This window comes from Actinocrinis puniceicyclus (assembly GCF_018283645.1).
GTDB lineage: Bacteria > Actinomycetota > Actinomycetes > Streptomycetales > Catenulisporaceae > Actinocrinis > Actinocrinis puniceicyclus.
Map to the genome: position 1 here is coordinate 1 of NZ_JAGSXH010000021.1, position 57,215 is coordinate 57,215.

The window sequence follows — 57,215 nt, forward strand, 5'->3', positions numbered from 1 at the left end:
CCAGTAGTCAGCACCCGCCCACCCCCAACCGCATCCGCCGCACCAGGGCCTTGTGCGCCGTCGCCGCGGCCGCGATGATCAGCGGCTTCCTGTCGGCCGGGCCCGCGCTCGCCGCGGGCGAAGCCACCGCCGCGCCCCACAGCGCGGTGAAGACCGCGACAAGGCCCGCGAACCGGCCCGCGACCTGCACCACAACCGCCGCAGGGCGCTCAAGCTGCGCGCACAGGACCCTGACCGCGAAGCCGCCCGCGGCGAGCACCGACACCTCACTGGTGGCCGGCGCCACGACCGATCCCGCGCGACTGGTGGACACCCGGACCTGGACCACCAACGGCGGCAACACCTTCCCCGGCGCCATCGTGCCGTTCGGCGAGGTGCAGTGGAGCCCGGACACCATGCCGGACCGCAACGCCGGCGGCGGCTACGCCTACGGCGACTCCGCGCTGACCGGCTACAGCCTCACCCACGTCAGCGGCCCCGGCTGCGGCGCGGCCGGCGACGTGCCGATCCTGCCGCTGACCGGGGCGCTGACCGGCGGCGACCCCAACGGCGCGACCACCTCGTTCACCAACACCGGCGAGGTGGCCCAGGCCGGCTACTACTCCGCCGAGAGCAACCTGCCCAGGACCATCACCTCCGAGTTCACCGCCACCGCGCACAGCTCGATGGGCCGCTTCACCTTCCCGGCCACCACCCGGGCCGGCTTCCTGGTGAAGCTGATGGACGCCCAGAACACCGTCACCTCGACCACCGCTCAGGTCGTCGGCACCGACGAGGTCGCCGGCTCGCAGACCAGCGGCGGGTTCTGCGGCGACCCGGCCGCGTACACGGTCTACTTCGACCTGGTCTTCGACCACTCCTTCACCGCCTCGCAGGTGCTCACCGACTCGGGGCAGAAGTCCCCGGCCGCGGTGTTCCTCACCTTCGACACCACCGCCTCCCAGGTCGTGCAGGCCAAGGTGGGCATCTCCTACGTCAGCACCGCGAACGCCGCGCTGAACCGGCAGAAGGAGAACAGCGGCTGGAACTTCGGCGCGGTCAGGAGCGCGGCGCAGAAGTCCTGGAACGGACTGCTGGGCAGGATCGCCGTCTCCGGCGGCGCGGCGGACAAGACCCAGCAGTTCTACAGCAACCTCTACAAGGTCTTCGTCCAGCCGAACATCACCAGCGACGTCAACGGCCAGTACCTCGGCTCCGACGGCAAGGTGCACACGGTCGCCGGCCCGCAGAAGAACCAGTACGGCATGTTCTCCGGCTGGGACACCTATCACGGCACCTCGCAGCTGCAGGCGATGCTGGACCCGAGCGCCGCGAGCGACCAGGCGCAGTCGCTGATCAACTACTACAACCAGAACGGCGTCCTGCAGCAGTGGGGATACCTGAACCTGGACAACTACGTGATGAACGGCGACCCCGCGGACGCGATCATCGCGGACTACTACGCGTTCGGCGCGCACGGCTTCGCCACCGGCGCCGCGCTGACCGACATGGTCAAGCAGGCCACGACCGTCAACGACGTGCGGCCCGAGCAGGCGGCCGAGCAGCAGTACGGGTACCTACCCGAGGACGGTACGTACGGGTGCTGCAACCCGCACGGCTTCGTCTCCTCGCTGCTGGAATACGACAACGCGGACTTCGCCCTCGCCCAGTACGCGGCCGCGCTCGGCGACAGCGCCGACGCGACGACGCTGCAGAACCGGGCGAACAACTGGGTGAACGTCTTCGACACCTCCACCGGCCTGCTCACCCCGCGGCTGAAGAACGGCGCGTTCCTCAGCGGCATCACCCCGACCACGAGCGCGCACTATGTCGAGGGCGACGCCTACGAGTACCTGTGGGACGTGCCCAACGACTACGCCGGCCTGATCTCGCTGCTCGGCGGCAACACGAAGGTCGCCCCCGAACTGGAGGACTACCTGTCCCAGCCCAACGCCGGCGGCATGTACGGCTTCCTCGCCAACGAGTTCGACCTCGGCGAGCAGTACGCGCCGGATTACGCGGGCGACCCGGCCGGCACGCAGCAGGCGGTCAACAACATCCGCAACAGCGTGTACACCCCGGGTCCGGCGGGACTGGACAACAACGACGACCTGGGGGCCATGAGCGCCCAGTACGTCTGGGAGATGCTGGGCATGTACCCGGAGAACCCGGGCTCCGGCAACCTGGTGTTCGCCAGCCCCGGTTTCCCGAGCGCCACGGTCAACCTGCCGAACGGCAAGAAGGTCAGCATCACCGCGCCGGGCGCGTCGCCGACCGATTTCTATGTCAAAGCACTGAAGCTCAACGGCAGGGCGTACAACAAGCTGTACACGTCCTTCTCGACGCTGAGCAGGGGTGCGACGCTCGCGTGGACGCTGTCGAAGACCCCGACAGGCTGGGGCACGGCCGCGGCGGACGCCCCGCCCTCGTACGGGCCGGTGTTCGGCGCGACCGGTTCGGTCGATCCGTCCTCGGTGGTGCTCGAGCCCGGGCAGTCCTCGACCGCGACGCTGGCGGTTCAGTCGACCGACGGTACGGCCCAGACGGTGACCTGGACGGCGGATCCCGCCCCCGGCGTCACGGTCACCCCGTCGAGCGGGTCGCTCGCGGTCGCGGCCGGCGGCTCGGCCGGCGTGAGCGTCACCGTCGTCGGCGGCGCGACGGACGGGGTCTTCCCGGTCACGTTCAAGCTGACCAGCACCGCGGGCAACGTGATCCCGGCGCAGCTGTCGGTCGTCGTGGCCAGACCCGGCGACCTGGTGCCGTTCTTCACGGTTAACGCGATCAGCGACGACGGCGATCCCGCGGCGGCGAATTACGACGGCGACGGGTGGAGCTATTCGCAGCAGGCGCTCACGGCCGCGGGCCTGGCCCCCGGCGCGAGCGTGACCTCCGGCGGCCTGACCTACACCTGGCCGAACGTGGCCGCCGGGACGCCGGACGCGATTCTCGCGGCCGGCCAGACGATCGCGCTCGACGCGCCGGCGGGAGCCACCCGGGTCGGCTTCCTCGGCAGCGCCACGAACGCCGGCGGCTCTGGATCGCAGGGTACTGTCACAGTCGCCTACACGGACGGCACGACGTCGACGGCGACGCTCGGGTACAGCGACTGGACGCTCGGCGGGGGCGGCGGTACGCCCCAGTTCGGCAACGTGATCGTCGCCACCACGCCGTATCGCAACGGCGGGAACGGCAAGCAGAACATCAGCACCTTCATCTTCGCGCAGACCATCCCGGTGGACGGCTCGAAGACGGTGGCGAGTATCACCTTGCCCGGTCAGCTCAACCAGGGCGCGATCGGCGTCTTCGCGATCGCGGCCGGCTGAGCGGACGCATCGACCTACCTGGTCGCCGGTGGACGCGACACCGTGCCACGGGTGACCAGGTGGCCGCGCGCGTGAGCGCCGAGAGTCGCGGTGACCCCGGTCTCGGCCGGTGTAAGCGCTCTTGGTATCAGCTCACTGAGCCGGAATATCACCACGGCGGGGCCGTCGCGCGATCCGCGGCGGTCCCGCCGCGTGTCGGCCGCGACCGGCCGCGACGCCGCTCAATCCGGCGGCGGCAGCTCGCCCGACCCGCGCGGGACCAGCACCGTGGGCAGCACGATGTGCCGCGGGGGAGAGCCGTCGCCGGCCAGCCGGGCGAACAGCAGCTGTGCGCTGGTGCGGCCCAGGCCCGCCGGGTCCTGGGCGACCACCGTGATCGCGGGGGTCAGCAGGTCCGCGAGTTCGAAGTCGTCGAAGCCCACCAGCGCCAGGCCCGGGGTGCCGCCGGGCGTCGGCACGCCGGTGACGCGCTGGGCGCGCTGCCGCTCCGCCAACTCGCGCAACACCGCGACAGTCAACCTGTTGTTTCCCGTGAACAGCGCCGTGATCGGGTACTCGCGGCGCGGGTCGAGCAGGTGGTCCAGCGCGTCGCCCACCCTGGCCTGGTCCGAGGGGCCGAGGGCGATCCACGATTCGTCGATCGGCGCGCCCGCCTCGGCCATCGCCTGCCGATAACCGCTCAGCCGTTGCGTCGAGGTGTAGATGCGCGACGAGTCGCCGATGTAGCCGATCCGCCGGTGTCCGTGCGCGATCAGGTGCGCGACACCGTCGCGCGCGCCCTGCGCGTTGTCCACGAGCACCGTGTCCGCGGTCAGGCCCACCGGCGGGCGGTCCGCGAAGACCAGCGCGAGACCCGCGGCGATCTCCGGCAGCAGGTAGGTGTGGTCTTCCGCCGCCGGGACCATGATCAGACCGTCCACCCGGCGCGAACACAGCGCGAGCGCCAGTTCCGACTCGCGCCGCGGGTCGTCCTCGGAGGAGGCGGTGAACAGCAGCGAGCCGTGCGACCGTGCCACCTCCTCGACCGCGCCGTTGAGCAGCGAGTAGAACGGGTCGGCCACGTCCTCCATGACGAGCCCGATCCCGGCGGTGCGGCCGGTGCGCAACTGCCGTGCGCTGTCGTTGCGCCGGAAACCCAGCTCGTCGATCGCACGCTGCACGAGCGCCGCCGTGCCGGGCAGCACCCCCGGTTCGCCGTTGACCACCCGCGAGACGGTCTTGAGCCCGACCCCGGCGCGCGCGGCCACGTCTTTCATGGTCGGCCGCGCCCCGTGCACCGGGGGACCGTCGCTCGCGCGCGGCCCGCGTTCGGGACCGCCGGCTGGCGACGGCGCATTCGCGCCGTGATGCATCGCGGCCCCTTCCGTGAGCGTGGTCCTTCGGAAAGTGTAGGGAGTTGCCGATGTACGGCCTGGCGTCTTTGGTTTTCTCATCCCCGCGCTGGCGCTTTCCCGGCTCGGGCCGCGGAAACTTTCACCGGGCGCTCGCACGCCCGGCGCCTGCGCTCCGGCGCTGCTCGCGGCGATTGCCTGCGGCGCCGGCACGGCCGCTCAGCAGGTCGCGCCCGCTGCGGCCCCGGCTGGGGAGGCGCAGCCACATACCGTGCATCTTGCACGCAGGCGGCCTGATTCGGCCCGCGAAACCGGCCTTCGGCGAGCCAGCACGGCGGCGAATTCGACAGAACCCGGAAATTCCGCGGAAACCGGTGAATACGCGGAATCGGCGCGCCGGGCGGAAAGTTCGCGCACTGATGGCCTGTCAGGAAACGGGCGCGTCCCGGCTCAGCCGCAGGTGTCAGCGCTGGTGCGCCAGCGTGTTGCGGCGCGATGCGATGCGGTGCGGCGCCCGGAGCCGCGCGCTCACGAGGAGGTGAGCGCGGCTCGGCGCCGGCGCCACCAGAGCATCCGGCCGGGCGCCGTCTCGCCGGGCCGGAGCACCCGCAGACTACTGTGATGCAGGACGCCGGTGACCACGATCGGCGTGCCGGTCCACGCGGTGGCCGAGCCGGCCAGCCGGTCCCGGGTCGTGCTGTGCCGCCGCTCCACGTTGTCCAGGTCCACCACCGCGCCGTGCGCGACGAGCATCTTGATCGAGCTGTGCCGGGCGTCGAGCGCGATGCGTACCCCGGCGGTTGGCAGTTCCGGAGTACGCAGGTCCAGGGTGCAGGTCGAGTGCCGCAGATCGAGGGTGACCTCCTCGGGCACCCGCCAGGAGCCGAGCCGGTCGACCCGGCCGTGGCGCACCGCGAGCCGGACCGGCGCCGCGGGCGTGAGGGGGAAGGCGCCCGCGGACACGGGCAGGTCCGCGACCAGAACCGCGAGATCATCGGCGGTGCGCGCCTCGAGCGCGGCCTCGACCCGCGTCTCAAGTTCCTCAAGGGTGATCTGGCCGTCGCCGGCGGCCATGCGCAGCCGTTCCACCGCGGCGTCGCGCTCCCGATGCCCGACGCGCTGCGCCGGGGTGTTCGCAGAGTTGTTCCCCGTCGTCATGGGCGCGATCATAGGCGATCGGCGGCAGGGCCGCGAGAGTGGCCGGCGCACTGCGCACTGCGCACTGCGCACCAGAGACCTGATCCGCTGACCGCCGGGTTCCGGCCGCGCTGGTCGGGCCGCCCACGGTCGGAGCGTGTCAGTTAATTGACGCAAGCAGGCTGAGTATGCTGCTCCATCCGGCCAGTTGCGCGGCTTCGTTGGCCGGACGGGTGCCGCCCGAGAAGATCAGCTCGTGCGTGAGCGGGTCCAGTTGGGACGTCCCGGCGGGCAGATAGGGGAAGGTGCCCAGGCCGTGCCCGGCGCCGGGGAACAGTAGCGCGCGATGCGGGTAAGGGTTCCCGAGCCGGGTGAGTTCGGCGTTGATCCGGACGGATGAGCCGTACGAGTCCCACAACCCGTCGTCTCCGCCGCCGATCGCCAGGACCGGGCCGGAGACCTGGTCGACGGGGATCTGGTCGAACGCGACCGGCGCGCCGCCCAGGGTCCAGGCCGCGTCGCCGTTCGGGTAGCCGAGGTGGACCACCGCGGAGGGAGCGTAGAGGACCGCTCCGTGCACAAGACCGGGGAACAGGTCGGCCAGCAGCAGCGCCGCCTCCGTGCCTCGCGAGTAGCCCATCGCCAGCACGTGTCCGGGGGAGACGCCGGGCTGGGCGGCCAGCACGCGGGCCGCCGCGGCGAAGTACTCCATCGGAATGCCACTGAGCGCGGCGGGCAGCCCGGGAAGAGCGAAGTAGCCGAGGGACAGCGCCGGGTAGCCGTGGCCGGCCAGCAGCGCGGCGGTGAAGTTCATGCTCTCGCCGCCCTCCGAGCCGCCGAAGGTGAGCACCGCTGGATGCGGCGCTGTGCCGGGCGGGGGCAGGAACAGGTCGCCGACCACGCCGTCGCGCGCGAGCGTAAGCCGCCGGTGGGTGGCGCCGGGCGTCATCCACTCGCGGGTCAGGTGCGCCGAGGCCACGCGCCGGCCGTCCATGTAGACAGCCAGGCCGATCACGAATGAGGGCGCGTACTGCGGGAACCGGGGGATGAGCGCGGCGGTGTCCGGATCGCCGGCGACCGGGTTCATCGACCACAGCAATCCCGCCGGGTGCACGCCCCGGTACGTCCCGCTCGTCGGCGCCTGCGTGCCCGGGTCCACGACTCCCGAGGCATCCGCGTCGAAGGTGGCCTCGGCCTGCCACGGCGCCTTGCGATAGTCCACAGCGCTGGAGACGAGGGTCACCCGCCGACCGGGCGGCACGCCGGTCACCTCGATGTGCACCGGCTGGTCGGCGAGGGTGCTGGCCGCGGCGATCACGAGCCGCGGATGCCAGGTGTGCCGGTGCGTGGCCCCCAGCAGGCCGGCCGCGACGACGACCGCTCCCGCCACCAGAACCCGGACGATCGGACCACCGCCAGCCATGCCCGCCCCCACGTGCACCGTTGAATCAGGTGGTCTGCCGGATAAGACGATCTGCGCCGCAAGTCTAAACCTCGGGGACCGGGTCCTTGATGCCGGTTCCGACTCCCGGCGGCTTTCCACTGCCGACGCGTTCGCACCGATGCACGCCGCTACACGCCGCTGTACGCCGCTGCGCACCGGCGCCGAATCAGCATGCGAGCGTGGTCGGCTACGATCGGCTCGGAACACTCGTACGGCATCAGCGCGGAGGCAGGCATGTCCGACGACGAGGTGCAATCCACCCCGTGGCGCGCGACGGAACTGCTCACCCCCGGATGGACGGTGGGCGAGATCGACACCAGCGTCGCGCACACCGCCCGCATGTACGACTATTTCCTCGGTGGTAAGGACAATTACGAGGTCGATCGCGACGTCGCCGAACAGGTGCTCGCGATCTATCCGCAGGTGCGCGAGCTGGCGCGGGAGAACCGGGCGTTCCTCGGGCGCGCCGTGCGCTACCTGGCCCGCCAGGGCATCCGCCAGTTCCTGGACATCGGCACCGGCATCCCCTCACCCGGCAACACCACCGACGTGGCACACGAGGTCGCCCCGGATGCGCGGGTGGTGTACGTGGACAACGACCCGATCGTGATCTCGCACGCAGGTGCGCTGCTGGCCGATCACGACCCTGCGCACACCAGCATCGTCTACGGCGACCTGCGTGACCCGGTCGCGATCCTGCACCACCCCCGGGTGCGCGCCGTGCTCGACTTCAACGAGCCGGTCGCGATCCTGCTGGTCTCGGTGCTGCACTTCATCGACGACGGCGATCGCCCCGCCGAGATCGTCCGGGCCCTGATGCAGGCGGCACCGCCCGGCAGCTTCCTGGCCCTCTCCCACGCCAGCGCCCAGGGCGAGCGGGAACAAGAGCTCGCCACCGAAGCGGCGGCCACCTGGGACCGGGCCACCGCGCGCCTGAACCTGCGCGACCGGACCGCGATCACATCCTTCCTCGACGGGCTGGAACTGGTCGAACCCGGCCTGGTCCCCATCCCGTGGTGGCAACCGGACCGCGAGGTGACCGCCGACCCCGAGCGGAACTGGGGTTTCGCCGCCGTGGCCTACAAGGCCACGCGATAGCCGCGGCCCCGCGTCAGTCCTCGCGGTTGATGATGTCGGTGTAGAGCAGTCGGCCGCCGAGTACCCGCAGTGCGGCCTGCCGCGAGTCGGCGCGACCGAGGTCCTCGGTGCGTGAGCCGTGCTCGTAGAAGAACACCTCCCACCAGCCGTCCTTGCCCTCGATGAAGCACCAGGACTGCTCCTTGGCCCGTCCCTGCGACACCAGGCCCTCGGGTGCGCCGACATGTGAGCGCCAATACAGATTCGTGGCGATGTCCTCGGAGAACAGGTCGCCGATCGCCGGGTTGGCGACGGCCACGCCGGTCCGGTCGACCTCTTCCACGAAACCCGAGCCGGCCAGGTCGGCGACGGGCATGAGGGCGAAGTGTTGGATGCCGCCGCCGGGCTGGCCGAACCAGGGCGCTACCGGGCCGGACCAGACCGCGGTGTCCTTCAGGACCCGCCAGCGCCGGTAGCCCGAGGCGGCGTAGTCGACAGGCAGCGAGCGCGCGGCGAAGGGCGTGGCCACGTCGTAGAGCACGCGCGTGAAAGTCGGGCCGAAGGTGTCGACGACGGTTCCCGCGGCCAGGCGGGTCGGTTCGCGTCCGGTGGCGGAGGCGAAACCGTCCGGATGTTCGTCCTGCGCAGGCCAGATCAGCCGTCGTGCTCCGACCGGCGCGCCCTGGTCCTCGGGCGCGACGAAACGCTCGACCCACCCGGCCTCGCCCAGGCCGCCGTACACGTCGGCCCCGGTGGCGTCGAACAGCGCCTGAACCGCGGGATGATCGAGCGGCGCCCCGCCGACCGAATACTGCGTGCCCTGACCCTGGCGCACGAGTTGAAGTCCCTGGAGACCGCCGCCGATCTTGCCGAGAAAGCCGTAGCAGCCCGCTGCGAGGTTGTCGTAGGTGCAGTCGTCGTGGTGACCGCCGCGCTCGTACCAGAACACCTCGTAGGTGCCGTCGTCGTGAGGCAGCAGGCAGAAACGGTCGTCACGCAGCCGGCCGACCGAGGCGACGTCGTCGGGCACCTGCAACAGCTGCAGAATCAGCTTGAGTTCGTCCAGATTCACAGTTTGATCTCCCTCAAGTAACCGGCCTCGACGAACGTCTGCACCGAGAATGGCAGGTAGTGCTGCACGCCCCCGCCGGGCTCGCCCATCTGCGGGGCGATCCCACCTTGCCACACCGGTAGCGGCTTGATCACCTCGTACTGGTGATAGGAGGCTCCGTCCAGATTGGTCGGCGGCAGCGCGCGCTCGGGATAGGGGACCCCGGGCGGGGAGGTGAAGCTGCCGGCCGGTCCGCCGAACCGGTCGATCCGCTGGCCGACCGGCAACGACACCGGTTCGCGGTCGGTGGGGCTGGAGAATCCGTCAGGGTACTTGTTGCCGTCCGCCCAGGCGAGGCTGCCGTCCTCGTTCGTGATGCTCCGCATCCACGCGTCGTGTCCCTGCCCGTGGTAAGGGTCGTAGCCCGGCGGGAGCAGGCCCTGCACGGCTGGATGGTTGCGATCGACCCCGGGCGGCGGGGCTGGCCAGTCGCTGTGCTGCGCCCGATAAGCCTGGTTGTGCGCGTTGATCTTGTCCTGGATCGCCTGCAGCCGCTGCAACTCCGTGTCGTCCAGGTCCGGATGCCGCAGCTTGTTCGTCGGGATCGGCTTGCCGTTCTCGTCCAGGTAGCGCACCGGCTTGCCAGCGTTCGCCGGATCGAGGATGTCGCCGAACTTCCTGCGCAGCGACGACGCCTTACCGGCATCCCGTACCGCGTCGCCCTTTCCGGCCTTCTGCGCCAGGTCGATCAGCTTGTGCGCGCTTTCCGCGTCCGCCTTGGTGATCCGCTCGACAACGGCTTCAGTGCCCTTGCCCGCGTCGCGGTACATGCCCTCCACGGCCTTGCCCGCGTCCTTGCTCAGTGTCCGGCCCACCCGTTCCGCGGCCTCTTCCAAAGCCTTGACGATGGCCTTCGGCACCGGCCCGCCCCCGTCTCGACAACTCCCCAGGTCCGGCAAGACCGTCGGGAGTCTCGCAGAGGTCGAATGTAGCTGTCAAAGAGGGCTGTCAACGAGAGCTGTCAGCGAAACCGGACAGGCCGCGCCGCCCCGCGGCGTCGCCCCGGGCTCAGTCGCTCTGCGGCCGCGCCCACAGGCCCCGCACGTGGCCCAGATGCCGCGTCATCACGGCCGTGACCAGTTCCTCGTCATGGGCCAGCAGCGCGTCGAGCAGTTCCAGGTGCTCCTGCGCCGACGCCACGAGCAGGCCGCGTTCCGCCAGGACGTTCAGACCGTACAGGCGGGCGCGCTTGCGCAGATCACCGACCACCTCGACCAGGTGCCGGTTCCCGGCCAGTTCCAGCAGCCCGAGATGGAACGCGCGGTCCGCCTCGATGTACCCGATCAGATCCCTGTCCTTCGCCGCGGCGACGATCCGCTGCGCCTGCAAGCGCAGCGCGGCCAGCTCACCGGCGCCGGCCGTGCGCGCCAGCCCCGTCACCGTCGGTATCTCGATCAGGGACCGGATATGGGTGTACTCGTCCAACTGGCGTTCGGTGACCGCGGTGACCCGGAATCCCTTGTTGGAGACCGTCTCCACCAGCCCCTCGCGCACCAGGTCGAGCATCGCCTCGCGCACCGGCGTCGCCGACACTCCGAAGCAGGCGGCGAGCGCCGGCGCCGAGTACAACTCACCCGGGCGCAACTGCCCGGTGACGAGCGCGGCGCGCAAGGCGTGCGCGACCTGGTCGCGGTAGTTGCGCCGCTCGCCCAGCGAGGAAAGCGGCCGCAGGGCCGGGGCGCACTGGTCGGCTGAATCGACGGCATTCATGGAAAGCGGCGCCTAGAGGAGGAACCCAGCAGGGTAGGGATCGGTCGGGTCGAGTAGATATTGTGCCGTGCCGGTGATCCAGGCGCGCCCGGTGATCGACGGCAGGACGGCGGACACGGCTGCGTGCTGCGCTGAGCCGACCTCGGTGGTGCCGGTCAGCCGGCCCGTGAAACGGCTGCCGATGAAGGACTCGTTGACGAAATCCCGGTGCAGCGGCAGCTCACCGCGCGCGTGCAGTTGCGCCATCCGCGCCGCGGTGCCGGTGCCGCACGGGGAACGGTCGAACCAGCCCGGGTGGATCGCCATCGCGTGCCGCGAGTGCCGGGAGGTGGCGCCCGGCGCGATCAGATACACGTGATGGCAGCCGCTGATCGTCGGATCGAGCGGATGAACCGGACGCTGCTGCTCGTTGATCGCGTCCATGAGCGCCAGAGCGGCGGCGAGGATCTCGTTCTTCGCCGCCCGGTCGAACGGCAGGCCGAACCGCTCCAGCGGCACGATCGCGTAGAAGTTGCCGCCGTAGGCCAGGTCGTAGGCGACGGTGCGGCCATCCGGAAGCAGAGCCTTGCGATCCAGCCCGACGGCGAAGGACGGCACCATGCCCAGCGTCACCGCCTCGGCGGCACCGTCCCGCACGGCCACCCGCGCGGTGACCAGCCCGGCCGGGGTGTCCAGCCGGATCGTGGTGACCGGCTCGGTCACCGGCACCATCCCGGTCTCCACCAGCACCGTCGCGACGCCGATGGTGCCGTGCCCGCACATCGGCAGGCAGCCGGAGACCTCGATGAACAGCACGCCCACGTCGGCGTCTGGCCGGGTCGGCGGCTGCAGGATCGCGCCGCTCATCGCCCCGTGCCCGCGCGGCTCATACATCAACAGGGTACGTAGATGGTCCAGGTTCGCCATGAAATGCGCCCGGCGCTCCGACATGGTCGCTCCCGGGATGACGCCGACCCCGCCGGTGATCACCCGCGTCGGCATGCCTTCCGTGTGCGAGTCCACCGCGTGAAGAACGAGCTTGCTACGCATGATCCGTCTCCCGTCACCCGTCTCCTGCCGTCGCCCGCGTCATCGTTCTCGATCTCGCCCGCATAGCTATCGCAGTCCTCTGCGCAACCCTGTTAGCATCCGCGCCGTCACCGCAATCCCGCCGCCAGAGCCTTCTCGGTCGCCGCGCGCACCGCCGCTTCCTGGTCGGGGCGCAGCGCGAGACGCGGCGGACGGCACGGTCCGCCGTACCGGCCGGCCACATCCATCGACAGCTTGATCGCCTGCACGAACTCGGTACGGGAATCCCAGCGCAGCAGCGGATGCAACTGCCGGTACAGCGGTAACGCGGCGGCCAGGTCCCCGGACGTCGCGGCGCGGTACAGATCCACCGTCGCTCGCGGCAGGGCATTGGGATACCCGGCCACCCAGCCCTTCGCCCCGGCGACCGCCAGCTCCAGCAGCACGTCGTCCGCGCCGACCAGCAGGTCCAGCTCAGGTGCCAGTTCCCTGATCTGATACGCCCGGCGCACGTCCCCGCTGAACTCCTTGACCGCGCTGATATGGCCCGCGGCGTGCAGCTGCGCGAGCAGTTGCGGGACCAGGTCCACCTTGGTGTCGTGCGGGTTGTTGTACGCGATGATCGGCAACCCGGCCTCGGCGACCGCCGCGTAATGCGCGAGCACGGCCCGCTCGTCCGCGCGGTAGGCGTTCGGCGGCAGCAGCATCACCGCGTGCGCCCCGGAGCTGACGGCGTGCTCGGCCCAGCGGCGGGCCTCGGCGCTGCCGTACGCGGCGACACCCGGGATGACCCGCTCGCCGCCGACCGCGGCGACCGCCGTCTCGACGACGCGTGCCCGTTCCTCGGCGGTCAGCGTCTGGTACTCGCCGAGCGAGCCGTTGGGCACGACCGCATCACAGCCCTCTGCGATCAGCCGGGCGCAGTGCTCGGCGTAGGCGTCGAAGTCCACGCTCAGGTCCGCGCGCAGCGGCAGCGCGGTGGCCACCAGCACGCCGTGCCACGGACGGCGCCCGTCCGCGAAGGGCTCGTCAGGGTTGCTCATCGGTGCCTTCCTCTTCGTCCGGCGGCAAGGTGGCCAGCACGCCCAACGGAACCGGCCGGGCGAACGGGCGCGATGAGACCAGCGCCGACGGACCGGGCGCGCCGCCGCCCTCGGCGCCGCCGCGCTCGCGCGCCGCACTCCGTTCGGCCAGCAGGCCGGCGACCGCCGGTGCGCACATCCGGCCCTGACACCACCCCATCCCAGCGCGTGTCAGAAGTTTGACGGTACGTGGATCGCTTGCCGCGTCATCGCGCAGTACGCGGCGGATCGCGCCGGCCCGCACCTCCTCGCAGCGGCAGATCGTCGTGTCGTCGTCCACCCGCTCGGCCCACGTCACGTCCCGCGCGTACACGGCGTCAAGCGCGGCGAAGAACTCCCGGCGCCGCCCGCGCCTGCGTTCAGCGCTCGTCCACGCGGGGGAGCGCGCGTGATCCTCGTCCTGCCAGGCGCGGCGCGGGCCCCGCGACCAGGCCGCGACCGAACGACCCGCGATCTCCCCCTCGACCTGCGCCAGCGCGGCGCCGCCGACCCCGCTCGCCTCACCGGCGGCCCACAGCGCGGGCACACAGGTGCGCTGCTCCCCGTCGACGACGACGGCCGGCGCCGGCTCGTCCTCGACGCGCGCACCGAGCGTGAGAGCCAGGCCCAGATGGGGCAGCAGACCGTGCCCGATCGCGAGGCTGTCGCAGGAGATCCGCTGCTGCGAGCCCGGAAGCACGTGACCGAGGGCGTCGAGGGCGGCGACGGTCACCGCCTCGACCCGCTCACCGCCGTGCGCGGCCACGACCACGTGCCGCGAGCGGACCGGAATGCGGTACTGGGCCAGGCGGGCCGCGTAACCCGCGGCCTCGGCGAGCTTGCCCGGGTTGGCGGCCGCGGCCAACGCGGGCGCGGGGCGAAGCAGAGCCCGCATGTCCGCGGATTCGATCAGGGCCTTGACCACGGCTCCGGCCTCGGCGAGCCCCGCCGCCACCGGCAGCAGCAGCGGCCCGGTGCCGGCGACCACGACCTCGCGGCCCGGCAACACCAGCGAGCCCTTGAGCATCGCCTGCGCGCCCCCCGCCGTCACCACACCCGGCAGCGTCCAGCCCGGGAAGGGCAGCACCCGCTCGTAGGCGCCGGTCGCGAGAAGAAGGGCGTCCGCGTCCACGCGGATCGACGACTGTTGCGCCGGGCCGACCAGCGCGTGCACACGGAAACCGCCGCCCGCCCGCTCGGCGAACCACACGTGGTGGTCCGCGAGGTGGCGCACCCTGCCGGCCGCGACATGCCGGTCGAAACGCGATTTCAACGCCGCCCACCCGCGCCCGGCGCGGTGCGGTGCCAGCGCGGGCGACGGCAACCACGACGGCGACCACGACGGCAACCGCGCCTGCGACGCAGGCGGGAGGGCGTGCAGAAGCGGCGAGGGTTGGCGGTGAAACTGGCCGCCGGCCGCCGGTCCCGCGTCGATCACGGTCACCGCGACCGCGCCGTCCGCGGCCCGCACCGCGCCCTCCATGCCGGCCGGGCCCGCACCGATCACCGCGAGCCGCAATACGCCATCAGGAGACTGAGGCCTCGTCACGCCGTTCACGTCTCATCGCCGCCCAGGCCGGTACCGGCCCGCGTGTCCACCGCGTCGCCCGGCCGGGCCGGCACGAGGCAAGCACGCTGATTCGGCCGCCCGTTGACCGTGACCAGGCAGTCGAAGCAGACCCCGATGCCGCAGAACACCCCGCGCGGCCTCGCCTCGCCCCGGGTGCGCCGCCACGAGACGATTCCGGCCCGCCACAGCGCCGCCGCGATCGTGTGCCCCGGCAGCGCTTCGATCCGTTCGCCGTCCACGCTCAGCGCGAACGCCGTGCCCGGCCGTGCCGCCGCCGGCCGTCGCGGCGTTCCGCCGAACCGCAGTCGAATCAGCACTTTGACGCCTCCGTCTCCTCGGCGGGCTGCGCATCCTCACCGCGCCGCGTGTGCGCGCCGGGCGGCGCGAAACGCTCCGGCCGGAACGCCGCCAGATCCAGCGGCGCGGGCTCACCGAGCAGCACCCGCGCCACCAGCAGCCCGGTCGCCGCGGCCAGGCCGACCCCGGCGCCCTCGTGCCCGCAGGCGTGCACCAGCCCCGGTGCTCGCGGATCGGGCCCGATCGCGGGCAGATGATCCGGCAGGTACGGACGGAAGCCCAAATACGCGCGGATCGCGTCGACCGTCGCGAGCGCCGGGAACAACCCGATCGCCGCCGCGGCCAGCCGCCGCAACACCGGCAGCGACACGCCGCGCTCGAAGCCCACCCGCTCCCGGCTGGCCCCGATCAACACCGGCCCCGACGCGGTGCCCTCGACCACCGCGGAGGTCTGCAGCGCCGCCGAATCGCTGGCCACGTCCGCCACGTAATCGGCGGCGTAGACCTTGTGCCGCACCAGCGGCGGCAACGGCTGCGTCACGAGGATGAAACCGCGCCGCGGCCGCACCGGCAGCGTCGCACCGGCCAAGGCCGCCACCTCGCCGCCCCACACCCCGGCGGCGTTCACGACGGCCGGGGCGTGCAACTCGCCGCGGCCGGTGCGCACTCCGCGCAGCGCGCCGCCCGGGGTGCGCAACAGAGCCGTCACGGTCTCGCCGGTCCGCACCCGCGCACCCGCCGCCCTCGCCTCCCTGATCAGATACGCCGCCGCGAGCGCCGGCTGCACCTGCGCGTCCTGCCGATAGAACACGCCGCCGGCCAGGCCCGGCGCGAGCCCCGGCTCCACATCCCGCAGCCGGTCCGCGGCGACCGGCTCCGCCTCCACGCCGCACCGCCGCTGCTCGTCGGCGAGCGCGTTGAGCGCAGCAAGCCCCCGCTCTTCGGACGCGACGACCAAGCCGCCCTTGGGCTCGTATTCGACGGCGCGGGCGAACGGCGGCTCGGCCGCCAGTTGCCGCCACAGCCGGGTCGAGAGCAGCGCCAGATCGAGTTCCGGGCCCGGCGGCTTGTCGGAGACCAGCAGGTTGCCCTCGCCCGCGCCCGTCGTTCCGCCCGCCACCGGTCCGCGATCGACCACGACGACGTCCAGGCCGGCCCGCGCCGCGTAATAGGCGCAGGCCGCGCCGACCACGCCCGCGCCGACGACCACCACGTCACAGACCGAGTCGCGCGCCACGCCAGTACAATGTCACATGACACCGTGCCCGCCAAGGCTCCCGACCGGCCTCGCATACGCAGCGCAGTCGCGCCGAGTCGTGGCATCGTGTAACGGTGCATCGGGGATCACGGGGGAGCGGTGGACCGGGCGCGGTGCGGCCCGGACCGTGGAGCGGATACCTGGCCGCCGCCTGGGCGTTCGCGTTCGCGGTACCCAGCTTCCTCTGGGGCTGCGGGATGCACGTGGGCGTGCAGTCCGTCGGGCGTGACCTGCGCTACTACACCTGGTCCAATCATGCGGCGGCGCTGGTGTTCGTTCTGTTCACCGGTTGCCTGAAGGTCGTCGGCGGCCTGTTCGCGCTCGCTCTCGTGCGACCGCGCGCGCCGCTGCCGGCCCGGCGCCTGACGCTCGTCGGCGGCTATCTCCTCGCCGGATTCCTCCTCCTCTACGGCCTGCAAGACATCGTGCTGCCGGCTCTGATGGAGACCCACGTCATCCACGTGCCCCGGGATCCGGACTGGTTCGCGATCCGCTGGCACCTGATCCTCTGGGGACCGTACTTCGCGGCCTGGGGCGCCCTGCTCGCACTGGCGGTCCACCATTATCAGGGTGCGCCGAATGCGCGGACGCCGCACGCGGCGCCGAATGCGCCCGCATAACCTGACCATCCCGGCCCCTGCCCGGCGCGCGGCCCGCTTGGTGCGCCTTCGCTCCGGGCCGCCATCGGCCGTTGTCGGTGCCCGGCGCGAAGATGAAGGCGTGCGGATCGCGGTGACCATCGACGCCGCCGAGCCCGGAGGCACCGGCCTGTCCGGTTGGCTCCAGGTCTTGGCGGACGACGGCGCGCCCACCGGGCCGCCGCGCCGCGCCGCCGATCTCGCCGCCGCAGTCGCCGAACACGAGTGCGCCGACCCCCGGCCGCGCTGGGTGTGGGCGGCCACGGATTCCGATTACCCGCGCCTGCTGTGCGCGGGTGTACGCGTCGAACGCTGCCACGACACAGCCCTGACCGAGGCGTTGCTGCTCGGCCGCGCGGGCCGCTTCGGCGAGCCGCGCTCCCTGGAAGCGGCGTGGGCGCGCCTGCACGGTCTGCCGGTGCCCGAGGACCCGAAGCCCGCGGCGCGGCAGGAGCAGGGCGCCCTGTTCGGCGCCGCTGCGGCCGAGATCGCCGGCGTCGACGCCGCGACGAGCGCGCAGCGGCGGCTGGAACTGCTGACCGAAGTGCACGCGCGACAACTGCGCCGGATCGCGGGCACGGCCCCGGCCGGCTTCGCCACCCTGGTCGCCGCCGAATCCGCCGGCGCGCTGGCCGCCGCGGAGATCGCGGCCGGCGGCCTGCCGTGGCGGGTCGACGCGCACGACGCGGTGCTCACGCAACTGCTCGGGCCGCGGCCCTTCGGGGACGCGCCGCCCGCCAAACTCGCCGAACTGGCCACCCGGATCGGCAGCGCGCTGGGCCATCCGCACGGCCGGGGCTTCAACCCGGACTCTCCGGCCCAGGTGCTGCGCGCACTGCGGCACGCCGGGTTCCCCGTGCAGTCCACCAGGGCCTGGGAGTTGCGCCGCGTCGAGCACCCGGCCGCCGCGCTGCTGCTGGAGTACAAGGAGCTCTCCCGCCTTCACGCCGCGCACGGCTGGGCCTGGCAGGACGCCTGGGTCAAGGGTGGCAGGTTCCGGCCCGAATACGTCGTCGGGGGAGTGGTCTCGGGCAGGTGGGCCACCCGCAACAGCGGCGCGTTGCAGATCCCGCGCATCATGCGCCGCGCCGTCATAGCGGACGAAGGCTGGTCGCTGATCGTCGCGGACGCCGGGCAGCTCGAACCGCGCGTGCTCGCCGCCGTGTCCCGGGACCTCGGCCTGGCCCGGGCCGCGGCAGAAGGGGACCTGTACGCCGCGCTCGCCGCGGAAGCCTTCGACGGCGACCGCGCCGCGGCGAAACGCGCGCTGCTTGGCGCGATGTACGGGCAGACCAGCGGCGGTATCGGTTCGCTGCTCACGGTGCTGCGCAAGCGTTTCCCGGTCGCGATGGCGTACGTCGAGGACGCGGCGAGGACGGGCGAACGCGGCGGCGTGGTCCATTCGAGGCTCGGCCGGGCCTGCCCGCCGCCCTCGTCCGGCTGGCGCAGCGTGGTCAGCGGTCTGCCCGCCGACGAGGACGGCGCGGCCGCCGGGCAGGCTGCGCAGGCGGGCGGCGCGGAGCCGGACTTGGACGCGGACGCGGGATCCGAGCCGGGCGAGCACGACCCGGCGCGACGCTCCGGGCAGGCGGCCCGCAGCCGCGGCCGGTTCACCCGCAACTTCGTGATCCAGGCCAGCGCCGCAGACTGGGCGCTGGTGTGGCTCGCGGTGCTGCGCCGCAGGCTTTCCGGGATCGCGGGCGGCGCGGACCGCGCGCAGTCCGGCGCCGCCGGGCTCTTCGCCGCGGCGCCGCACCTGGTCTTCTTCGTGCACGACGAAGTGGTCGTGCACACCCCGGCCGCGCTCGCGCAGGAGAGCGCCGCGGCGGTGGCGCAGGCCGCGGAGGAAGCGCGCCGCATCGTGTTCGGCCCCACCCCCGTGCGCTTCCCGCTGGCGACCGCCATCGTGGACTGCTACGCGGACGCCAAGTGAGGCCCCCGGCCGCGAACCCTGACCGGACAGCCATATCAGGGATCGTCATCAGTTGGCGGATTACGCCGCTCGGGTCACGGTCCGGCGTGGATTATTGACATGCATCGATCCGCTGCGCAATGGTGGTCCCGTCCGCCCGGTGTGCCAGTGTTCTCATGAACACCGGCACGGCGCTCCTGGCGGTTGCGCATCACGGGGATTTGCGAACGCACCACGGCCGCAGGCCGGCGACACGACGGGTCCTGCCACAGCGAGGGCGGGCCGCGTGCGGGTCCACCGGCGCAACCGAAGGGACCGACCCGCCCGTGATCACTCTGGTACCGCTGTCCGGCTTCCTGGGCTCCGGCAAGACCACGACGCTGATCTCGGCGGCCATCGCCCTGCAGCGCACCGGGCGGCGGGTCGCCGTGGTCACCAACGACCCGGGTGAGGCGCTGGTGGACACCGGGCTGGCCCGCGGCGGACTGGGCGAGGTCACCGAACTGGCCGGCGGCTGCCTGTGCCGGCGCGTGCCGGAACTGTCCGCGCTGCTGGCCGAGGCGGCCGAGTCCGGCAGGACGGACCTCGTGCTCGTCGAGGCCTCGGGCGCCTGCGCCGACCTGTACGAGAACGTGGTGCGCCCGCTGCGCGCACGCCGCGACCTGGTCACGGTCGCGCCGCTGACCGCTGTCGTCGACCCGCTGCGGCTCGATGCCGTCAACCGCATCGCGCAAGACGGCGAACCCGAGGCGGACTTCGCCCACCTGTTCGGCAGGCAGCTGGCCGACGCGGAACTGCTCGCGATCAACAAGACCGACCTGCTCGGCGGCGAGCGCACCGCGAAGTTCGAGGCGCGCCTCGCGGCGGACCATCCGGACGCCGCGGTGCTCTCCTACAGCGCGGCGACCGGCGCCGGGCTCGACGCGCTCGTGCGCGCCTGGACCCGCCCGCCCGCTCATGCGCCCGTCGCCCGGCGCGGCCCGGCGTTCGACCCCGCCCGGCACGCGGCGGCCGAGGCGCAGCTCTCCTGGCTCAACGAGGCGTTCCGGGTCACCGCGGCCGCGGCCGACTTCGAGGCGCTCTCCTGGGGCGCCGCGGTGCTGGGCCACCTGTCGCAGTGGGCTGCGTCCACCGGCTGCTTCACCGGGCACGTCAAGCTCGCCGTGCGCACGCCCGCGGGCCTGGCCAAGCTCAGCGTGACAGACAGCGGCGCACCGCCACGCGCGGACCGGGCGCCGGCCCGGCCGGTGGAACACGGCTACGCCACCGTCAACGCCAGGATCGCCTGCCGGCCGGCGGCCCTCGACGGCGCCCTGCGCGCCGCGCTGGCCGCCGCCGACGCGGCGCACGGGGCCACTTCGCACGCGCCGCGGCCGGCATCCTTCCGCACTGCTCACCAGCACCCCTCGCAACGGCCGCTGGCCGCCACCGGATAGGCGCCACCCGCCACTCAGCGCTCTGCATCGAATGCCGGATATCGGCGCGCCCCCGACGGCAATCCACTACAGTCTGCATACGGCCGAGTGCGGTCGGCCAGCCTGCCCGCCCTTCGTGGCCTGCTTCGTCTCCCCACCCTCTGTCTCGTATGACGCCGAAAGTCAGTGCCCGATGCCGCCACCTCCCGTGATTCGCAGTGTCCTGATCGATCGCAGCACCGCCGCGACCTACGCGGCGTGGTTCAAGGCGCTGGCCGACCCGACCCGGGTGCAGATCCTCAATCTGCTGGCCGCGGCGCACCGGCCGCTGAGCGTCGGCGAGATCGTCGAACACGCCGAAGTGGGTCAGCCGACCGTCTCGCACCACCTGAAGATCCTCGCCCAGATGCGGTTGGTGCGCCGCCGCCGGGACGGTACCAGCGTGCTTTACACCGTCGACCGGGCCGCGCTCGAATCCTGCCCCAGCGCGGCCGACGCGGTCTCCGGCCGCCCGCTGCTGCGCTGATCCGCCGCGCGACCCCGGCTCCGGCCGGCGGCGCTCCCGGACAAGGCGCTACGTGCCGCGCACCCTAGGCGGTGTTGGGGAATGTATCAAGGCAACGATTCGACCGCCGCTTTGTCGGATTCGCCCCTTGAGGCATTCCCCAACACTGCCTAACCGTCCTGCGCGACCAACAACGGCGCGGGTGCCTTGAAACGCACCAGGTTCAACTCCTGCGCGCTGCGCGCCACCAGCCGGTTCAGCAGCACCGACTCCGGACCGACCCCCAGCGCCTCGGCCAGCGCCGCCTGCGCCGCGGCGACGTGCGGCCGCGCGCCGCAGGCCGCCCGCAGGTCGATCGAGCGGCGCAGCAGTGCCAGCCCCGCCTCCCGGTCCTGCTCCAGCAGGTGGAAACCCTGGTGGCGCACGACATACGACTCCAGCAGCAGGTCGCCCTCCTCCAGCGCGGCCGCCAGCGCCCGCCGGTACGCCGCCTGCGCGGCCTGTCGTTCGCCGCGCAGGTTCTCCAGCGTCACCCCGTGCCAGAACACCGCCCAGCCCGGACCCACCTGGCCGTCCAGACGCTTGAACTCGGCGACCGGATCCGGGCCGAGCGCGTCCGGCCCGGACCTGAACAGCTGCCGCCAGTATTCGAGCACCGCGGTCAGGAACGCCGCCGCAGCGGGTTCCTCAAGCGCTGTCGCCTCGATCGCCGCCAGCGCCTCGTCCACCGGATCGAGGGACCAGGTGTGCCGGTCCACCAGGATCTCCGCGCGCAGCACCGCGCCCGGCGTGCCCTCCGGAGTCAGGCGCAGCGCTCCGCTCCAGTCCCCGGCGCGCTGCAACCGGCGCGCCGCGCCCAGCCGCGGATCGGCGTAGTACATACTGTCGCTCTTCATGAAGCCCGATCCTGTCCGAAGGCCGCCGACGCGGCGGTGAGTTTGCCCGCATGTGACATACGACCCGGTCGTCCGCCGCGACCGGAGACCATGATGTCAGGAGATTACAGTCACCCGCTGACCGGACGTCAGCTCCAGCCGTCGCGCGCGTGACGTGCCGTCAGTCTCCTGCCACCGCACCTCGACCGTGGTACCGGCCTGTGCCTCCACGACGAGCGCGGTTGGCGCCCCCTGCGCCCAAGCCAGCTCGACGATGCTCACCGCGCCGCGCGCCCGCAGCCCGGTGACGCGGCCCTCGGGCCACTGCGCGGGCAGCGCCGGCAGCACCTCGATCACCGGCGCCCCGCCCTCGACCGCGTGACTCTGCACGAGCATCTCCGCGACCGCCGCCGTCACGCCGGAATTCCCGTCGATCTGGAACGGCGGATGCGCGCACAGCAGCGAACGGTAGACCCCGCCGGCCTGGTCGGCGGCGCCGGGCGGCGCGACCGGAACCGGCCGCAGGTACCGCCCCAGCAGCCGATGCGCCGCGGCGCCGTCGCCCAGCCGCGCCCACAGCGCCGCCTTCCACGCCAGCGACCAACCGGTGCCCCCGTCCCCGCGTTCCTCCAGCGCGCGCCGCGCCGCGTCGCGCAGCACCGGATCCACTGCCACCACGCTGCCGGGGTAGAGCCCCACGAGATGCGAGAGGTGCCGGTGGTGCGGGTCGACCGGCTCGCGCTCGGCCGACCACTCCAGCAGCTGCCCCCGCGAGCCGACCCGCAGCGGCGCGAGCCGGCCCAGCGCCGCGCGCACCTCCCGAACCGTCGCGGTGTCCTGTTGCGTGAGCGGCACCCCGGCCGCGACGAGCTGCTCGGTGCCTTCGAGTACGAACCCGAACAGTTCGCGCGCCAGCGTCAGGTCCATCGCGCAGCCCCGGTCCACGGCGGCCGGGCCGTCCGCCGTCGCGAACTGGTTCTCCGGGCTCGTGGACGGGCTGGTGACCAGGTGGCCGTCCTCGTCCTCGACCAGCAGGTCGAGCACGAACCGCGCGGCCTCCAGCGCGACCGGCACCGCGACGGCCGCGAGGAAGGCCGGATCGCGGCCGAAGCGCCAGCGTTCGGCCAGGTGCGTGCTCAGCCACGCGCCCCCCAGCGGCCACTGCGACCACATCGGATCGCCTTGGCCCGCGCCGACCGGCACCGCCAGCCGCCACAGGTCGGTGTTGTGGTGGCAGGTCCAGCCGCGCGCCCCGTAGATCCCGCGGGCGGCCGGCCTTCCGGCCTCGGACAGGTCGGCGACCAGGCGCAGCAGCGGCTCGTGGCACTCCGGCAGCGCGGTGCACTCGGCCGGCCAGTAGTTCATCTCGGTGTTGATGTTGACCGTGTACTGGCAGTTCCACGGCGGCGTCAGCTCGGCGTTCCAGATCCCCTGCAAGGTCGCGGCCTGCGTGCCCGGGCGGGAGGAGGCCAGCAGCAGGTAACGGCCGAACGCGAAGGCCAGCGCGCACAGCTGCTCGTCGGCGCGCCCGTCCGCGCGCAGGGCCAGCCGCTCGTCGGTGGGCAGCCGCGGGTCCGCCGCGCCGGCGGGCAGCTCGAACATGACGCGGTCCATCACCGCGCGGTGCTCGTCGACGTGCGCGGCGAGCACCTTCTCCCAGCCCTGATCCAGAGCCGAGCGCACGTCCCGGTACGCCGCGGCGAGGCACTGCTCGCCGTCCCGGGCCGGCGCGACATCCCAGCCTTCGAATCCGGTGCGGATCGCGACATACGCCGTCAGCGCCCGCGCACCGCGCACGGTGACGCAGGGGTCTGATCCAGTGCTCACCGCAGCGGTGGCGGCCTCGTCCGCCTCCACGCACAACACGGCGGACGCGCGAATGGAACGCCGCTCGTCGTCCTCGTCGACGACGCCCTGCGTGGACGGCCAGGGCAGGACATGGCGCGGCGCGGCCAGCAGCAACTCCAGCGCGGGCACGCCGGGTGCATCCTCATCGGCGCCACCCGCCGCGGCGCGCACCCCGGCCCGGTGCTGCGGCGTCTCAAGACGCAGATTCAGCTGTAGTCCGGCCGGATCCTCGGTCTCCAGCCGCACCGCGACCACATCGTGCCGCGCGCTCGCGAGCACCCGATGACGCACCCGCCGGCCCGGCCCGCCCCACTCGACCGCGGCCACGCCGTCGCGCAGGTCCAGCGAGCGCCGGTAGTCCGCGGCGGCCTTCCCCTCGGCCGCGCCGACGAACTCGATCACCAGGTCCCCGACCGGCTGCAGCGCCTCGGCGTCAGCGCCCTGCGTCGCCCGCAGCGTCTGCCCGGCCTCGACGTGACGGCCCTCCCGCAGTTGCTCGCGCGCCTGCGCCAGGACCTGCGGCGCGACCTCGGGCACGGCGGTGTCCGCGGGCCCGGACCAGAACGTGTCCTCGTTCAGGTTTATCCGCTCCACCGGCAGCGTCCCGTGCACCATCGCCCCCAGCCTGCCGCTGCCCACCGGCAGCGCCTCGGCCCAGGCCGCCGCGGGCTCGCGATACCACAGCTCCAGGGCTTGCTGCTCGCAGGACAGGGATCGTTGCGTCATGCGTTTCACCGTCACAGGTCTTGGTCGGGGAGTAATGGTCCGCGCCCGGGTATCCCGCCGCGCTCGGCTCAATCCGGCAGCTCGGTCCGCCGGCTCGATCCGGGCTCAGTCCAACCGGGCCGCCCACGCCAGCGCGCCGGCCAGGTGCGCGCGGAAACCGGCGTCCGCGTAAGCGGCCTCGTCGTGCCCGAGCGCGGTGAAGAAGGAGCGGCCGCCGCAGTTCTCGTGGCACCACGCCAACGGGTGGTCCGGCCCCATCGTCCCGCCCTGATAGCAGCGTTCGTCGATGGACGCGAGCACCCGCACCGCCCCGCGCGGGTTGGTCTCGAACTCGTACCACTCGTCGCTGAACGGCCACTGTGCCGGCAGATGCGCGGTGGCCGGGTGCCGCTGGTCCTCCACCGTCACCACGGCCGCCTGGTAGTCCGGATGGCGGGCGAACCGCGCGCCGACCAGGTCGCCGAAGAACCGCCAGCCGGTTTCGGTGCCCGCCGCCAGATGCACCCCGACGAACCCGCCGCCGGAACCCACCCACGCGCCGAACGCCGCCCGGCCCTGCGCGGTGAGCACATCACCGCTGGTAGACAGGAACACCACCACCCGGTAGCCCGCCAGCGTCGCGGCGGTGAAGGCCCCGGGATCCTGCGTCGCCTCGACGGCGAGACCCACCTCGCGGCCGAGATCGCGCAGCGCGGCCACGCCGGCCGGGATCGAGTCGTGCCGGAACCCCGTCGTACGTGTGTACACCAGCGCGCGATGCATCGGCCCACCCTAACGCGGCGACCCGGGTGCCGCGCCATGTGCGAGGATTCCCCTCGTGGGCGATCACGACAGCGCACCCGTTTGGATCGTCGCGGGCGCACCCGGAGCCGGCAAGACGACGGTCGGCGAACTGCTGGCCACCCGGCTCGACCCGCACCCGGCCGTCCTCGACAAGGACACCGTCTACGGGTCCTTCGTCGCCGCGATCCTCGCCGCGGCCGGCCGGGAGCCGGGGGAGCGGGAGGGCGAGTGGTATGACGCGCACGTCAAGCCGCACGAATATCAGGGCTTGACCGCGACGGCCCGCGAGATCCGCCGGCACGGCTGCCCGGTGCTGCTGATCGCGCCGTTCACGGGCCAGATCCGCGACCCGCGGCGGTGGACCGAGTGGACCGGGCTGCTCGGCGGGGGACAGGTCCGTCTCGTGTGGGTCTCCTGCGAACCGGCGGTCCTGCGCGAGCGACTGCTGGCGCGCGCCAGCGAACGCGACGGCGCGAAGCTGGCGGCCTACACACAGTTCGTGGAGCGTATGCGTCCTGACGAACCGCCGCCGGTCGCCCACTTCCCGGTCCACAATACGAGTGACCGCAACGGCGTATGGCCGCCCCCTGCCCTCACCGAGCAGATCGGGCGGTTACTTGAGGAAGTGAACGGAGCGAACGGGTGATCACGGTCGCGCACGTCAGCGATGTCCACATCGGCACCTCGGAGCGCAACGAGCACCGGGCGCGCCGCGTCTTCGCGCACCTGGCCCGGCTGCCGCGCCCGGTCGACGCCGTCGTGGTCACCGGCGACATCGCCGACCACGGCGCGCCCGAGGAATACGACAGGGCCCGGGCGCTGATCGCGGCGCTGCCCTATCCGGTGTTCACCTGCCCAGGCAACCACGACGAGCTCGGCGCGTACGTCAAGGGTCTGCTGGGCGAGGAACCCCCGCAGGGGCCGGTCAACCGGGTGCGCACCGCCGCGGGCGCGGTCTTCGCCATGTGCGATTCCACGGTGCCGGGCCGGCCCGGCGGCTATCTCGCGGACCCGACGCTGCAATGGCTCGACGCGGTGCTCGCCGACGCCGGCGACGCGCCCGTCTTCGTGTGCTTCCACCACCCTCCGGTGGTCATCCACGCGCCGTACCTGGACGAGATGCGCCAGAGCGGCGGCGAGCGCCTGGCCGCGGTGCTCGACCGCCACCGCAACGTGGCCGCCGTACTGACCGGCCACGCGCACACCCCGGCCGCCACGACCTTCGCCGGGCGGCCGCTGCTGATCGCGCCGTCGGTGATCTCCACGGTAACGCTGCCGTGGGAGGGCGACGGCCTGATCGACAACGAGCCGCCCGCCGCGCTCGCCTTCCACGTCCTCGACGACGAGCGCCGGCTGATCACGCACTTCCGCGTCGTGGCATAGCGCTTCAGTCAGGATCGCGCCTGTCCCGTCGGCCTGAGCGAGCGCGGGCTACTGAATCGTGGCCGCGTCTTTCCACATGCCATTTGACGCGACATAGATGCGGTCGTCACTCGGTGGGTAATCGAGCTCGAACGGCTGACCGTCAGGGGCGCTGATGTCCACGGTGCCGCTTTGCGAACCCTGGCTCCAGTCCACTTCGTAGACATATGTCTCGTCATAGTGTTGGGCCATGATCGTTCCTTCGTATGCTTCAAGGCAGAAGACCTCGGGATCGGATTTTGACACCGTGTACTGTGCATCCGGCGGTGCGGTCGAGCCGTCCGCGTTGTCGAGCACCAGTTGTGGCGACGGTGCACTCAGGTCCACCGAGTAGTGACGAACATCGAGATTTGAGCCGCAGCCCATCCCGCTTGATATTCCGGTGCCGCGTACCGGTTCTTTCCGGGAGAGAACCTTGACCCTGAGATTGCGAATGACGACATCTTCGTCGGTCTTTCCCTGAAGGGTGATGTCAAAGGCCGCGTTTTCGTCGTCGATTCCGCCGTGGTCGAGCGCCCACGTCTCGTCCTGCGCAAGGCTGTGAGTACCGGTTCCCACGTCGTAGAAGGGAATTTTCGTGATCGGCTCCGGGAAGGTCCAGCTGTGACAGCCATTGAGCACTGCGTTGTTGTCCAGCGCAACGGTCCACGAGAAGGGCGCCCCGGGAGAGGTCAGTCCGGTTCCGGTGCTGATCTTGGCAGCGCCGCTGGAAACGGCGTTCGAGATCATCGGCACGACAGCGGCCGTGATCCCTGCTCCTAGCACGGTGAGCATCCAGTTCCTCGGCCTGGCCCACCAGCGATCGCTCGTAGCCGAGCGCCCGGACGGCTGCGCCGGCCGCCTGCGATCTCCCCGCAACGTGCGACTCTTGTATCCCGTCACTGACCGCCCACCCCATCACCGTCGCCGGCCGCATCGGATCCGCGGGCATCCCATCTCGCGGCGACACCACGATCACCGCTCGGTGACGCGCCAGAGGTCAGACCATTGAAATGCCGCGACCACCTGCTGTGGCGCTAACGAAGCCTGCTGACAACACGGTAATCGGGCTCTGCTTCGCTGCGCAACGTGAGCACCGCGGCTGAGGGCGGACCGGAGACCTTGAGGGAGTAACGCAGCCCCGGCCAGCCGAGCACGGTCACGTCGGCCGGCACCGCCAGAGCCCGGTCCGCGTGCATGGCCTGCCGCACGACGGCCACGCCGCGCCCGGCCGGCAGCACCGTCGCGGCCGAGACCACCGAGCCGGCCGCCCGGACCAGGCGGCCCGCCGCCGCCAGCGCGTGCGGCAGGATCGTCGTACTGGTCCCCGGCTGTCCGAGCACCACACCGAACAGCCGCCGCGTGACGCCCCCCGGACCCGCCGGCGTGTCCGCCGCGAACATCAGGCAACCGCCGGCCGCCATCGTCGAACCCGTCTTGATCCCGACCACGCCGTCGCGGCCCAGCAGCGAGTTGAAGTTGCGGATCGGGCCGGCCACCGGGATGACCGCCTGCTTCTGCGCCACCAGCTGCGCGAAGGCGGGGATGCGCATCGCCGCCTTCGCCAGCAGCAACTGGTCCGGCGCGGTCGACACCGTCGCGGCATCCAGACCGGACGGATCCGTGTACGTCGAATGCGTTATGCCGAGCTCAGCCGCGCTGCGGTTGAGCCGGACGAGGAAAGCCGGCACGCTGCCCGCGTCCCAGCGCGCCAGGATCTGCGCGACGTTGTCCGCCGAAGCCAGCAGCAGCGCGTCGAGCGCGTCGCGCTCGGTGATCCGCTCGCCCGCGCGCACCGGCACCACCGATTCGCCCTTGGCCACCTGCCCCCAGTACGAAGCTGCCTGCTCCCGCGAGACCGTCAGGGCCGGGCCCGTCTCGCCCGGCGCGAGCGGGTGGTCGGCCAGCACCTGATAGGCGGTCAGCACCTTCGCCACGCTCGCGATCGGCACCGCCTTCGTCACCGGCCCCGACGCCCCGAGCTGCCCGAGGCCGTCGAAGGCGAGCACCGCCTGGCCCGAGGCCGGCCAGGGCAGGACCGGCGGCGTGCCGGGAAACAGGTAGGAATCCGGCACCTCTGGCACCACCCGGGCGGGTGCGAGCACCGGCGCGGCGAAAACCGCCCCCACCCCGCCGCCGGCTGCGGCGACCAGGCCGAGCACCAGCCAGAACCGCAGCCGCGTGCGGCGGCGCCGCCGCGAGGTGACCGCGCGGGCGCTCGGACCGCCGCTCGCCCGCCGGCGGACGCCCACTTTTCCCATGGCGAGCAAGATACGGTGCGCCGTCGCGTCCGGGAGGTTGCAGCGCCGCGTGGCGCGGGCAGGTTACTCCGGTCGGCCGGTCGGCCGGTCGGCCGGTCAGCCGTCGAGCGCCGCGCGCAGCCGGTCCAGCAGCGCGGCCCCGACCGGGCCCGCGAACCACGCCGTGTGGTCGACGAGGTACCGGTAGGCCAGTTCCGCGTTCGCCGCCGAGCCGGTCACGCCGCGGAAGTACTCGATCTCGCTCAACGCGTAGTCGGCATGGCAGAGCGCGAGCAGATCGGGCAGCGCCGCCCGCTCCGCCGGTGTCAGCTTCCTGACCTGCTGGTACCCGTCGATCAGGGCGAGCGCCGCGTCGCCGTGCACCGCGCCCGCTCCCGCGCGCTCCAGTTCCAGCCACCGCACCGCGTTGCGTTCGATCGCGGTGGCCAGGTCGTGCACGGCGAACGCCCGATCGCACAGACCGAAGTCCAGCACCGCGGAGACCTTCGCGCCGCGCCACAGCAGATTCGAGGCGTGGAAGTCGTTGTGCGTCCACAGCGGTTCGAGCGCGGACAGCTGCGAAGCCAGCCGCGCGTGGAAGGGCAGATGCCAGCGCTCGATGTCCGCGCGCCAAGCACGCGCGCAGAGGTCTTCGGCCAGAGCGGGGCGCGCGGCGGCGTACCGCTCGACGGCCGTGAGCGGATCGGCGGCGGCGAAGACCGAGAACCCCGCGGTCAATTGCCGGGCGGCCCGCGGCGGCGCGTCATATCCGTGCGCAGCCCGGTGCAGCTCGGCCAGAGCGCGGCCCGCCGCGTGGGCGTGCTCGATCCGGGTGAACGGCGACCACGAGATCGCGTCGCGGTACAGGTCGTCCCCGTCGCCGACCGTATGTACCTCGTAGGTCCACTCGCCCGCGGCGACTGCGCTGTTCCCGTGCTCGTCCGCCAGCACCCCTACCACGGCGCCGCCGCCGCGCCGCAGATGAGCGAGGAAGGAGTGCTCCTCCTGAAGGCCGCAGAGCGTGCGCACGTCGCGGTGATGCCGCTTGACGAACAGCGCCCCGCCCCGGGCCGTCGCCACCAGCCCGGCCGCGGACAGCGGACGCGGCGAGCGCCACGTCAACGCCCGCGCACCGCCGGCCTGCGGATAGCGGCGCAGCACCGCGTCGACCTCGTCGAGGGTGAGCGGCGGCCAGTCCGGGGCGACGCTCGCGGGGCCGAGACCGTGTACGAGGTGCGACATCAGGGTGCTTCAGTGCTCGATCGCCCGGGCTCCTGCGCCGGCAGTCCCAGCGCGCCGAGCACCTCCTGTTCCCGCGCGGCGAACTCGGGCAGCAGGAAGGTCTGCGCGGTGCGCGGCCGCGGCAGGCTGACGACGATTCGAGCGGCGAGCCGGGCCGGGCGCGGGGTGAACACGTACACCGAGTCCGCCAGGAACACCGCCTCCCGGATGTCGTGGGTGACCAGCAGCACCGTCCAGCCGTGCCGCTGCCACATGCCCGCCAGCCACAGCTGCATCTGGGTGCGGGTCAGCGAGTCGAGCGCGCCGAAAGGCTCGTCGAGCAGCAGCAGCGGGCGGCCCATCGCCACCGTGCGCAGCAGCGCCGCGCGCTGGCGCATCCCGCCCGACAGCTGCCCGGGATAGGAGCGCTCGAAGCCGTCCAGCCCGAAGTCCGCGAACAGCGGCCGCACCCGTTCGCGGGCCGCCCGCCGGGACACCCCCTGTACTTCGAGGCCGAGCGCGGCGTTGTCCTGGATCGTGCGCCACGGGAAGAGCAGATCCTTCTGCGGCATGTATGAGACCAGTTCGTTGTGCCCGGTCGCCACGCGGCCGTCGATGCGCACTTCACCGCCGGCCGGGCGGTCGAGGCCCGCGATGATGTTGAAGAGCGTCGACTTGCCGCTGCCGCTCGGACCGATGATCGCGGCGAACTCGCCCGGACGCACGGCCAGGTCGATGCCGTCGAGGACGCGCAGCGGCTGCTGCCCGGTGCGCGGGAACTGCTGGACCAGCGCCCGCGCCTCCAGCAGGAATGCGCCGCCGGTCACCCTTCGCCCCGCCGCGGTTCGTATCTGCGCCACGGCGTCACCAGCCGCTCGAGCGCGTACGTGGACGCGAACAGCAGAACACTGAGCACGGCGATCACCACGATCGCGGCGAAGACCAGGTCGATACGGAAGACGCCCTGCATCCGCTGCATGTAGATGCCCAGGCCGTACTCCGCGCCCGCGTACTCGGCGAAGACCGCGCCGCCGATCGCGTACGTGATCGACACGCGCAGCCCGGTGAAGAAGAACGGCAGCGCGCCGGGCACCCGCACCTTGACGAACGCCTGCCAGCGGCTCGCGCCCATCGAGCGCAGCAGCCGCATCGCGTCGCCGTCCGCGGCGGCGAAGCCCTCGGCCAGCGCCGCGGCCAGGGGGAAGAAGGTGGCCAGCGCCACCAGCAGCACCTTCGGCAGCAGCTGGAAGCCGAATACGACCACGAACAGCGGCGCGATCGCGATCACCGGCACCGTCTGCGAGGCGACCAGCAGCGGGTAGACCGCGCGCCGGGCCGCGTCGGAGAAGTCCATCGCGGTCGCGATCAGCCAGGACAGGGCGAAGGAGAGCGCGAATCCCGTCGCCGTCTCCCGCAGCGTGGGCACAGTGTTCTGCCACAGGTCCCCGCGTGCCCGCCAGCCCGCCGAGACCACCTGGGACGGCTCCGGCAGCACCTGCGCGTCGCGGATCGCGAACTGCGCGACCAGCTGCCAGCCGGCGACGACCGCGACGGCCACCAGCAGCGGGGGCCACAGCGTGCGCCACAGGCGGCGTGCGGTCACGGGCTCTGGTCCGAGGCGGGCAGGTAAGCGTTCGTGTACAGAGTCGAGAGCTGCGGCGGCGCGGCCAGCGCCTTGCCGGAGGCGTCGGCCAGGATCCCGTTGCGGTACAGGAAGTCGGTCAGCGCCTGCCAGCGCGCCTGGCTCTGCACGCCGACCTTGCCGCCGGCGTCCTTGTAGTACTGCGCCGCCTCCAGGTTCGCGCTCTCGTCCACCAGTTGCTTCTGGCCGCCGAGCGCCGACTGGTTCGCCTGGATCAGCAGGTTCGCGGCCTGCTGCGGGTGGTCGGTGGCGTACTGGTAGCCGCGCAGGACGGCGGCGAGGAACTTGCGTGCCGTCTCGGCGTGCGCGGTCAGGTACTGGTGCGAGGAGGCGATCAGTGCCGAGTAGATCGCCGGGAAGCCGTAGTCGGACAGCTCGAAGGTGCGCAGCGGCTTGCCGACCAGCCGCGCCTGGATGACCTCCCAGGTCGGTTCGGGCAGCGCGAAGTCCGCCTGGCCGGCGTACAGCGCCTGGTAGGCGTCCGTGTTGAGGGTCACGTTCTTGAACGTGCCGGTGCCCCCGGCCTGGCGGATCACGTACTTGAGCATCGGCGCTTCCAGCGGCGAGCCGTAGCCGGCGTAGGTCTTGCCGTCCAACTGCTTCGGCGAGGTGATCCCGCTGTCCGCGCGCACCCCGACGACCACGTCGGTCTTCTGCGTGATCGCGAAGACCGAGGTGATGTCCTGGCCGGTGGCGGCGGCCTCGGTCAAACCGTCCTGGTAGGAGATGCCGAAGTCGGCCTTGTGCGTGGCGACCAGCGTCTCCGGGGCGGTCGAGCCGTACGGCACGATCCGCAGGTCGATCCCCGCGGCCTTGAAATAGCCCAGCTGCTGCGCGACGAAGATCCCGGTGTGGTTCGTGTTCGGCGTCCAGTCCAGCGCGAGGGTCACGGTGGTGGCCGCGCCGCCGGACGCGCCCGCCGTACTGTGGGCGGGAGCGGACGACGAGCACGCCGCCGCCCCTGCGACAGCCGACGCGAGGACGAACGCCACGGCGGTCCGCCGGTGTCTGCCGAGATCGATGCTGAGCTGCCCGAGATCCATGGTCGATCATCATATCGCTAACGCGACCCGTTCCGGATATCGGACGCAATTGTCCAGGGCTTGGACGCCTGCGCCGAAGGCTGAAATGCCGCGGACTGGGTAGAGGGTTGCATTCGTATCGCCGCTCAGTGCGCGCAGATACCCCGCGTGTCACTCAGGCGCGCGGTGACGTACCGTGCTCGCAGAGCAGAGAGAAGCTCACGAAGCAAGGGGGAAGACGACGATGGCTGCCGAAAACGACAGCTCCGGAAATACCGTCCTGGGCAACGGCATCGGCTGGATCGGCACCGGGCGGATGGGCAGCGCGCTGGTGACGCGCCTGCTCGGGGCCGGGCAGCAGGTTTCCGTGTACAACCGCACGCGGGTCAAGGCGGAGGAGTTGGCCCCGCTCGGGGCGAAGGTCGTGGACAGTGCCGCCGATCTGGCGGACTGCCGGATCGTGTTCATCACCGTGGACGCTCCGGCCAGCCTGGTGGCCGTCGCGACGGCGCTGCTCGGCGGGGGAAGCGGCCCGCGCACCGTGGTCGACTGCTCCACGGTCGACGCCCCCGCCGCGCGCACGCTGCGCGAACTGGCCGCGAAGACGGACACCGCCGTGCTGGCCGCGCCGGTGAGCGGCAACGCCGGAGCGGTCGCGGGCGGGACCGCCTCGTTCTGCGTTTCCGGTCCGCTGGACGCCTATCAGCAGGTGCTGCCGCTGCTTGAGATCCTCGGACGGTCCGTCAGCTACGTGGGCGAGGGCGACGCGGCACGGGTGGTCAAGCTCTGCCACAACATGCTGCTCGGCGTGGTCGCGCAGACCCTCGCCGAGGTCTCCACGCTCGCGCAGCGCTACGGCGTGACCCGCACGGCCCTGATGCAGTTCCTCAACGGCTCGGTGCTCGGTTCGGACTTCAGCCGCTACAAGACACCGGCGCTGCTGAACCTGGACTTCAGTCCGACGTTCACCACCGAACTGCTGCGCAAGGACTTCGATCTGGGACTGGCCGCCGCGCGGGTGGTGGAGGCGCCGATGCCGGTGGCCGGCGCGGCATATCAGCGTATTCAAGAGGCCGTGACCTCCGGGTACCGGGACGCGGACTTCGCGGCACTGCTCGAACTCCAGGCGCGCGCGGCGGGCATCGAGCTGCGCCCCGAGGGCAACGCGGCAAGCTGATCCGCGGCCGCCGGCCGGACCGCGCGCGGGTAAGAACCCGGATGCGCCTGGTCCGGCCGGGTGCCACACTGCGCTATGGCTTGGCATATCACTGACGATCTGGCGGCTTTCGACGCGGCCGCACTCGGTCTGCTCAAGCAGCAGCCGACACAGAACACGGTGCTGCTCTCCGTTCCGGGCGTGCTGCGTGAGCGGGGTCCGAACGCTTTCGGTTCCGAGACGCCGCGCTTCGGCTGGTACGAGGAGCCGGACGGAACGGTCAGCGGCGCTTTCGTTCATACGCCGCCGCACCCGCTGCTCCTGTCGCACGTCCCCGCCGAGGCCGTGCCGGCACTGGCCGAGGCACTGCTCGCGTCACCGTGCCCGCTCGCCGGGGTAAACGGGCAGCGCGAGCAGGCGCAGGCGGTCGCGCAGGCGTGGTGCGCCGCGAAGGGCACTGACGCAGTGCTCGAACGCACACACCGGCTGTACCTGCTCGGGCAGCTGATCGAACCGGAGCCCGCGCCCGCCGGGGCCGCGCGTTCGGCGACGGCCGATGACCTCGACCTGCTGCTCGACTGGTTCGTCGAGTTCACCGCGGAGGTCGGCGACCCGGTGATCAATGCGCAGCGGGCGGTGGTGGATCGGCTCGACTACGGCGGCCTGACGCTGTGGGAGCTGGACGGCGTACCGGTGTCGATGGCCGGGATAACGCGGCAGCTCGAAGGCGGCGGTATCCGGGTCGGGCCCGTGTACACGCCGAAGCCGTCGCGCGGGCACGGCTACGCCGCGGCGGCCACCGCGGCGGTCTGCCGGCTGGCGTTCGAGCGCGGCGCCCAGGAGGTGTCGCTGTACGCCGATGTGGCGAATCCGACCAGCAACTCGCTGTATCAGCGTCTCGGGTTCCGGTCGCTGGGCGAGCGCGTGGTGATCCGGTTCGAGGGCTGAGTGCGGCTGACGATTCATTCCGGCCGGCTCGAAGCGCACGGCCCCTTCCGCTCGGCTCCCGTGTCCGCTCCCGCTCCCGTGCCCGCCTCCGCTCCCGCGTCCGCCGTTGCGGCCAGCCGGGCGGCGCGCAGGCTCAGGTGGTGCCGCTCCGGCAGGCTCGCGGTGCGGCGTGCGGCGGTGCGGTAGTCGGCGATCGCGGCCTCGTGGTCGCCGGCGAGTTCGTGCAGATGCGCGCGAACGGCGTACAGCCGATAGTGGCCGGCGAGCATGGGCGGCGGGTCGGCGAGCAGGGCGAGGCCGGCCGCGGGGCCGTGCACCATCGCGGTGGCGACCGCCCGGTTCAGGGTGATCAACGGGTTCTCGCTGATCCGGGCGAGAACCCCGTACAGCGCGAGGATCTGCGGCCAGTCCGTCTCGGCGGCGCTCGCCGCTTCGTCGTGCACGGCCGCGATCGCCGCCTGCACCTGGTACGGCCCGACCGGGCCCCGCGGCAGGGCGGCGGTGATCAGCGCGATGCCTTCGGCGATCGCGGCCGCGTCCCAACGGCCGCGGTCCTGCTGCGCGAGCGGGACGAGTTCGCCGTCCGGGCCGGTGCGGGCGGGCCCGCGCGCCTCGGTGAGCAGCATCAGGGCGAGCAGGCCGGCGACCTCGCCGTCGTGCGGCAGCAGCGCGTGGACGGCCCGGGTCAGGCGGATCGCCTCCCGGGACAGCTCGACGCGCCGCAGTTCGGGGCCGGCGCTGCCGGCGTAGCCCTCGTTGAAGATCAGGTAGAGGACGTGCAGTACCGCGTCGAGCCGGGCGGGCCACTGCGCGGCGCCCGGCATCCGGAACGGCGCCCCGGAGGCTTTGATCCGCTGCTTGGCCCGGCTGATCCGCTGGCCCATGGTCGCCTCGGGGACCAGGAAGGCACGGGCGATCTCGCCGGTGGTCAGGCCGCCCACCGAGCGAAGGGTGAGCGCGATCGCCGAGGCCGGCGACAGCACCGGGTGGCAGCACAGGAACAGCAGCGTGAGAGTGTCGTCGCGGCTCCCCTCGTCTCCGGCGTCGGCCCCGGGCACGCACCGCCGGTCCTCCGGGACCGACCCGGCCACCAGCTCCTCGCGGCGGCGGCGGGCCTGCTCGCTGCGGACCTGCTCGGTCATCCGGCGCCCGGCGACCTGGATCAGCCAGCCGCGCGGGTTGCGCGGCGCACCCTCGGCCGGCCACTGCGTGACGGCGTCCAGCAGCGCTTCCTGGACGGCGTCCTCGGCGGCCGCGAAGTCCCCGTAGCGGCGGGTGAGCACGCCGACGACCTGCGGCGCGAGCTTGCGCAGCAGGTCCTCGACGCTCGGCGCGGGGCTCGTCACCAGGGCGGGATCACAGCTCGGCGGGCGGGGCCGCCATGATCTGGCGCACCTCGATCGGCATGTCCAGCGGCCGGCCGCCGGGTCCGGGAGCGGCGGAGACGGCGGCCGCGATCTCGATCGCCCGCCGCTCGGTGTCGCAGTCCACGATCCACCAGCCGGCCACCCACTCCTTGCTCTCCGGGAACGGCCCTTCGGTGACGACCGGCGCGCCGCCGCCGTGTGAGCGCACGATCCGGGCGGTCTCCGGCATGGCCAGGCCCTGCGCGTCGACCAGCTCACCGGCGGCGGCGAGGTCGGCATTGGTCCGCTGCATGAACCGGACGTGGGCCTGGATCTCCTCGGGCTTCCACTGGTCGAGCCCGGGGAAGTCGGCGTTCTCCTGGCTGAACTGCATCAGCAGCATGTACTTCACGGCTCTGCTCCTCATCGTGGTGCCCGCCTGCGGCGTGCGGGGCTCTCACGGGTAGGTAGAAGCACACCCGGCGTCTTCGACATCCTCAGCGGGATCGCGCGAAAAAACCAGCTGCCATCCGGGGTGCCCCGGCCGGCCGGCGCGCCCCCGTCGACTCGGCGGAGCGTGGACGGCGGCCGGCGCCGGACACTGGGCTCACGCGGACAGGTTCAGCTGCCAGGAGACGCCGAACTGGTCGTTGACCCAGCCGAACTTGCGGCTGAAGCCGTAGTCGCCCAGCGGCATGAGCTCGGTACCGCGCTCGGCGAGGGCCGCGAAGAGACGGTCGAGTTCGGCCTCGTCGTCGCACTGCACGAACAGCGAGACCGCGGGAGTGAAGCCGAAGTCGTGCTGCGCCGGACTGTCGATGCACATGAACTGCTGTCCGGCGAGCGAGAACGTCGCGAGCTGGACGGTCCCCTCCTTCCCGGGTCCGTCGGCGCCGTAGCGGGTGATACCGACCACCTCGGCGCCGTCGAACAGAGAGACGTAGAAGGCCATCGCCTCCTCGGCGTCGCCCTCGAACATCAAGAACGTGGTGATCTTCTGCGTCGTCGTGATCTGCATGCGACGTGCTCCTTCGGTGCTTTCAGGCGGTCCGCACGGGGCCATGGTAATCGGCGGCCCGCGCCGGGAACGGCGCTCGCCCGGGCGAGCGCGGGCTTGCCGCCCCGTCCCTGCCGCAGCAGGATGGCAGCGGACGTTCCTGCGGATTCTCAGGATCTTCGACGGCGTCGAGAGGCCGGCCGGTGCGTGTCGCGCTGTTCATCACCTGTCTGAACGATGCGCTGTTCCCCGAGGCGGGCAAGGCGACCGTCACGCTGCTCGAACGCCTCGGCGTGACCGTCGATTTCCCCGACGCGCAGACCTGCTGCGGGCAGATGCACTACAACACGGGCTACCGCGCGGACGCCGAACCGCTGGCGCGCGCCTTCGCCGCCGCGTTCGCGGGATACGAGTACGTCGTGGCGCCCTCGGGTTCCTGCGCCGCCATGGTTCGCGACGTTCATCCGATGATCGTTCCCGACGTTGCCGTGCCGCCCGTCTACGAATTGTCCGAATTCCTGACCGATGTGCTCGGCGTCCAGGACGTCGGCGCCTACTTCCCGCACACGGTCGCCTACCACCCGACGTGTCACTCGCTGCGCCTGCTGAAAGTCGGCGACCGGCCGCTTCGGCTGCTGCGCGCCGTCGCCGGGCTGGAACTGGCCCGACTGCCCGGCGAACAGGAGTGCTGCGGCTTCGGCGGGACGTTCTCGGTGAAGAACCCCGACGTCTCCACGGCGATGGGCGCCGACAAGGTGGCCAACGCGGTACGCAGCGGCGCCGACTACCTGGTCGCCGCGGACAACTCCTGCCTGATGCATATCAGTGGTCTGGCGCAGCGTTCCGGCGCGCCGATCAGGACGATCCACCTCGCCGAAGTGCTGGCCGCGACGCGCGGGGACTGACCCGGGCCCGCCCGCCGCCTACGACATCCGGGCCCGCAGCACGCCGGCGGCTCTCGCGAACTGCGCCGCGGGATCCGCTCCGACCGGACGAAGCACGACGCTGTCCACGCCCGCCGCCCACAACTCCCGGACGCGCTGCGCGACCTGAGCCGGCCCGCCCGAGACGCTGAAGACCTCCTCCTCGGGCACGCCCAGCATCCGCGAGTATTCGGCCAGCACCGGAGCCATCGCGGCACGCACGGCCGCGGCGTCCTCGCCGACGCACAGATGCGTGAAGATGATCAGCTCGTGTGGACTGTCCCCCGCGCCCTCGCCCGCAGCCGCAGCCGAGCCCGCGCGGCCCCTGTCGATCAGGGCCCGAATCCGCGGCAGGTCCTTCGGCCCGTTCCCCTCCACGATCAGCGTGCCGTCCGCGACCCGGCCCGACAGCTCCAGCGAACGCGGGCCGATCACCCCGGCGATGACCGGCGGCGGCTGCCGCGGCGGATGCACCAGCCGCATCTGTTCGAGGTGCAGCGCCCGGCCGTCGAGCGACACCTCCTCGCCGCGCAGGATGGCCCGTACCGCGCCGATCGTCTCCTCAAGCAGCGCGAGCTTGCCCGTGACATTCGCACCGACCTGCGCCATCCAGTCCGGTGCGCCGTGCCCGATCCCGGCCAGGAGCCGGCCGGGGTACAGCCGTGCCAGCGTCCCGAGCTCCATCGCCAGCAAGGCCGGGTTGCGCAGCGGCGCGGGGGCGATTCCGATGCCGACCCGCAGCGTGTCCGTGGCCGCGAGCGCGGTCGCGGCCGAGGCGATCGAACCGGCCCAGCGCAGGTCCTCCACCACCCACAGTTCGTCCGCGCCCGCCGCCTGCGCGTCGCGGGCGAACCCGGCGAGCGATTCCGGCGGCAGGGAGCGGTCGAACATGACGCCGAGGCGGCGCGGTCCGGCTGGAGTCTCGATCACGCGGTCACGTTAGCAGCGTGTCCTGACACGGCGCGGGAACCGGACGGCTGGTTCCATGGATCCATGACGAGACGAAGTCGCCAGGGATACGGCGGCACGGGACCGGGACCGATCACGCCGGACGGCTGCGCGGTCGAGCTCTACACCCGCCTGCCACTCGGGGACGAAGCGGACATCGTGCAGCGCGCGGTGCCCGCCGGCGCGCGCATCCTCGAGCTGGGTTGCGGCGTCGGCCGGGTCACCGCCGGGCTGCTGCGGCGCGGGTTCACGGTGACCGCCGTCGACGAGTCGGCCGAGATGCTCGAGTACGTCAGCGGCGCGAGAACCGTGTGCAGCCCGATCGAGTCGCTGGAGCTGGACGAGCGCTTCGACGCGGTGATGCTCGGCTCCTTCCTCGTCCACGCCGGCGATCCCCAGGTGCGCCGAGGACTGCTCGGCGCCTGCCGGCGGCACGTCTCGGACGGCGGCTGCGTCCTGATTCAGCGGGAAGGGGATGGCTGGCACGACAACGTGCCGCGCGAGGCGCCGCTGGCGGACGGGCTGGCCCGGGTCGTCTCCTCGGTGCCCGTGACCGCTCAGGTCCGGTCCGTGCACGTCGAATACGTGTTTCCGGAAGCGCGCTGGACGCAGACCTTCCTGTCGCGTCCGCTGACCGACGAGGCATTCGAGCAGGCCCTCGAACAGGAGGCGGGACTCGCGGTGGACGCCTACCTGACCGACGACCGCACCTGGGTGCGGGCCGTGCCGCGGCGCCCGCCGGCCGCCGCTACTTCCTGACGTTGCGGGAATTGCGCGCGGCGATCAGCAGCCCCACCGAGACGAACGGCAGCAGCCGGCTCCCGCTGCCCAGGCCGTCGAACGCCGAGCGCACCGCGTGTGGCGGCACGATCTGCACGATCGAGCCGATCACCACGACCATCAGCGTCACGGCGAAGACCGCCAGGGCGATCAGCGCGCGGCGATCCGTGCGCAGGACGGTCGTCGCGAACGGGCCCACGCTGCGCCGCGCGGTCGCCAGGATCCAGCCCAGGCCGGCGAGCAGTCCCGCCGTGACCGTGATGCCGAGGCCGCGCAGCACGCCCGGGCCCACGACCCCGGCGGCTAGAACGACCACGAGCGTGGCCGCATACGCCGCCACGCACAGGCGCCGCAGCAGCAGCACGATCGTGTTCGCCAGGTTCTCCCGTGCGAGCTTCTGCTGCGGGTTGTGCCGCAGCGAAGTGCGGAATCCGGCCAGCGCGTGCGCCCACCGGCCGTTGGCCCGGTCGAGCACGGCGATGTTGTTGTGCGCCGTGGCCAGGTTCGGGTTGATGCTCAGCGCGTGCATGTACGCCGCGCGCGCCTCCTGCGTGCGGCCGAGCTGCTTCACCACGACGCCGTAAAGCACGTGCACGTCGGCCTCGTTCGGGGCCAGGTCACGCGCGCGCCGCGCCGGCGGCAGCGCCGCATTCGGGTCGCTGTGCCGGAGGCATTCGGCCAGCAGCCAATGGCAGCGCCACTCGTCCGGCGCCAGCCGCAGCGCCTCGCGCGCCGAACTCGTCGCGGACCGGCGGTCGCCGACCGAGTTGTACGCGTTGGCCAGTATCCGGTGTCCGTGCTCTGAGGTGGGGTCGACCGCGACGGCGGCCTGCGCGGCGTGTATCGCCCCGTCCATGTCGCCGGCCGCGTGATGGCAGCGGGCGAGCATCCGCAGCGCGAAGGCGTTCTGCGGGTCCGCGGCCAGCACCGCGGCCAGCCGGGCGCGCGCCTCGGCCGCTCTTCCGAGGTCGAGCAGGGCGGAGGCGCGCATCAGTTCGCCGCGTAAGTCCAACCCGGTCACCGCGCCGTCCTAGCTATAGCAGCTTGCGCTTCTTGAGATAGTCCAGCAGGTCGTCGTACGCGCCGGCCTCGTTCGCGAACAGCGCCACGTTGCGCGCCGACTCCAGCCACGGTCCCGCCGAGGGACGCACCTCGTGCAAAGCCGCCTCGACGTCCCGCATCTCGATCATCCGCACCGTACCGGAAACGGCGGAATCCAGCAGCGCCCGCTCGGCCGCGGTCTCGCACACGTGCGCCAGGTCCGCGCCCGAGTAGCCCTCGGTGCGCTTCGCGGCCGCGGCCAGGTCGATCTTCGCGACCGGCCGGCCCTTGAGGTGATGGCGCAGGATCGCCTCTCGCGCGCACTGGTCCGGGGGCAGCACCAGCACCGTGCGGTCCAGGCGGCCCGGGCGCCGCAGCGCCACGTCCACGTCCCACGGCGCGTTGGTGGCCGCGAGCACGAAAACCCCGTCGTTCTGCGCGCCGACACCATCGAGCTCTGACAGCAGCTGGTTGACGGTCCCGCGCAGCGAGTTGGACCGCAGCTGGCTGCGGCGCTGCCCGATGGCGTCGACCTCGTCGAGGAACAGCACACACGGGGCGTGCCGCCGCGCGGTCGCGAAGATCTCGCTCAGGTTGCGTTCGCTCTGCCCGATGTACATGTCGAGCACGTCGGCGAGAGTCACCGAGAAGAAGGCCGCGCCGAGTTCTCCGGCGATCGCGCGGGCGATGAAGGTCTTGCCGCAGCCGGGCGGCCCGTAGAGCAGCAGGCCGCCTTTGAGCGACTTGCCGTAGAGCCGGCGCAGTTCCGGATTGCGCAGCGGCGCGAGGAACGCGGCCTCCAGCCGCTTCTTGACCTCGGCCATGCCGCCGACGTCGTCCAGTCGCACGGTGCTGACGGCCTCCACGTCGAACGCCGGTTCGGTCAGCTGCTCGTCGTCGCCGTCGAGGAACATCGGCGGCAGGGCCTCGCCGAGATCGCGGGCAGCCGCCTCCCAGTCGAATGCTTCGAGGTCGGGTTCGCCGGCGCGCTGCGCCTGGGGAGCCGGTGCGGCCGGGCCGGGGGAGCAGGCCGCGGCTGCCGCGGCCGGGCGTATCGCGCCGCCGCCGGAGACCGCGCGCTGCATCAGGTCCAGCGCCTCGGTACAGGTCGGGTCCGCGGCGAGCACCAGCCCGAGGTGACTGATGGCTTCCGCGCCGCAGCCCGCGTCGAGCAGCAGGCCGGCCAGGTGCAGTCGCAGCGGCACATCCTGCGGGGCGGCATCCACCGCCTTGCGCAAGCTCTCGATGAGCGGCGAGCCCTCCACTGCGTCCCTCCCGGTGCCTTGCCCGGCGCGGAACGCCGGGGCATCCAGTGTAGGGGGCGAAGTCCACGCCTGGACGGGAACCGCCAGGATCGTCACGCTGCGCCGAGCGCCGGTGACGTCTCGTCGGGCGCGGCGGCCGCGATCAGCCTTCGAACCGCATCTCGATCAGCGACGCGGTCTCGTCGAGGTCGTACGGCGTGGTGGCACCCGTGTCGACGAAGCCGTAACGGCGGTAGAAGGCGTGCGCCCGCTCGTTGCGTTCGTGCACCGACAACGTGATCACCTCCGCGCCCGCGGTCTCGCGTGCCCAGCGGATCACCGCGTCGAAGAGACTCGGCGCCACGGCGAACCGCGGGCCGCGGTGCGCGGGCGTGACGTAGACGCCGTAGACGACCAGCTCCCGCCCGGCGGTCAGGGCGCCGTCCGGCTTCGTGAACGCTCCGGCCGTGCCCACGATCCGGCCGTTCTCGTCGAAGGCCGCGAACAGGGCCGAGTCCGGTGCCTCGGCGCTGCGCCGGGCCCGCTCCCGCCACACCTCGTCGGGCTTCGCGCGGGCGTCCTCGTACCGCTCGGAGAAGCCGATCGGTGTGTCGCTCAGTGCCTCCAGCCGGATCTGGCGAAACGCCCGCCACTCGTCGGCGTGAACCCGCCGGACCTGGTATTCACCCATGAAGGGGAGCATGCCCGCCCGCCCCGGCGGCGCGCCACGCGATTACGCCGCGTCGCACGTGGGCCGTGCCCGTTTCCGGTACGGTGGCCCGGCACGATGCGAGGGACAGTCGACAGGCGGGCAAGGGCGGAAGACGATGACGGTGCCGATCAACCAGCGGATCGCCGAGGAATTGGGCGTCCGGGAGCGCCAGGTCGCGGCGGCGGTGGACTTGTTGGACGGCGGGGCGACCGTCCCCTTCATCGCCCGGTACCGCAAGGAGATCACCGGCGCGCTCGACGACACCCAGCTGCGCACCCTGGAGGAGCGGCTGCGGTACCTGCGTGAACTGGAGGAGCGGCGCTCCGCGATCCTCGAGTCGATCCGCAGCCAGGGCAAGCTCGACGACGCGTTGCAGGCGCAGATCCTCGCGGCCGACTCCAAGGCCCGGCTGGAGGACATCTACCTGCCGTTCAAGCCCAAGCGCCGCACCAAGGCGCAGATCGCCCGAGAAGCAGGCCTCGAACCGCTGGCGGACCTGCTGCTGGGCGACCCGTCGCAGGACCCGCAGGCTGCCGCGGCGCAGTACGTGGACGCCGACAAGGGCGTCGCGGACGCCGCCGCCGCGCTCGACGGGGCGCGGGCGATCCTGGTCGAGCGCTTCGCCGAGGACGCCGACCTGATCGGCGACCTGCGCGAGCGGATGTGGGAGCGCGGCCGGATCGTCTCGACGGTACGCGAGGGCAAGCAGGACGCGGGCGCGAAGTTCTCCGACTACTTCGAGTTCGCCGAACCCTTCACCACGCTGCCGTCGCACCGGGTGCTCGCCCTGCTGCGCGGCGAGAAGGAGGAGGTGCTCGACCTCGTCCTCGAACCGGAGGAGAGCGACCCCGCGGCCGCGCCGGCTCAGAACGTGACACCGCGCACCGGCTACGAGGTGCGCATCGCAGCCCGCTTCGACATCGCCGACCAGGGCCGGCCCGCGGACCGCTGGCTGCTGGACACGGTGCGCTGGGCTTGGCGCACGCGCATCCTGGTGCGCCTCGGCATCGACCTGCGGATGCGGCTGTGGCAGGCGGCCGAGGACGAGGCGGTGCGCGTCTTCGCGACCAACCTGCGCGACCTGCTGCTCGCCGCGCCGGCCGGAACGCGCGCCACGATGGGCCTGGACCCCGGCTTCCGCACCGGAGTCAAAGTCGCCGTCGTGGACGCCACCGGCAAGGTCCTGGCCACCACCGCGATCTACCCGCACGTGCCGCAGCAGCGCTGGGACGAGTCGATCGCGACCCTGGCGAAGCTGGCCGCGCAGCACCGGGTCGACCTGATCGCCATCGGAAACGGCACCGCCTCGCGGGAGACGGACAAGCTGGCCGTGGACCTGATCGCCCGCCACCCCGAGCTCAAGCTGACCAAGGTGCTCGTCTCCGAGGCCGGTGCCTCGGTCTACTCGGCCTCCGCGTACGCGTCGCGCGAACTGCCGGAGCTGGACGTCTCGCTGCGCGGCGCGGTCTCCATCGCGCGGCGCCTGCAGGACCCGCTGGCCGAGCTGGTGAAGATCGACCCGAAGTCGATCGGCGTCGGCCAGTACCAGCACGACCTGTCCGAATTCAAGCTCTCCCGCTCCCTCGACGCCGTCGTCGAGGACTGCGTCAACGCGGTCGGCGTGGACGTGAACACCGCCTCGGTGCCGCTGCTGGCGCGGGTGTCCGGCATCGGCGAAAGCCTCGCCGAGAACATCGTCGCGCACCGCGACGCCAACGGCCCGTTCCACACCCGGGCCGCGCTCAAGACCGTCTCCAGGCTCGGCCCGAAGGCATTCGAGCAGTGCGCCGGCTTCCTGCGCATCCCCGGCGGCGACGACCCGCTGGACGCCTCCGCGGTGCACCCGGAGGCGTACCCGGTCGTGCGCAGGATCCTTACCTCCACGAAACAGGAGATCAAGGCGCTGATCGGGAACTCGGCCGCGCTGCGTTCGCTCAAGCCGGCCGACTTCGTCGACGACACCTTCGGCCTGCCGACGGTCACCGACATCCTCAGGGAACTGGAGAAGCCGGGCCGCGACCCGCGACCGGCGTTCCGCACCGCCGTGTTCAAGGAGGGTGTGGAGAAGCCCTCCGATCTCCAGCCGGGCATGCTGCTGGAGGGCGTGGTGACCAACGTCGCCGCGTTCGGCGCGTTCGTCGACGTGGGCGTGCACCAGGACGGGCTCGTACACGTCTCGGCGATGTCGAAGAACTTCGTCAAGGACCCGCGCGAGGTGGTCAAGCCCGGGGACGTGGTGCGGGTCAAGGTGCTGGACGTGGACCTGCCGCGGCAGCGCATCTCGCTGACGCTGCGCCTCGACGACGAGCCGCAGCCGCCGCGCGGCGGCGGGCGCGGGCCGCAGGAGCGGCGCGAGGGCCCGCGGCGCGATCAGAACCCTGCAGGTGGCGGCCGGGACGAGCACAGGCGCGGGGAACGCGGCCGCGGCGCGGCCGGTGGCGGCGGTTCGCCGGATACCGCGCTGGCTGATGCGCTGCGGCGCGCGGGTTTGGTTTAATGGTCGCGAACAAGAACACGAAATCGTAACCACCCGGCAGCACTGCGTATCAGGAAGCGTGGGTACGAACCAGGGGTGAGCGCCGATTGGAGCACGCCGGGTCCGGACCGGCCGACGGACCCGCGCGACGAACTCGTCCAGGCCCTGCTCGGCCTGCGCTGGGCGTTGCCGCGCACCGACGCGGACGCCCGGGTGGCACTCGACCAGTTGTCCGGTGTCGCCGCGCGCCTCGGTCAGCTGGCCGGTGAGCCCGCCGATGCGCAGTCTCCGTGGGAAGGCCAGGTGCAGGCGCTGCTCGCGCAGGCCGGTTTCGCGCTGGACTGGTGGCGTCCGGTGCTCGACGACGTGGACCTGGACTGGACGCTCAACCACCAGGCCCATCTGTCCGCCGACCTGGCCCGGATAGCCTCGGCCGGGGCGCGCATCCTCGACCAGTTCGCACCGTCCACGCCGCACCCGGGTGCCAACCCGCCGTCCGCGGTGACCCAGGGCCCGCCGCAGCCGCCGCCGCGGGTCGCCGCCGCGTTCGGCTCGGTGCCGGCGACCGCGATCGTCGACCCGCTGGCCAACTCCGGGCGGCACCGCCGGCCCGCCTACGAGTTCGACGTCCCGCAGTCGCCGCCGCGGCCGTCAGCCTCGGCGCCGCCGACGCCCGCGGCCGCGCCGCCGTTCGAGTCCTGGCCGCAGCAGCCGCAGCAGCCCGCGCCGCTGCCCGACACGCTCGATCCCGAACTGGAACGGCTGCTGCGCCCGCAGCAGCCGCAGCCGCATGCGCCGGCGGAGCCGGCCGGCGTGCCGGGCGCAGCCGAGCCGGGCTCCGCGGGGCCGGCCGCCGCGGGGCCTCCCTTCTCCCACCCGGTCGCGTGGGCCGGGCCCGGCAGCGACATACCCGGCGGTGAGCCGCAGACCGATCCGGGCGGGCACCCCGACCGGCGCGGACCGCACGCGGGCATGGTCGTGCAGGCGGTGGGCATCCTCGGCGCGGTCGCGGCGCTGTCCTGGTGGGCGGTCAGCAGCCTGCACCTGGGCTCTGCGCCCGCCGGGCATCCCGCGGCGGCGCAGTCGCAGGGCGCGCATCCGGCCGCGTCGGCCTCCGCGAAGGCGCACCCGGCCGCGTCGCCGACGCCGCTTGCCACGCACTCCGCGGTCACCCCGGTGACCACGCCGCCGACCTCGCCCCCGCCGCCGAACGCGGCGGGCGTCACCTCGATCCACGTCGAGCTGCTCGGCGGTAGCCCCACGGTGCATCAGGTCGCGATGATCCTCTCGGTGAACACCGCAGGCACGGGCCAGGTGACCGTCACCGTGGACTACTGGGGAACGAAGAACGGCGTTAAGAGCGACGAGCGCACCGCCTCGTGGACGCTCAGCGGCAAGACCGCCTACTCGATCGGCGCGTCGATCCCGGTGGACGCCTACTGCGGCGAGCAGGTCACGCTCAAGGCGGCCTCCGGGGACACCACCGCGACGCAGTCCACCAGCCCGGGCTGCTGACGCCGCGTCGGCGCACGACTCACGGCGCGTCAGCGACAGCGGATCAGTGACTGCTGGTAAGTGACGGCGAGTCAGTCGGAGCGGATAAGTCAGAGCGGATCAGTGACTGCGGGTCCGGTCACAGCGTGACGCGGCGCCAGCCGTCCGACACGACGCGCCCGCCGACTTCGGCCCACCCCGGCTCGGCGGCGGGCCGCGCGTGCAGCACCGATCCGCGGCCCTGGCGCACCGTGATCGGCCGGCGCAGCAGGTCGGCCAGCCGGATCGCGGCCGATCCGGTCGCCTCGTCCTCCGGCACCGCGACGTCCCCGGCGAACGTGCGGGCCCGCACCAGGCCGGCCGCCTCGTCGAGCCACGCCCAGAACTGGTGATGCGCGCGCTGCCCGGCGGCCTCGACCTCGAGCGCGTCGACCTCGGCGGGATCGTCGAGGCGCACGAACCGCCACGGCGGAGTATCCGCGATCGCGCCGCGGAACCACACCACGGAGTCGCCCTCGTCCTGCTCGCGCCAGGCGGCCACGGGCGCGGCCAGGCGCGGTCGCAGCACCTCGGGCACCGCGCCGCCGGCCCGCTCGCCGAGTACCCACGCGACGCCGACGGTGGGGTGCCCGGCCAGGCGCAGTTCGGCTGCCGGGGTGAAGATGCGGAACCCGGCCCGCGGCTCGTCGTCCACGAACACGCTCTCGCTGAAGCCGAGGAGCGCGGTCAGCCGGATCCCCGACTCGGCCGGCAGCCGCGCCGCGTCGAAGACGACGGCCAGTTCGTTGCCGTGTCCGCCGGCGCGGTCGGCGAAGACCCGCAGGACCTGTACGTCCAGGGTTTCGGTCAAAGCGATCACCGGTCCTTTCCGGCCCAAGATTAATCTTCTTGCCCGGACCGGCGCGATCGGCTTACCGTGTCCATACACCGAAGGGAGGTGATCCTGAATTGAGTAGTGTCAGGACGCGTGAGGTGGCTGTCCGCTAGCCGCCCCGCCCGCTTCGACAGGCTCGGCGGCGGGCGAATACCAGCAGTCACCCGGCCCGCAGGCTCACCGGCATCGTCCCCGGTGCCCTGCCGCGGCGGCCTTCCGAGACCGCCCGGTGGGGAAGCAGCCTGCGGGCCGTTCGCGTACGCTCGCGAGAACCGCGGCCCGCCGCTCTCGCGCAACGTCAACGGGTGATATCGCACTGTGAGAAGCCTCGCCACAGGTCGCAGCCGCAATAAGGATCAACGCGCTCGCTGTGCCTCATGGTGCGTATAACGAGTACTGTGGTCCCGAATACGGTCGTTTCTTTCCGCGCGTCGTGGATAAGCAGATGGCCTCGTGTGGACGTGATGACGCTGTGTGGAGGCGAGGACGCTGCACGCTCACGAGCTGGACCCGCATCGTCCCAACCCGGCCCGGATGTATGACTACTACCTGGGCGGGTTCCACAACTTCGAGGCCGACCGGGAAGCCGCGGAGGCGGCGGAGTCCGCGTTCCCCGGGGTTCGCGCGGCCGCGCGGGCGAACCGGGACTTCGTGCGCCGCGCCGTGCGCTATCTGGTCGGCGAAGGCATCGACCAGTTCCTCGATCTCGGCTCAGGCGTGCCGACCGCGGGGAACGTGCACGAGGTCGCGCAGGCGCTGAACCCGGACGCGCGTGTGGTCTACGTCGACGCCGAACCGGTCGTGGTGCACGCGGGCGAGGCGCTGCTGGCGAACAACGACCGGGCCCGGATCCTGCACGCCGACATCCGGCACGCCGAGGCGGTGCTCGGCGCGTCCGAGGTCGAGCAGTTGCTGCGGTTGGACCGGCCGCTCGGCCTGATCATGGCCTCGGTGCTGCCGCACATCCCGGACTGCGACGACCCGGACACCCTGGTCGCCCGCTACGTCGCGGCGCTGGCGCCCGGCAGCTACCTGGTGCTCTCGCACGGGAGCATCGACGACTACAACGCCGCGGAGACCGGCGAGGTCTACGACGTCTACCGCGCCGCCACCAGCCCGATCACCTCCCGGCCGGCCGCGCGCCTGACCGCCTGGTTCGACGGCCTGGACCTGGTGGAGCCCGGCGTGGTCGTGGTCACGCACTGGCACCCGGAACGCGGCGACGTGCCGGCCAAGCTGCGGATCGCGCATCACGGCGGCGTGGCGCGCGTCCCGTGGCGGCCGGCGGCGCGCTGAGCGTCAGTCCAGTGCCGCGCTGATCAGGGCCTCGGCGGCGGCCCTGGCCGGGGAGGCGGCCTGCGGGGTGTGGTCCATGCGCGCGGACACGCTCGCACCGTCGTAGAGCAGGTGCAGCTGCCAGGCCAGCAGTTCGGGGTCGGCGGCGCCGGCCTCCCGGGCCAGCTGTGTCAGCAGCTCCCGCATCCAGCCGCGGTATCCGTCGACGGCGGTCTCGATGGGGCTGCCCGGCCGGGCCTCGGCGGCGGCGTTGACGAACGCGCAGCCGTGGTAGTGCGGCTTGGCGAACGACTCGGACAGGACGTCGAAGACCGCGAGGAGTTTCTCGCGGGCGGTCTCGACGGGGTTCAGCCCGCTGAGCGTGTGCTCGCGCCGCGCCTGGAAACGCTGCTCGAGGTACGCGCGGATCAACTCGTCCTTGCTGCCGAAGGCGCTGTAGAGCGTCGCTTTCGCGACGCCCGCGCGTTCGATCACCCGGTCGATGCCGACCGTGTTCACGCCTTCCTCGTAGAACAGCTCGTTCGCGGCGGCCAGCAGGCGTTCGCGCGCCGAGAGGCGGGCGTGCTCGGTGGCCTGCCGTGCGGCGCGGTTCGCGGCGGCGGAGGTTTCAGCGGCCATGCCTTGACTATACCAGACCGGTCTGTCTAGGCTCTGGGAACAGACAGACCGGTCTGACTGGCAATGCGGACCCGGTCTTCCGGACGGCCGTCAGCGTCGACGACGCCCGTCGCCCCCTTCTTCGCCGTTCCGCTTCGCCGTTCCAGCGACCGCGACCAGCCAGAGGAGCCGCGTCCGATGTCCACCGCCACACAGTCGTCTACCGCCACACAGTCGTCTGCCGCCGCACAGTCGTCTACCGCCGCACAGGCGCCGCACCGCGCCGCGTCCACGCCCGCCCGGCACGCCGATCGAAGGCGGCTGAGAGCGCTGCCGGACCGTGCCGCGTTCCACCTCCAGACCTCGATCGTCGTGACCTTCCTCGCCGCGTCCAGCGCCCCGACGCCCCTCTACGGGCGCTACCAGGCCCAATGGCACTTCTCGCCGATCACCACCACGGCCGTGTTCGGCGTCTACGCGCTGGCCGTGCTCGGCGCGCTGCTGACCGTCGGCTCGCTGTCCGACCACGTCGGGCGCCGCCCCGTGCTCATCACCGCCATCGCGTTGCAGGCGGCATCCATGCTCGTGTTCAGCACCGCCGGGAGCGTCAGCGCACTGATGGCCGGGCGCGTCGTGCAGGGCGTCGCCACCGGCGGCGCGCTCGGCGCGGTCGGCGCGGGACTGCTCGACCTGCACCGGGCGAAGGGCACCATCACCAACGCCGTCGCCCCGCTGGCCGGCACCGCCACCGGTTCGCTGCTCTCCGGGGTGCTGGTGCGCTACCTGCCCGCGCCCGAACACCTCGTCTACCTCGTGCTGTTCGCGGCGTTCGCGGCGCAGGCGACCGGCGTGGCGCTGATGCGCGAGACCTCGGCGCGTGAAGACGGCGCGCTGGCCTCGCTGCGCCCGCGACTCGGCGTGCCGAGCGCGGCGCGCGGCCCGCTGCTCAAGGCCGCGCCCGTGCTGGTCGCGCTGTGGGCGCTGGCCGGGTTCTACGGCTCGGTCGGCCCCGCGGTCGTCGCCCTGGTGACCGGTTCGCACTCACCCGTGCTCGGCGGACTGTCGCTGTTCGTCCTGGCCGCCAGCGGCGCGCTCGCGGTGCTGCTGCTGCGCGGCGCGCTCCCGCGCACGGTGATGCTGCTCGGCGCGCTGCTGCTGTCCGTCGGCGTGGTTGTCACCCTGATGGGCATGGAGACCCGCTCCGGTCTGGTGTTCTTCGTCGGAGCCGTCATCGCCGGCGCCGGCTTCGGCGCGGGCTTCCAGGGCGCGATCCGCACCGTCGTCCCGCTCGCCGCGCCGCACGAGCGCTCCGGACTGCTCTCCACCGTCTACGTGATCTCATACCTGGCGATGGGGCTGCCCGCGGTCGTCGGAGGGTTCCTGATCGTGCACGCCGGGCTGCTGCCGGCGGCCCGCGAATACGGCGCCGCGGTGGTGATACTGGCCGCCGGCGCCCTGGCCGCCGTCGCCCGCCCGGCCGCCCGGGTGTGAAAGTTTCGCAGGTCCTTGACTTATGGAGCGCCCGCCGTAGCATCCGTTACCGCGCTTAACCGGTACAGGACCGGTTGCGGCGGAGACCTTCCCCGGAGGGGGCCTGCATGGGCATCAGGAACAGGCGCTGGAGCAGTGGCGCCGCGGCGCTCGCGCTGACCGCGGGCGCCACACTCGCCGCGGTGACCGTGGGCGCCGCGAGCGCCCCGGCCGACACCGGGGCGGCGTGCAGTGCGGCCTACAGCATCGGCTGGCAGACCCCGTCCGACAGTCCGCCGGACTTCGGCGTCACGGTCACGGTGACGAACAACTCCACCTACCCGATCAGCACCTGGGCCGTGTCGTGGAACTTCACGGCGGGCCAGGCGATCATCGCCGGCAGCCCGTACAGCGCCACGGTCGTGCAGAACGGGACCACGGTCACCGCGACTCCCGGCGGCAGCTACAACGCCACCCTCGCCCCGGGGGCGAGCACGACCTGGGGCTTCCACGCCACCTTCAACGGCACCGGCAACCCGGTGCCCGCGGTCACCTGCTCCGGGCCGAGTCAGGGTTCGTCGAGCGCCGTGCTCTCCGGGTCCCTCACACCCCTGGGCGTCAACACCGCCTCCTGGGACACCAACTTCGTCGACCCGGCCATCTCCACGGACCTGAACGCCGCGCACACCGGCCTGATCCGCTACCCGGGCGGATCGTGGGCGGACGAGTACCTCTGGCAGACCAACACCGCCAAGGGCCAGACCCAGCCGGTGGACTTCGCGCAGTACTCCAGCCAGGTCGACTCGATCAGCGGCGGGCAGAAGTTCGTCACGGTCAACTACGGCTCCGACACCGCGGCCAGCGCGGGCGCCTGGGCGAAGCAGGCGGCGACGACCCCCGGACAGAACGTGGCGCTGTGGGAGATCGCCAACGAGAACTACGGGTCCTGGGAGACCGACAACCACACCGGCGCGCACACCGCCGCCTCATACGCGAGCAACGGCCTGGCATACATGCAGGCGATCAAGGCGGCCGACCCGAAGGCGCAGATCTGCTACGACTACGGCATGGACGGCGGCCTGGCCCCCGGCTCCGGGGTGGACAACTGGCAGAGCTGGAACAGCACCATCCTGCAGGCCGACGCCGCCGACATCGACTGCGCCGACGTGCACTGGTACCCGATCAACGGGGTGCCGACCGAGAGCGTGCAGTCGATCATGGAGCTGGTCGACAACATCCCGGCCGCGGCCGCCGAGGTCAAGTCCACCCTGTCGGCCTACGACCCCAAGGCGTACTTCGTGGTCGGCGAGACGAACATGTCGCAGACCGCGAACGAGTGGAACGAGGAGCCGGTCGGCGCGCTGTTCGCGGCCGCCAACGCCCTGGAGTGGCTGTCCTTCGGCGCGCAGAGCGTGGACTGGTGGGACGTGCACAACTACGGCAGCCAGACCGCCGACTTCGGCATGTTCTCCTCCGCCACCACCGGCGAACCGGCCATGGACACCCCGTACGCGCCGTACTACGGCTACCAGCTGGCCTCGAAGCTCGCCGTCAGCGGGGCGAAGGTCAGCACCCTGAACGTCGCGACGCCGAACATCTACGGATACTCCTCCAGCCGGCCGGGCGGCTCGTACGCGGTGCTGCTGGCCAACGCCGACCCATCGAACGCTTACACGGTCAGCACCTCGAGCCTCGGGATCACGAGCCTGTCCGAGACCGAATACGCCTACAGCGCGGCCAAGCCGACGATCGCGACCAGCACCTTCTCCGGCACCTCGCTGACGATCCCGGCCGAGTCGGTGGTCGTGCTGACCGACGGCAGCGGCTCCTCGCCCTCGGCCTCACCCTCCGCGAGCCCGTCGCACTCCAGCTCGCCGAGCGCGTCGCCCTCCGCGTCGCCGTCGTCCTCCCCGTCCTCCTCGCCCTCGGCGAGCGCCTCGGGCGGTTCCGGCGGCTGCACGGCGACCTGGTCGGTGACCAACTCGTGGGGCGGCGGCTTCCAGCTGGGCTTCACGGTGACCGCTTCCGGAACGAAGGCGGTCAGCGGCTGGAACGTCGGATATTCGTGGCCCGGCTCACAGACCGTCTCGCAGATCTGGAACGCGACCGAGACCCAGTCCGGCGCGGCGGTCACGGCGACGAACCTCAGCTACAACGGCGCCCTGTCGCCGGGCGGATCGACCACGTTCGGCCTGATCGGGACCGGCAGCACGCCGAGCACTCTGCCGAACCTGAGCTGTACAGCGCACTGACACCGCCCTCGACAATCCGGATGAACTCGCCGCCCGCAGCAGCGCTCTGATGCACTGCCGCGGGCCGCGGGTCGCGGGCCGCGGCGCGAGCGCGCGCCGATCGTAGCCGCCACCCGCGGGCCTCACCGTTTGCGTACCAGCAGCTGCACCGCTCGCGACGGGTTCCCGTTCATGGTCGCGACATCGATCAGAAGCTCGTCCACGAGCTCGAAATCCGACAGCAGGGCACGCAGATAGGCGACGTCGTGGTGTCGGCACACCGCGCCGTCGCCGGTTGCGAACACCCCGTACCGGGCACCGGACTGTCGCGCGTGTGCGGCGTAGCGGGCACGGTTCCGCGGGTCGTCCTGCAGGAGCAGATCGCTGACGTAGAGCAGCCCGCCGGGTGCCAGCACGCGATCCAGTTCGGTGACGATCTCCCGCTGAGCGGCGTCGTCGGGGACGCATGTCAGCACCGCGAACAGCACGACGAGGTCGAAGCTGCCCGAAGGGTAGGCGAGCGCCGGCGAAGACAGGACTGTGAAGCGCAGGTCGGGCCGCAGCCGGCGCCCCCGCGCGATCAAGGCCGCGGACGGGTCCGCGCCGACGAGATCGCGGAACCCGTGCGCGCTCAGCTCGGCCATGACGCGGCCGTACCCGCAGCCGTAGTCCAGGACCCGGGCGTTGCGGCTCCACCCCGCCAGCCAGTCGGGATTCAGCGGGTGGGTGAACGTCTTCGTGGCACCGATGCCGTCCCAGTACGCGGCCTGGGGGTCCTTCATGCAGACAGCTTACGGGCGCTCGGACTCCCGGTCGCGGGCGCGCGGGTCGTGGACGGGTCGGCGCCGACGAGATCGCGGAACCCGTGCGCGCTCAGCTCAGCAGACGCCGATCCGCTCAGCCGCTCAGCCGCTCAGCCGCTCAGCCGGTCGAGCAGCCCGGCGGCGGCGCGCTGGGCCGCGCCGCCGCAGCAGTTGTTGCAGACCACGTGCACCGACCCGGCCAGCCGGGAAAGCTCACGGGCGCGGCGCGCCCAGTCGTCGAGTTCCGCCGCCGTGTATTCGTGCCGGTATCGCTCGCGCTTGTCCCCGCCGGACCACTGCGCGCTGCGGCCGTGCAGCCGGACGAGCGCCGTGTCCGCGGTCGCGGCGAGCAGCAGCGGCATCGCACCGGGATGCTCCTGCGGCATGTCCACGCACACGAGCGCCGCGCCGTGCTCTCGCAGCAGGCCGAGCGCGCGGTCCCGGTCCCGCGGGTCCAGCCAGGAACCGTGCCGGAACTCCACCGCCGCCGCCAGCGGCGCGCAACGCGAGAGCGCCTCGGTGACCATCCGCTCGCCGCGCGGTCCCGGCCGGCACGACGCGGGGAACTGAAGTACCACGAGCCCGAGGCGCCCGGCCGCGCGCAGCGGCTCGACCGCCTGATGAAACCGGATCCACGTCTCGTCGAGCAGCTCCTTCGGCGCGCCGTCGCCCCGGATCCACGCGTGACCCGCCGCCAGTTCCCGCAGCTCGGGCGGCAGCGACGCGACCGGCGTGCGGTGGCCCGTGAACAGCGAGTACGCCTTGACGTCCATGACGAAGCCCTCGGGCGTGTGCTCGGCCCAGCCGCGTACCACGGCGGTGTTCGGGATCGCGTAATACGGCGAATCGGCCTCGGCCAGCGGGAACAGCCCGGCGTAGTGCCGCAGCCGGCCGGCCGGGGTGCGCGCCTGCGGCGGGTACCAGCCGGAGGCGATCAGATCGCTGTCGGCCCAGCCCGCCGTCCCGACCAGAATCGGCACCGGTACGCACCTCCGCACGCGGTTCTCGCCGGCGGGCGCCGCGCCGTCAGCACCCGTCCGCCCGCCCGGGCGGCGAGCCCGACTACCCGCTCGGGCCGCGGCTACGCCTCCAGCGCGCCCGGACGCACCAGCCCGCTCTCATACGCCACGACCACCGCCTGCGCCCGGTCGCGCAGCTGGAGTTTCGCGAGGATCCGCGCCACGTGCGTCTTGACCGTCGCCTCGCTCAGGTGGAACCGCGCGGCCAGTTCGGCGTTGCTCAGCCCCCTGCCGAGCTGCTCCAGCACCTCCAGCTCGCGGGGTGTGAGAGTCGCCACCCTGCTCGCGGCCGCGGTGCGATAAGGCGCGCGTGCGCTTTCGTCCGCGTCGCGCCGGGCGAAACGCTCGACCAGCCGCCGGGTGATCGTCGGCGCGAGCAGCGCGTCCCCGCAGCGCACCAGCCGCACCGCGCCGACCAGATGCTCGGGCGTGACGTCCTTGAGCAGGAACCCGCTCGCTCCGGCGCTCAGCGCCTCGTACACGTACCGGTCCAGGTCGAAGGTCGTCAGGATGATGATGCGCGGCGGGTCCGGCGTGCCCTGTGCGCCCTGTGTCCCCTGTGCGCCCTGTGTCCCCCGTGCGCCCTCCGTGCCGCGACCGGCGAAGCCGCCGAGGATCCGGCGCGTGGCCTCCAGCCCGTCCAGTTCCGGCATGCGGATGTCCATCAGCACCACGTCCGGCCGGACCCGCCGCGCCGCCTCGACCGCCTCGTGCCCGTTCGCCGCCTCACCGACCACGTCGATGCCGTCGGCCGCGAGGATCATCCGGAACCCGGTGCGCACAAGCGCCTGATCGTCGGCGATCAGCACGCGCAGCGCCGGCCCGGCGGTCACGTCCGCCGCGGGCGCGCTCACGACTCCTCCAGCGGGATCACGGCGCTGACACGGTAGCCGCCGGTCGGCCGGTGCGCCGCGTGCAGGGTGCCGCCGTAGACCGCCAGGCGTTCACGCAGCCCGAGCAGCCCGCGTCGGTTACCCGTCGCCGCGGACTCACCCGGCACCCCGCCGGTGTCCGCGATCTCGACGCGCAGTTCCTGCTCGCCGTACGCGACGGTGACCGCGGCCGAGGCGCCGGCCGCGTGCTTCACCGTGTTCGTCAACGCCTCCTGCACCACCCGGTACGCGGCCAGTCCCACACCCGGCGGCAGCGCACGCGGCGCGCCGGTGAAGGCGAGCGTGACCGGGACGCCTGTGGCGCGCACCCTGGCGACCAGCGTCTCCAACTGCTCCAGGTCCGGTTGCGGCGCGTCCGGGCAGGCGTCCTGCGGCTCCTCGGCGGCGCTGGTCAGCAGGCCCATGACCTGCCGCAGCTCGACCATCGCGGTGCGGCCGCTGGCCTCCACGGCCAGCAGCGCCTGCGTGGCCTGCGCGGGGGAGCGGTCCATCACCTTGCGCGCGGCCCCGGCCTGCACCACCATCACGCTCACGTTGTGGGTGACCACGTCGTGCAGTTCCCGCGCGATCCTGGCCCGCTCCGACTCGACCGCCTCCCGGGTGGCCTCCTGCTGGCCGAGTTCCAGCGCGCGCATCCGGGCCAGCGTCGAGGCGGCCTGCGCCCGCCACCGCCGGATCGAGTTGCCCGCGTACGCGATCGGCACCAGCACGACGAACGGGCTGAGCCGGTTGGGTATCTGCGGGATCGCCGAACCCGACCGGGTGGCCACGATCAGCGCGACGATCATCAGCGACGCGATCGCCGGCGCGCGGTACGGGCTGTACGCGACGGCGCTGTACGCGGCGATGACACTGCTGGCGAACAGCACGGTCGGCGCGTCCGTGATCTCGATGGTGGCCAGCAGCACCAGCCAGAACACCGTGGTCGGGTAGCGGCGGCGCAGCACGAGCGGCGTGGTGCCGGCCACCGAGAGCAGCAGCGTCGAGACCGCCAGCCCCGTCTCCTGGCGCACCTGGTAGAGATCGCCGCCCGGCCCCGGAACCACCGCCACCGCGACGCCGTGGCCCTGCCGGGCCACCGCCGCGAGCGCCATCACCGTCAAGACCGTGGCGAGCACCGCGTCGAAGACCCAGGCGCGGGTGGTCGGATCGGGCAGCGGCCGGGAGGGGCGCAGCGCCGCGGCGGCGCGCTGCCTCAGCCCGCCCGCGATCCGGGTGAAGTCGGCGGTGGTCACCGGGTCATTCTCGCGCCGCTCCGGCCGCCGCACATCCCTCCGCGTGCGCGCCCCGGTACATCCCTCGGATACATCCACGGGATGACGCCGGCCGGCATGCGCCGAGGACGGTACCCGATTTCGCTCCGGCGGCCGACGTGCGGCCGGCGCCGCGCCCTTATCTTCGAGCACTGTCGACTTTCGGGCTACTGCCAG

51 protein-coding genes are annotated in these 57,215 nt (G+C 72.4%); 17 read left to right on the forward strand and 34 right to left on the reverse strand.

Going from position 1 to position 57,215, the window contains the following annotated elements:
• Positions 1-7: 7 nt before the first annotated feature.
• Positions 8-286 carry a hypothetical protein gene (locus KGA66_RS31500; protein ID WP_211466499.1) on the reverse strand — a complete coding sequence of 93 codons (279 nt, stop codon included), beginning with the start codon at positions 284-286 and terminating at the stop codon, positions 8-10.
• Here KGA66_RS31500 and KGA66_RS08660 point away from each other — a divergent pair.
• Complete coding sequence (locus KGA66_RS08660; protein WP_211466501.1) at positions 273-3,305, forward strand: GH92 family glycosyl hydrolase; 3,033 nt, start codon at positions 273-275, stop codon at positions 3,303-3,305. The genes KGA66_RS31500 and KGA66_RS08660 overlap by 14 nt on opposite strands.
• Before the next feature lie 221 nt (positions 3,306-3,526).
• Here KGA66_RS08660 and KGA66_RS08665 read toward each other — a convergent pair whose 3' ends face one another.
• The 3 genes from KGA66_RS08665 to KGA66_RS08675 all read right to left on the reverse strand — a co-directional run bounded on the left by KGA66_RS08665 (position 3,527) and on the right by KGA66_RS08675 (position 7,196).
• The gene (locus KGA66_RS08665) at positions 3,527-4,561 is read right to left on the reverse strand and encodes a LacI family DNA-binding transcriptional regulator (RefSeq protein ID WP_211466502.1); all 1,035 of its coding nucleotides are present in this window, start codon (positions 4,559-4,561) and stop codon (positions 3,527-3,529) included.
• 603 nt (positions 4,562-5,164) lie between these two features.
• A complete protein-coding gene (locus KGA66_RS08670; protein WP_211466504.1) occupies positions 5,165-5,794 on the reverse strand; it encodes a DUF1707 SHOCT-like domain-containing protein in 630 nt (209 codons plus the stop codon).
• Between the two features lie 139 nt (positions 5,795-5,933).
• Positions 5,934-7,196 (reverse strand): acyl-CoA thioesterase/bile acid-CoA:amino acid N-acyltransferase family protein, encoded by a 1,263-nt coding sequence (locus tag KGA66_RS08675; RefSeq protein ID WP_211466506.1) that lies wholly within the window; start codon positions 7,194-7,196, stop codon positions 5,934-5,936.
• A gap of 255 nt (positions 7,197-7,451) precedes the next feature.
• Here KGA66_RS08675 and KGA66_RS08680 point away from each other — a divergent pair, with 255 nt between their 5' ends.
• Positions 7,452-8,315 carry an SAM-dependent methyltransferase gene (locus tag KGA66_RS08680; protein ID WP_211466508.1) on the forward strand — a complete coding sequence of 288 codons (864 nt, stop codon included), beginning with the start codon at positions 7,452-7,454 and terminating at the stop codon, positions 8,313-8,315.
• A gap of 13 nt (positions 8,316-8,328) precedes the next feature.
• Here KGA66_RS08680 and KGA66_RS08685 read toward each other — a convergent pair whose 3' ends face one another.
• From KGA66_RS08685 to KGA66_RS08720, 8 genes are all read right to left on the reverse strand, one after another.
• Positions 8,329-9,366: a TNT domain-containing protein gene (locus KGA66_RS08685; RefSeq protein ID WP_211466510.1), complete on the reverse strand. Its 1,038-nt coding sequence runs from the start codon at positions 9,364-9,366 to the stop codon at positions 8,329-8,331.
• A complete protein-coding gene (locus KGA66_RS31505; RefSeq protein WP_211466512.1) occupies positions 9,363-10,265 on the reverse strand; it encodes a TNT domain-containing protein in 903 nt (300 codons plus the stop codon). The genes KGA66_RS08685 and KGA66_RS31505 overlap by 4 nt, the downstream gene beginning before the upstream one ends.
• A gap of 148 nt (positions 10,266-10,413) precedes the next feature.
• On the reverse strand, positions 10,414-11,115 hold the full coding sequence (locus KGA66_RS08695; RefSeq protein ID WP_211466514.1) for a GntR family transcriptional regulator: 702 nt from the start codon (positions 11,113-11,115) through the stop codon (positions 10,414-10,416).
• A gap of 12 nt (positions 11,116-11,127) precedes the next feature.
• On the reverse strand, positions 11,128-12,144 hold the full coding sequence (locus KGA66_RS08700; RefSeq protein WP_211466516.1) for a proline racemase family protein: 1,017 nt from the start codon (positions 12,142-12,144) through the stop codon (positions 11,128-11,130).
• 107 nt (positions 12,145-12,251) lie between these two features.
• Positions 12,252-13,166 (reverse strand): dihydrodipicolinate synthase family protein, encoded by a 915-nt coding sequence (locus KGA66_RS08705; RefSeq protein WP_211466518.1) that lies wholly within the window; start codon positions 13,164-13,166, stop codon positions 12,252-12,254.
• Positions 13,153-14,733, reverse strand: coding sequence for an NAD(P)/FAD-dependent oxidoreductase (locus KGA66_RS08710; protein ID WP_211466520.1), 1,581 nt, complete (start codon positions 14,731-14,733; stop codon positions 13,153-13,155). The genes KGA66_RS08705 and KGA66_RS08710 overlap by 14 nt, the downstream gene beginning before the upstream one ends.
• Positions 14,734-14,738: 5 nt before the next feature.
• Complete coding sequence (locus KGA66_RS08715; RefSeq protein WP_312886823.1) at positions 14,739-15,071, reverse strand: (2Fe-2S)-binding protein; 333 nt, start codon at positions 15,069-15,071, stop codon at positions 14,739-14,741.
• Positions 15,065-16,288: an NAD(P)/FAD-dependent oxidoreductase gene (locus tag KGA66_RS08720; RefSeq protein WP_211466522.1), complete on the reverse strand. Its 1,224-nt coding sequence runs from the start codon at positions 16,286-16,288 to the stop codon at positions 15,065-15,067. Before KGA66_RS08720 ends, KGA66_RS08715 begins: the two co-directional genes overlap by 7 nt.
• A gap of 134 nt (positions 16,289-16,422) precedes the next feature.
• On the opposite strand from KGA66_RS08720, the gene KGA66_RS08725 reads away from it, so the two are divergent.
• The 4 genes from KGA66_RS08725 (at position 16,423) to KGA66_RS08740 (ending at position 20,800) form a co-directional block, all read left to right on the forward strand.
• A complete protein-coding gene (locus KGA66_RS08725; RefSeq protein ID WP_211466524.1) occupies positions 16,423-16,929 on the forward strand; it encodes a DUF3995 domain-containing protein in 507 nt (168 codons plus the stop codon).
• 100 nt (positions 16,930-17,029) lie between these two features.
• On the forward strand, positions 17,030-18,880 hold the full coding sequence (locus tag KGA66_RS08730) for a bifunctional 3'-5' exonuclease/DNA polymerase (RefSeq protein WP_312886824.1): 1,851 nt from the start codon (positions 17,030-17,032) through the stop codon (positions 18,878-18,880).
• 305 nt (positions 18,881-19,185) lie between these two features.
• On the forward strand, positions 19,186-20,295 hold the full coding sequence (locus tag KGA66_RS08735; RefSeq protein WP_211466528.1) for a GTP-binding protein: 1,110 nt from the start codon (positions 19,186-19,188) through the stop codon (positions 20,293-20,295).
• Positions 20,296-20,482: 187 nt separating this feature from the next.
• Complete coding sequence (locus KGA66_RS08740) at positions 20,483-20,800, forward strand: ArsR/SmtB family transcription factor (protein ID WP_211466530.1); 318 nt, start codon at positions 20,483-20,485, stop codon at positions 20,798-20,800.
• Positions 20,801-20,949: 149 nt separating this feature from the next.
• On the opposite strand, the gene KGA66_RS08745 is transcribed toward KGA66_RS08740, so the two are convergent.
• The 3 genes from KGA66_RS08745 to KGA66_RS08755 all read right to left on the reverse strand — a co-directional run bounded on the left by KGA66_RS08745 (position 20,950) and on the right by KGA66_RS08755 (position 24,990).
• Positions 20,950-21,675, reverse strand: a complete 726-nt coding sequence (locus KGA66_RS08745; protein ID WP_211466532.1) for a hypothetical protein — start codon at positions 21,673-21,675, stop codon at positions 20,950-20,952.
• A gap of 96 nt (positions 21,676-21,771) precedes the next feature.
• Positions 21,772-24,228 carry a glycoside hydrolase family 95 protein gene (locus KGA66_RS08750; RefSeq protein WP_211466534.1) on the reverse strand — a complete coding sequence of 819 codons (2,457 nt, stop codon included), beginning with the start codon at positions 24,226-24,228 and terminating at the stop codon, positions 21,772-21,774.
• A 105-nt stretch (positions 24,229-24,333) separates the two neighbouring features.
• Positions 24,334-24,990 carry a ThuA domain-containing protein gene (locus KGA66_RS08755; RefSeq protein ID WP_211466536.1) on the reverse strand — a complete coding sequence of 219 codons (657 nt, stop codon included), beginning with the start codon at positions 24,988-24,990 and terminating at the stop codon, positions 24,334-24,336.
• Positions 24,991-25,045: 55 nt separating this feature from the next.
• Here KGA66_RS08755 and KGA66_RS08760 point away from each other — a divergent pair, with 55 nt between their 5' ends.
• Positions 25,046-25,657 carry a P-loop nucleotide/nucleoside kinase family protein gene (locus tag KGA66_RS08760; RefSeq protein ID WP_211466538.1) on the forward strand — a complete coding sequence of 204 codons (612 nt, stop codon included), beginning with the start codon at positions 25,046-25,048 and terminating at the stop codon, positions 25,655-25,657.
• The gene (locus tag KGA66_RS08765; protein WP_211466540.1) at positions 25,654-26,394 is read left to right on the forward strand and encodes a phosphodiesterase; all 741 of its coding nucleotides are present in this window, start codon (positions 25,654-25,656) and stop codon (positions 26,392-26,394) included. Before KGA66_RS08760 ends, KGA66_RS08765 begins: the two co-directional genes overlap by 4 nt.
• A 48-nt stretch (positions 26,395-26,442) precedes the next feature.
• On the opposite strand, the gene KGA66_RS08770 is transcribed toward KGA66_RS08765, so the two are convergent.
• The 6 genes from KGA66_RS08770 to KGA66_RS08795 form a co-directional block, all read right to left on the reverse strand.
• Positions 26,443-27,207 carry a hypothetical protein gene (locus tag KGA66_RS08770; protein ID WP_211466542.1) on the reverse strand — a complete coding sequence of 255 codons (765 nt, stop codon included), beginning with the start codon at positions 27,205-27,207 and terminating at the stop codon, positions 26,443-26,445.
• Between the two features lie 242 nt (positions 27,208-27,449).
• Positions 27,450-28,673: a D-alanyl-D-alanine carboxypeptidase family protein gene (locus KGA66_RS08775; protein ID WP_211466544.1), complete on the reverse strand. Its 1,224-nt coding sequence runs from the start codon at positions 28,671-28,673 to the stop codon at positions 27,450-27,452.
• A gap of 96 nt (positions 28,674-28,769) precedes the next feature.
• A complete protein-coding gene (locus KGA66_RS08780) occupies positions 28,770-29,894 on the reverse strand; it encodes a phosphotransferase enzyme family protein (protein WP_211466546.1) in 1,125 nt (374 codons plus the stop codon).
• Positions 29,894-30,664, reverse strand: coding sequence for an ABC transporter ATP-binding protein (locus KGA66_RS08785; protein ID WP_438822024.1), 771 nt, complete (start codon positions 30,662-30,664; stop codon positions 29,894-29,896). The genes KGA66_RS08780 and KGA66_RS08785 overlap by 1 nt, the downstream gene beginning before the upstream one ends.
• A gap of 32 nt (positions 30,665-30,696) precedes the next feature.
• Complete coding sequence (locus KGA66_RS08790) at positions 30,697-31,476, reverse strand: ABC transporter permease (RefSeq protein WP_211466550.1); 780 nt, start codon at positions 31,474-31,476, stop codon at positions 30,697-30,699.
• Positions 31,473-32,558 carry an ABC transporter substrate-binding protein gene (locus tag KGA66_RS08795; protein ID WP_211466552.1) on the reverse strand — a complete coding sequence of 362 codons (1,086 nt, stop codon included), beginning with the start codon at positions 32,556-32,558 and terminating at the stop codon, positions 31,473-31,475. The genes KGA66_RS08790 and KGA66_RS08795 overlap by 4 nt, the downstream gene beginning before the upstream one ends.
• Before the next feature lie 223 nt (positions 32,559-32,781).
• On the opposite strand from KGA66_RS08795, the gene KGA66_RS31510 reads away from it, so the two are divergent.
• Together KGA66_RS31510 and KGA66_RS08805 are read left to right on the forward strand one after the other, a co-directional pair.
• Positions 32,782-33,714, forward strand: coding sequence for an NAD(P)-dependent oxidoreductase (locus KGA66_RS31510; protein ID WP_211466554.1), 933 nt, complete (start codon positions 32,782-32,784; stop codon positions 33,712-33,714).
• Between the two features lie 75 nt (positions 33,715-33,789).
• Positions 33,790-34,641: a GNAT family N-acetyltransferase gene (locus tag KGA66_RS08805; protein WP_211466556.1), complete on the forward strand. Its 852-nt coding sequence runs from the start codon at positions 33,790-33,792 to the stop codon at positions 34,639-34,641.
• A 14-nt stretch (positions 34,642-34,655) separates the two neighbouring features.
• On the opposite strand, the gene KGA66_RS08810 is transcribed toward KGA66_RS08805, so the two are convergent.
• The 3 genes from KGA66_RS08810 to KGA66_RS08820 form a co-directional block, all read right to left on the reverse strand.
• A complete protein-coding gene (locus tag KGA66_RS08810; protein ID WP_211466558.1) occupies positions 34,656-35,987 on the reverse strand; it encodes an RNA polymerase sigma factor in 1,332 nt (443 codons plus the stop codon).
• A 10-nt stretch (positions 35,988-35,997) separates the two neighbouring features.
• Entirely contained in the window at positions 35,998-36,399 is a 402-nt protein-coding gene (locus KGA66_RS08815; protein ID WP_438822023.1) for a YciI family protein, read from the reverse strand.
• 195 nt (positions 36,400-36,594) lie between these two features.
• Positions 36,595-37,005 (reverse strand): VOC family protein, encoded by a 411-nt coding sequence (locus KGA66_RS08820; RefSeq protein ID WP_211466560.1) that lies wholly within the window; start codon positions 37,003-37,005, stop codon positions 36,595-36,597.
• A 182-nt stretch (positions 37,006-37,187) separates the two neighbouring features.
• Between KGA66_RS08820 and KGA66_RS08825 the strand changes: the two genes are divergently transcribed.
• Positions 37,188-37,889 (forward strand): (Fe-S)-binding protein, encoded by a 702-nt coding sequence (locus KGA66_RS08825; RefSeq protein ID WP_211466562.1) that lies wholly within the window; start codon positions 37,188-37,190, stop codon positions 37,887-37,889.
• Between the two features lie 18 nt (positions 37,890-37,907).
• Here KGA66_RS08825 and KGA66_RS08830 read toward each other — a convergent pair whose 3' ends face one another.
• Positions 37,908-38,798 carry an LLM class flavin-dependent oxidoreductase gene (locus tag KGA66_RS08830; protein ID WP_246507263.1) on the reverse strand — a complete coding sequence of 297 codons (891 nt, stop codon included), beginning with the start codon at positions 38,796-38,798 and terminating at the stop codon, positions 37,908-37,910.
• A 102-nt stretch (positions 38,799-38,900) separates the two neighbouring features.
• Between KGA66_RS08830 and KGA66_RS08835 the strand changes: the two genes are divergently transcribed.
• The gene (locus KGA66_RS08835; RefSeq protein WP_211466565.1) at positions 38,901-39,614 is read left to right on the forward strand and encodes a class I SAM-dependent methyltransferase; all 714 of its coding nucleotides are present in this window, start codon (positions 38,901-38,903) and stop codon (positions 39,612-39,614) included.
• On the opposite strand, the gene KGA66_RS08840 is transcribed toward KGA66_RS08835, so the two are convergent.
• The 3 genes from KGA66_RS08840 to KGA66_RS08850 all read right to left on the reverse strand — a co-directional run bounded on the left by KGA66_RS08840 (position 39,604) and on the right by KGA66_RS08850 (position 42,611).
• Positions 39,604-40,656, reverse strand: a complete 1,053-nt coding sequence (locus tag KGA66_RS08840) for a tetratricopeptide repeat protein (protein WP_211466567.1) — start codon at positions 40,654-40,656, stop codon at positions 39,604-39,606. The genes KGA66_RS08835 and KGA66_RS08840 overlap by 11 nt on opposite strands.
• A gap of 13 nt (positions 40,657-40,669) precedes the next feature.
• Positions 40,670-41,941: an ATP-binding protein gene (locus KGA66_RS08845; protein WP_211466569.1), complete on the reverse strand. Its 1,272-nt coding sequence runs from the start codon at positions 41,939-41,941 to the stop codon at positions 40,670-40,672.
• A 142-nt stretch (positions 41,942-42,083) separates the two neighbouring features.
• Positions 42,084-42,611 (reverse strand): GNAT family N-acetyltransferase, encoded by a 528-nt coding sequence (locus KGA66_RS08850; protein ID WP_211466571.1) that lies wholly within the window; start codon positions 42,609-42,611, stop codon positions 42,084-42,086.
• 136 nt (positions 42,612-42,747) lie between these two features.
• Between KGA66_RS08850 and KGA66_RS08855 the strand changes: the two genes are divergently transcribed.
• On the forward strand, positions 42,748-45,129 hold the full coding sequence (locus tag KGA66_RS08855; protein ID WP_211466573.1) for a Tex family protein: 2,382 nt from the start codon (positions 42,748-42,750) through the stop codon (positions 45,127-45,129).
• A 75-nt stretch (positions 45,130-45,204) separates the two neighbouring features.
• Entirely contained in the window at positions 45,205-46,623 is a 1,419-nt protein-coding gene (locus KGA66_RS08860; protein WP_211466575.1) for a hypothetical protein, read from the forward strand.
• 118 nt (positions 46,624-46,741) lie between these two features.
• On the opposite strand, the gene KGA66_RS08865 is transcribed toward KGA66_RS08860, so the two are convergent.
• Positions 46,742-47,461, reverse strand: a complete 720-nt coding sequence (locus KGA66_RS08865; RefSeq protein ID WP_211466577.1) for a PhzF family phenazine biosynthesis protein — start codon at positions 47,459-47,461, stop codon at positions 46,742-46,744.
• A gap of 489 nt (positions 47,462-47,950) precedes the next feature.
• Between KGA66_RS08865 and KGA66_RS08870 the strand changes: the two genes are divergently transcribed.
• Positions 47,951-48,772, forward strand: a complete 822-nt coding sequence (locus KGA66_RS08870) for an SAM-dependent methyltransferase (RefSeq protein ID WP_211466579.1) — start codon at positions 47,951-47,953, stop codon at positions 48,770-48,772.
• A 3-nt stretch (positions 48,773-48,775) separates the two neighbouring features.
• Here the strand turns inward: KGA66_RS08870 and KGA66_RS08875 are convergent, their stop codons facing one another.
• Positions 48,776-49,390: a TetR/AcrR family transcriptional regulator gene (locus KGA66_RS08875; protein WP_211466581.1), complete on the reverse strand. Its 615-nt coding sequence runs from the start codon at positions 49,388-49,390 to the stop codon at positions 48,776-48,778.
• A 177-nt stretch (positions 49,391-49,567) separates the two neighbouring features.
• Here KGA66_RS08875 and KGA66_RS08880 point away from each other — a divergent pair, with 177 nt between their 5' ends.
• Together KGA66_RS08880 and KGA66_RS08885 are read left to right on the forward strand one after the other, a co-directional pair.
• Complete coding sequence (locus KGA66_RS08880; protein ID WP_211466583.1) at positions 49,568-50,860, forward strand: MFS transporter; 1,293 nt, start codon at positions 49,568-49,570, stop codon at positions 50,858-50,860.
• A 107-nt stretch (positions 50,861-50,967) separates the two neighbouring features.
• Entirely contained in the window at positions 50,968-53,091 is a 2,124-nt protein-coding gene (locus tag KGA66_RS08885; protein WP_211466585.1) for a cellulose binding domain-containing protein, read from the forward strand.
• 122 nt (positions 53,092-53,213) lie between these two features.
• On the opposite strand, the gene KGA66_RS08890 is transcribed toward KGA66_RS08885, so the two are convergent.
• The 4 genes from KGA66_RS08890 to KGA66_RS31515 all read right to left on the reverse strand — a co-directional run bounded on the left by KGA66_RS08890 (position 53,214) and on the right by KGA66_RS31515 (position 57,020).
• Entirely contained in the window at positions 53,214-53,852 is a 639-nt protein-coding gene (locus KGA66_RS08890; protein ID WP_211466587.1) for a class I SAM-dependent methyltransferase, read from the reverse strand.
• A gap of 131 nt (positions 53,853-53,983) precedes the next feature.
• Positions 53,984-54,853: a DUF72 domain-containing protein gene (locus KGA66_RS08895; RefSeq protein ID WP_211466589.1), complete on the reverse strand. Its 870-nt coding sequence runs from the start codon at positions 54,851-54,853 to the stop codon at positions 53,984-53,986.
• A 101-nt stretch (positions 54,854-54,954) separates the two neighbouring features.
• Positions 54,955-55,725, reverse strand: a complete 771-nt coding sequence (locus tag KGA66_RS08900; protein ID WP_211466620.1) for a response regulator — start codon at positions 55,723-55,725, stop codon at positions 54,955-54,957.
• Between the two features lie 17 nt (positions 55,726-55,742).
• A complete protein-coding gene (locus tag KGA66_RS31515; protein WP_211466591.1) occupies positions 55,743-57,020 on the reverse strand; it encodes a sensor histidine kinase in 1,278 nt (425 codons plus the stop codon).
• Between the last annotated feature and the right edge of the window lie 195 nt (positions 57,021-57,215).

Coding starts and splice junctions, on each gene's coding strand:
- KGA66_RS08805 (WP_211466556.1), top strand. CDS start 33,790: ATGGCTTGGCATATCACTGACGATCTGGCGGCTTTCGACGCGGCCGCA.
- KGA66_RS08670 (WP_211466504.1), bottom strand. CDS start 5,794: ATGACGACGGGGAACAACTCTGCGAACACCCCGGCGCAGCGCGTCGGG.
- KGA66_RS08705 (WP_211466518.1), bottom strand. CDS start 13,166: ATGAGCAACCCTGACGAGCCCTTCGCGGACGGGCGCCGTCCGTGGCAC.
- KGA66_RS08820 (WP_211466560.1), bottom strand. CDS start 37,005: ATGCAGATCACGACGACGCAGAAGATCACCACGTTCTTGATGTTCGAG.
- KGA66_RS08830 (WP_246507263.1), bottom strand. CDS start 38,798: ATGTTCGACCGCTCCCTGCCGCCGGAATCGCTCGCCGGGTTCGCCCGC.
- KGA66_RS08855 (WP_211466573.1), top strand. CDS start 42,748: ATGACGGTGCCGATCAACCAGCGGATCGCCGAGGAATTGGGCGTCCGG.
- KGA66_RS08750 (WP_211466534.1), bottom strand. CDS start 24,228: ATGACGCAACGATCCCTGTCCTGCGAGCAGCAAGCCCTGGAGCTGTGG.
- KGA66_RS08880 (WP_211466583.1), top strand. CDS start 49,568: ATGTCCACCGCCACACAGTCGTCTACCGCCACACAGTCGTCTGCCGCC.
- KGA66_RS08775 (WP_211466544.1), bottom strand. CDS start 28,673: ATGGGAAAAGTGGGCGTCCGCCGGCGGGCGAGCGGCGGTCCGAGCGCC.
- KGA66_RS31510 (WP_211466554.1), top strand. CDS start 32,782: ATGGCTGCCGAAAACGACAGCTCCGGAAATACCGTCCTGGGCAACGGC.
- KGA66_RS08745 (WP_211466532.1), bottom strand. CDS start 21,675: ATGAAGAGCGACAGTATGTACTACGCCGATCCGCGGCTGGGCGCGGCG.
- KGA66_RS08875 (WP_211466581.1), bottom strand. CDS start 49,390: ATGGCCGCTGAAACCTCCGCCGCCGCGAACCGCGCCGCACGGCAGGCC.
- KGA66_RS08665 (WP_211466502.1), bottom strand. CDS start 4,561: ATGAAAGACGTGGCCGCGCGCGCCGGGGTCGGGCTCAAGACCGTCTCG.
- KGA66_RS08680 (WP_211466508.1), top strand. CDS start 7,452: ATGTCCGACGACGAGGTGCAATCCACCCCGTGGCGCGCGACGGAACTG.
- KGA66_RS08700 (WP_211466516.1), bottom strand. CDS start 12,144: ATGCGTAGCAAGCTCGTTCTTCACGCGGTGGACTCGCACACGGAAGGC.
- KGA66_RS08835 (WP_211466565.1), top strand. CDS start 38,901: ATGACGAGACGAAGTCGCCAGGGATACGGCGGCACGGGACCGGGACCG.
- KGA66_RS08885 (WP_211466585.1), top strand. CDS start 50,968: ATGGGCATCAGGAACAGGCGCTGGAGCAGTGGCGCCGCGGCGCTCGCG.
- KGA66_RS08890 (WP_211466587.1), bottom strand. CDS start 53,852: ATGAAGGACCCCCAGGCCGCGTACTGGGACGGCATCGGTGCCACGAAG.
- KGA66_RS08770 (WP_211466542.1), bottom strand. CDS start 27,207: ATGCTCACCGTGCTAGGAGCAGGGATCACGGCCGCTGTCGTGCCGATG.
- KGA66_RS08695 (WP_211466514.1), bottom strand. CDS start 11,115: ATGAATGCCGTCGATTCAGCCGACCAGTGCGCCCCGGCCCTGCGGCCG.
- KGA66_RS08675 (WP_211466506.1), bottom strand. CDS start 7,196: ATGGCTGGCGGTGGTCCGATCGTCCGGGTTCTGGTGGCGGGAGCGGTC.
- KGA66_RS08755 (WP_211466536.1), bottom strand. CDS start 24,990: ATGCATCGCGCGCTGGTGTACACACGTACGACGGGGTTCCGGCACGAC.
- KGA66_RS08850 (WP_211466571.1), bottom strand. CDS start 42,611: ATGGGTGAATACCAGGTCCGGCGGGTTCACGCCGACGAGTGGCGGGCG.
- KGA66_RS08780 (WP_211466546.1), bottom strand. CDS start 29,894: ATGTCGCACCTCGTACACGGTCTCGGCCCCGCGAGCGTCGCCCCGGAC.
- KGA66_RS08795 (WP_211466552.1), bottom strand. CDS start 32,558: ATGGATCTCGGGCAGCTCAGCATCGATCTCGGCAGACACCGGCGGACC.